At 70.3% G+C, this 56,695-nt stretch carries 54 protein-coding genes and 2 pseudogenes (1 of these 56 cut by a window edge); 30 read left to right on the top strand and 26 right to left on the bottom strand.

What is annotated here, in order from left to right; all coding sequences use genetic code 11:
- Both T398_RS18175 and T398_RS18170 read right to left on the bottom strand, forming a co-directional pair.
- A protein-coding gene (locus T398_RS18175; protein ID WP_496448499.1) for a lytic polysaccharide monooxygenase auxiliary activity family 9 protein crosses the window boundary here: on the bottom strand, positions 1-563 show its 5' portion. The gene continues 478 nt to the left of window position 1, outside the view; only the first 563 of its 1,041 coding nucleotides appear in the window; its start codon is at positions 561-563; its stop codon lies off the left edge, out of view.
- Between the two features lie 365 nt (positions 564-928).
- Positions 929-2,173: a multidrug effflux MFS transporter gene (locus T398_RS18170; RefSeq protein ID WP_496448459.1), complete on the bottom strand. Its 1,245-nt coding sequence runs from the start codon at positions 2,171-2,173 to the stop codon at positions 929-931.
- A 68-nt stretch (positions 2,174-2,241) separates the two neighbouring features.
- Here T398_RS18170 and T398_RS18165 point away from each other — a divergent pair, with 68 nt between their 5' ends.
- A complete protein-coding gene (locus T398_RS18165; protein WP_496448458.1) occupies positions 2,242-2,730 on the top strand; it encodes a MarR family winged helix-turn-helix transcriptional regulator in 489 nt (162 codons plus the stop codon).
- 95 nt (positions 2,731-2,825) lie between these two features.
- Here T398_RS18165 and T398_RS18160 read toward each other — a convergent pair whose 3' ends face one another.
- Together T398_RS18160 and T398_RS18155 are read right to left on the bottom strand one after the other, a co-directional pair.
- On the bottom strand, positions 2,826-3,653 hold the full coding sequence (locus T398_RS18160; protein ID WP_496448456.1) for an MBL fold metallo-hydrolase: 828 nt from the start codon (positions 3,651-3,653) through the stop codon (positions 2,826-2,828).
- A complete protein-coding gene (locus T398_RS18155; RefSeq protein WP_496448454.1) occupies positions 3,650-4,042 on the bottom strand; it encodes a thioesterase family protein in 393 nt (130 codons plus the stop codon). The genes T398_RS18160 and T398_RS18155 overlap by 4 nt, the downstream gene beginning before the upstream one ends.
- Before the next feature lie 117 nt (positions 4,043-4,159).
- Between T398_RS18155 and T398_RS18150 the strand changes: the two genes are divergently transcribed.
- Entirely contained in the window at positions 4,160-5,278 is a 1,119-nt protein-coding gene (locus tag T398_RS18150; RefSeq protein WP_496448452.1) for a phosphatase PAP2 family protein, read from the top strand.
- Between the two features lie 63 nt (positions 5,279-5,341).
- Here T398_RS18150 and T398_RS18145 read toward each other — a convergent pair whose 3' ends face one another.
- From T398_RS18145 to T398_RS18135, 3 genes are read right to left on the bottom strand one after another with little or no spacing between them, the layout of a single operon-like run.
- Positions 5,342-6,841 (bottom strand): PH domain-containing protein, encoded by a 1,500-nt coding sequence (locus T398_RS18145; RefSeq protein ID WP_496448450.1) that lies wholly within the window; start codon positions 6,839-6,841, stop codon positions 5,342-5,344.
- Positions 6,838-7,386: a PH domain-containing protein gene (locus T398_RS18140; protein ID WP_496448449.1), complete on the bottom strand. Its 549-nt coding sequence runs from the start codon at positions 7,384-7,386 to the stop codon at positions 6,838-6,840. The genes T398_RS18145 and T398_RS18140 overlap by 4 nt, the downstream gene beginning before the upstream one ends.
- A 22-nt stretch (positions 7,387-7,408) precedes the next feature.
- A complete protein-coding gene (locus tag T398_RS18135) occupies positions 7,409-7,633 on the bottom strand; it encodes a hypothetical protein (RefSeq protein ID WP_496448448.1) in 225 nt (74 codons plus the stop codon).
- A 266-nt stretch (positions 7,634-7,899) separates the two neighbouring features.
- On the opposite strand from T398_RS18135, the gene T398_RS18130 reads away from it, so the two are divergent.
- From T398_RS18130 to T398_RS18100, 7 genes are all read left to right on the top strand, one after another.
- Positions 7,900-8,997 (top strand): AAA family ATPase, encoded by a 1,098-nt coding sequence (locus tag T398_RS18130; RefSeq protein ID WP_496448446.1) that lies wholly within the window; start codon positions 7,900-7,902, stop codon positions 8,995-8,997.
- On the top strand, positions 8,976-9,995 hold the full coding sequence (locus T398_RS18125; protein ID WP_496448445.1) for a DUF58 domain-containing protein: 1,020 nt from the start codon (positions 8,976-8,978) through the stop codon (positions 9,993-9,995). The genes T398_RS18130 and T398_RS18125 overlap by 22 nt, the downstream gene beginning before the upstream one ends.
- Positions 9,992-10,942: a VWA domain-containing protein gene (locus tag T398_RS18120; RefSeq protein WP_496448443.1), complete on the top strand. Its 951-nt coding sequence runs from the start codon at positions 9,992-9,994 to the stop codon at positions 10,940-10,942. Before T398_RS18125 ends, T398_RS18120 begins: the two co-directional genes overlap by 4 nt.
- 609 nt (positions 10,943-11,551) lie before the next feature.
- Positions 11,552-12,289 (top strand): 3-oxoacyl-[acyl-carrier-protein] reductase, encoded by a 738-nt coding sequence (gene fabG / locus T398_RS18115; RefSeq protein ID WP_496448441.1) that lies wholly within the window; start codon positions 11,552-11,554, stop codon positions 12,287-12,289.
- A gap of 14 nt (positions 12,290-12,303) precedes the next feature.
- Positions 12,304-13,071: an enoyl-ACP reductase FabI gene (gene fabI / locus T398_RS18110; protein ID WP_496448439.1), complete on the top strand. Its 768-nt coding sequence runs from the start codon at positions 12,304-12,306 to the stop codon at positions 13,069-13,071.
- A gap of 76 nt (positions 13,072-13,147) precedes the next feature.
- Positions 13,148-14,179 carry a ferrochelatase gene (locus T398_RS18105; RefSeq protein WP_496448436.1) on the top strand — a complete coding sequence of 344 codons (1,032 nt, stop codon included), beginning with the start codon at positions 13,148-13,150 and terminating at the stop codon, positions 14,177-14,179.
- Between the two features lie 34 nt (positions 14,180-14,213).
- A complete protein-coding gene (locus T398_RS18100) occupies positions 14,214-14,993 on the top strand; it encodes an HAD-IIA family hydrolase (protein WP_033665548.1) in 780 nt (259 codons plus the stop codon).
- Positions 14,994-15,012: 19 nt separating this feature from the next.
- Here T398_RS18100 and T398_RS18095 read toward each other — a convergent pair whose 3' ends face one another.
- Complete coding sequence (locus T398_RS18095) at positions 15,013-15,807, bottom strand: Rv1486c family protein (protein WP_496448434.1); 795 nt, start codon at positions 15,805-15,807, stop codon at positions 15,013-15,015.
- A gap of 180 nt (positions 15,808-15,987) precedes the next feature.
- Between T398_RS18095 and T398_RS18090 the strand changes: the two genes are divergently transcribed.
- From T398_RS18090 to T398_RS18055, 8 genes are all read left to right on the top strand, one after another.
- The gene (locus tag T398_RS18090; protein ID WP_496448432.1) at positions 15,988-16,509 is read left to right on the top strand and encodes a SigE family RNA polymerase sigma factor; all 522 of its coding nucleotides are present in this window, start codon (positions 15,988-15,990) and stop codon (positions 16,507-16,509) included.
- A complete protein-coding gene (lepB, locus tag T398_RS18085) occupies positions 16,506-17,270 on the top strand; it encodes a signal peptidase I (protein ID WP_496448430.1) in 765 nt (254 codons plus the stop codon). Before T398_RS18090 ends, lepB begins: the two co-directional genes overlap by 4 nt.
- A 74-nt stretch (positions 17,271-17,344) precedes the next feature.
- On the top strand, positions 17,345-18,160 hold the full coding sequence (locus tag T398_RS18080; protein ID WP_496448429.1) for a DUF3097 domain-containing protein: 816 nt from the start codon (positions 17,345-17,347) through the stop codon (positions 18,158-18,160).
- A gap of 189 nt (positions 18,161-18,349) precedes the next feature.
- Entirely contained in the window at positions 18,350-18,820 is a 471-nt protein-coding gene (locus tag T398_RS18075) for an NfeD family protein (RefSeq protein ID WP_496448428.1), read from the top strand.
- Positions 18,821-18,822: 2 nt separating this feature from the next.
- The gene (locus T398_RS18070) at positions 18,823-19,932 is read left to right on the top strand and encodes an SPFH domain-containing protein (protein ID WP_496448427.1); all 1,110 of its coding nucleotides are present in this window, start codon (positions 18,823-18,825) and stop codon (positions 19,930-19,932) included.
- Between the two features lie 138 nt (positions 19,933-20,070).
- A complete protein-coding gene (locus T398_RS18065) occupies positions 20,071-20,901 on the top strand; it encodes a hypothetical protein (RefSeq protein ID WP_496448426.1) in 831 nt (276 codons plus the stop codon).
- Positions 20,902-21,116: 215 nt separating this feature from the next.
- The gene (locus tag T398_RS18060; RefSeq protein ID WP_496448424.1) at positions 21,117-21,554 is read left to right on the top strand and encodes a carboxymuconolactone decarboxylase family protein; all 438 of its coding nucleotides are present in this window, start codon (positions 21,117-21,119) and stop codon (positions 21,552-21,554) included.
- Positions 21,555-21,642: 88 nt separating this feature from the next.
- Positions 21,643-23,919 (top strand): transglycosylase domain-containing protein, encoded by a 2,277-nt coding sequence (locus T398_RS18055; RefSeq protein ID WP_496448422.1) that lies wholly within the window; start codon positions 21,643-21,645, stop codon positions 23,917-23,919.
- A gap of 166 nt (positions 23,920-24,085) precedes the next feature.
- On the opposite strand, the gene T398_RS18050 is transcribed toward T398_RS18055, so the two are convergent.
- Together T398_RS18050 and T398_RS18045 are read right to left on the bottom strand one after the other, a co-directional pair.
- Entirely contained in the window at positions 24,086-25,768 is a 1,683-nt protein-coding gene (locus tag T398_RS18050; RefSeq protein ID WP_496448421.1) for an RCC1 domain-containing protein, read from the bottom strand.
- A 405-nt stretch (positions 25,769-26,173) separates the two neighbouring features.
- Positions 26,174-27,571 (bottom strand): autotransporter outer membrane beta-barrel domain-containing protein, encoded by a 1,398-nt coding sequence (locus T398_RS18045; protein WP_496448419.1) that lies wholly within the window; start codon positions 27,569-27,571, stop codon positions 26,174-26,176.
- A gap of 686 nt (positions 27,572-28,257) precedes the next feature.
- Here T398_RS18045 and T398_RS18040 point away from each other — a divergent pair.
- Together T398_RS18040 and T398_RS18035 are read left to right on the top strand one after the other, a co-directional pair.
- Entirely contained in the window at positions 28,258-29,025 is a 768-nt protein-coding gene (locus T398_RS18040; protein ID WP_496448417.1) for a DUF5753 domain-containing protein, read from the top strand.
- A complete protein-coding gene (locus T398_RS18035; RefSeq protein ID WP_496448415.1) occupies positions 29,016-29,207 on the top strand; it encodes a DUF397 domain-containing protein in 192 nt (63 codons plus the stop codon). Before T398_RS18040 ends, T398_RS18035 begins: the two co-directional genes overlap by 10 nt.
- A gap of 76 nt (positions 29,208-29,283) precedes the next feature.
- Here the strand turns inward: T398_RS18035 and T398_RS18030 are convergent, their stop codons facing one another.
- Both T398_RS18030 and T398_RS18025 read right to left on the bottom strand, forming a co-directional pair.
- Positions 29,284-30,162, bottom strand: a complete 879-nt coding sequence (locus T398_RS18030; RefSeq protein WP_496448413.1) for a hypothetical protein — start codon at positions 30,160-30,162, stop codon at positions 29,284-29,286.
- A gap of 139 nt (positions 30,163-30,301) precedes the next feature.
- Positions 30,302-32,704 (bottom strand): helix-turn-helix domain-containing protein, encoded by a 2,403-nt coding sequence (locus T398_RS18025; protein WP_496448497.1) that lies wholly within the window; start codon positions 32,702-32,704, stop codon positions 30,302-30,304.
- Positions 32,705-32,815: 111 nt separating this feature from the next.
- On the opposite strand from T398_RS18025, the gene T398_RS18020 reads away from it, so the two are divergent.
- Positions 32,816-33,742 (top strand): TrmH family RNA methyltransferase, encoded by a 927-nt coding sequence (locus T398_RS18020; protein ID WP_496448496.1) that lies wholly within the window; start codon positions 32,816-32,818, stop codon positions 33,740-33,742.
- Between the two features lie 100 nt (positions 33,743-33,842).
- Complete coding sequence (locus T398_RS18015) at positions 33,843-35,633, top strand: PucR family transcriptional regulator (RefSeq protein WP_496448411.1); 1,791 nt, start codon at positions 33,843-33,845, stop codon at positions 35,631-35,633.
- On the opposite strand, the gene T398_RS18010 is transcribed toward T398_RS18015, so the two are convergent.
- Positions 35,602-36,975, bottom strand: a complete 1,374-nt coding sequence (locus T398_RS18010; RefSeq protein WP_496448409.1) for a MurL-like N-terminal domain-containing — start codon at positions 36,973-36,975, stop codon at positions 35,602-35,604. The two genes, T398_RS18015 and T398_RS18010, sit on opposite strands and share 32 nt — an antisense overlap.
- A gap of 86 nt (positions 36,976-37,061) precedes the next feature.
- Between T398_RS18010 and murD the strand changes: the two genes are divergently transcribed.
- Positions 37,062-38,408 (top strand): UDP-N-acetylmuramoyl-L-alanine--D-glutamate ligase, encoded by a 1,347-nt coding sequence (gene murD / locus T398_RS18005; protein WP_496448407.1) that lies wholly within the window; start codon positions 37,062-37,064, stop codon positions 38,406-38,408.
- Here the strand turns inward: murD and T398_RS18000 are convergent.
- The 9 genes from T398_RS18000 to T398_RS17960 all read right to left on the bottom strand — a co-directional run bounded on the left by T398_RS18000 (position 38,319) and on the right by T398_RS17960 (position 45,859).
- Positions 38,319-40,607, bottom strand: coding sequence for an MMPL family transporter (locus T398_RS18000; protein WP_496448405.1), 2,289 nt, complete (start codon positions 40,605-40,607; stop codon positions 38,319-38,321). The two genes, murD and T398_RS18000, sit on opposite strands and share 90 nt — an antisense overlap.
- Before the next feature lie 128 nt (positions 40,608-40,735).
- Entirely contained in the window at positions 40,736-41,380 is a 645-nt protein-coding gene (locus tag T398_RS17995; protein ID WP_496448403.1) for a response regulator transcription factor, read from the bottom strand.
- Positions 41,374-42,495 carry a sensor histidine kinase gene (locus T398_RS17990; protein ID WP_496448401.1) on the bottom strand — a complete coding sequence of 374 codons (1,122 nt, stop codon included), beginning with the start codon at positions 42,493-42,495 and terminating at the stop codon, positions 41,374-41,376. The genes T398_RS17995 and T398_RS17990 overlap by 7 nt, the downstream gene beginning before the upstream one ends.
- Positions 42,496-42,686: 191 nt before the next feature.
- Complete coding sequence (locus tag T398_RS17985) at positions 42,687-42,857, bottom strand: hypothetical protein (RefSeq protein WP_496448400.1); 171 nt, start codon at positions 42,855-42,857, stop codon at positions 42,687-42,689.
- Positions 42,854-43,036: a hypothetical protein gene (locus T398_RS17980; protein ID WP_496448398.1), complete on the bottom strand. Its 183-nt coding sequence runs from the start codon at positions 43,034-43,036 to the stop codon at positions 42,854-42,856. Before T398_RS17980 ends, T398_RS17985 begins: the two co-directional genes overlap by 4 nt.
- A gap of 67 nt (positions 43,037-43,103) precedes the next feature.
- Positions 43,104-43,505, bottom strand: coding sequence for a hypothetical protein (locus tag T398_RS17975; protein ID WP_496448396.1), 402 nt, complete (start codon positions 43,503-43,505; stop codon positions 43,104-43,106).
- Positions 43,506-43,673: 168 nt separating this feature from the next.
- A complete protein-coding gene (locus T398_RS17970; RefSeq protein ID WP_496448394.1) occupies positions 43,674-43,919 on the bottom strand; it encodes a hypothetical protein in 246 nt (81 codons plus the stop codon).
- Positions 43,920-44,097: 178 nt separating this feature from the next.
- Positions 44,098-44,811 carry a cyclase family protein gene (locus T398_RS17965; protein ID WP_496448393.1) on the bottom strand — a complete coding sequence of 238 codons (714 nt, stop codon included), beginning with the start codon at positions 44,809-44,811 and terminating at the stop codon, positions 44,098-44,100.
- A gap of 16 nt (positions 44,812-44,827) precedes the next feature.
- A complete protein-coding gene (locus T398_RS17960) occupies positions 44,828-45,859 on the bottom strand; it encodes an asparaginase (protein WP_496448391.1) in 1,032 nt (343 codons plus the stop codon).
- Between the two features lie 131 nt (positions 45,860-45,990).
- Between T398_RS17960 and T398_RS17955 the strand changes: the two genes are divergently transcribed.
- The 5 genes and pseudogenes from T398_RS17955 to T398_RS17935 all read left to right on the top strand — a co-directional run bounded on the left by T398_RS17955 (position 45,991) and on the right by T398_RS17935 (position 49,293).
- Entirely contained in the window at positions 45,991-46,665 is a 675-nt protein-coding gene (locus T398_RS17955) for a HEAT repeat domain-containing protein (protein WP_496448389.1), read from the top strand.
- Positions 46,659-47,723 carry a MerR family transcriptional regulator gene (locus tag T398_RS17950; RefSeq protein WP_496448387.1) on the top strand — a complete coding sequence of 355 codons (1,065 nt, stop codon included), beginning with the start codon at positions 46,659-46,661 and terminating at the stop codon, positions 47,721-47,723. The genes T398_RS17955 and T398_RS17950 overlap by 7 nt, the downstream gene beginning before the upstream one ends.
- A gap of 41 nt (positions 47,724-47,764) precedes the next feature.
- Positions 47,765-48,423, top strand: a pseudogene (locus T398_RS17945) (class I SAM-dependent DNA methyltransferase).
- Between the two features lie 238 nt (positions 48,424-48,661).
- Positions 48,662-48,886 carry a type II toxin-antitoxin system VapB family antitoxin gene (vapB, locus tag T398_RS17940; RefSeq protein ID WP_496448386.1) on the top strand — a complete coding sequence of 75 codons (225 nt, stop codon included), beginning with the start codon at positions 48,662-48,664 and terminating at the stop codon, positions 48,884-48,886.
- Positions 48,877-49,293, top strand: a complete 417-nt coding sequence (locus T398_RS17935; RefSeq protein WP_496448384.1) for a PIN domain nuclease — start codon at positions 48,877-48,879, stop codon at positions 49,291-49,293. Before vapB ends, T398_RS17935 begins: the two co-directional genes overlap by 10 nt.
- A 14-nt stretch (positions 49,294-49,307) precedes the next feature.
- Here T398_RS17935 and T398_RS17930 read toward each other — a convergent pair whose 3' ends face one another.
- Positions 49,308-50,147 (bottom strand): NAD(P)H-binding protein, encoded by an 840-nt coding sequence (locus T398_RS17930; RefSeq protein WP_496448383.1) that lies wholly within the window; start codon positions 50,145-50,147, stop codon positions 49,308-49,310.
- 71 nt (positions 50,148-50,218) lie between these two features.
- On the opposite strand from T398_RS17930, the gene T398_RS17925 reads away from it, so the two are divergent.
- Complete coding sequence (locus tag T398_RS17925; RefSeq protein ID WP_496448381.1) at positions 50,219-51,160, top strand: AraC family transcriptional regulator; 942 nt, start codon at positions 50,219-50,221, stop codon at positions 51,158-51,160.
- A gap of 304 nt (positions 51,161-51,464) precedes the next feature.
- Here T398_RS17925 and T398_RS17920 read toward each other — a convergent pair whose 3' ends face one another.
- The gene (locus T398_RS17920) at positions 51,465-52,010 is read right to left on the bottom strand and encodes a hypothetical protein (RefSeq protein WP_496448379.1); all 546 of its coding nucleotides are present in this window, start codon (positions 52,008-52,010) and stop codon (positions 51,465-51,467) included.
- Between the two features lie 152 nt (positions 52,011-52,162).
- On the opposite strand from T398_RS17920, the gene T398_RS17915 reads away from it, so the two are divergent.
- Together T398_RS17915 and T398_RS17910 are read left to right on the top strand one after the other, a co-directional pair.
- Complete coding sequence (locus tag T398_RS17915; RefSeq protein ID WP_496448378.1) at positions 52,163-53,473, top strand: aspartate aminotransferase family protein; 1,311 nt, start codon at positions 52,163-52,165, stop codon at positions 53,471-53,473.
- Positions 53,470-54,960 carry a CoA-acylating methylmalonate-semialdehyde dehydrogenase gene (locus T398_RS17910; RefSeq protein ID WP_496448376.1) on the top strand — a complete coding sequence of 497 codons (1,491 nt, stop codon included), beginning with the start codon at positions 53,470-53,472 and terminating at the stop codon, positions 54,958-54,960. The genes T398_RS17915 and T398_RS17910 overlap by 4 nt, the downstream gene beginning before the upstream one ends.
- Here T398_RS17910 and T398_RS17905 read toward each other — a convergent pair.
- Together T398_RS17905 and T398_RS17900 are read right to left on the bottom strand one after the other, a co-directional pair.
- Positions 54,932-56,344, bottom strand: a complete 1,413-nt coding sequence (locus tag T398_RS17905) for an acyltransferase family protein (RefSeq protein WP_496448374.1) — start codon at positions 56,342-56,344, stop codon at positions 54,932-54,934. The genes T398_RS17910 and T398_RS17905 overlap by 29 nt on opposite strands.
- Positions 56,345-56,497: 153 nt before the next feature.
- A pseudogene (locus T398_RS17900) lies at positions 56,498-56,695 on the bottom strand (hypothetical protein); the annotation flags it as partial.

Raw genomic sequence — 56,695 nt, 5'->3', positions numbered from 1 at the left:
TGTCGGCCGCTCTTGTCGGTCGGCAGCGTTCCGGTGAAGTAGTAGTGCCCGTCGTTGGTGCCCGGACCGCCACGTTGGGGTGGGTTGGTGACGGTCAGGAACGGTTGCTCCTGCAGGTCGTTCCAGGCCAGCGGGCGGGTTGGGCTCCAACTGTCCTTGGTGATGTAGAAGTAGAACGTCCCGGGGTGGTGTGCCCAGTTGCTGTAGCGGAACTCGATGCTCTGGCCAGCGGTCAGGTGCGTCAGTGGCCAGTCGGTGCGGGCCAGGTCGTAGCCGAGGAAGCCGGAGTTTCCTCCGCTGCACAGCTGGCCGTCGGGAATGAAGCCGACGGTACGGCCGGCGGCATCGGAACGCAGCACACTGAACCAGTTGTAGAGCGAGTTGGCCCCACTCTGGTCCACCGCCGCCGAGCAGGCGGGGTTGTACGGCTGGATTTCGCCGGTGGGGCTCAGCCCATCCCGCCAGCAGAGGAAGGTACGGCTGCCGGGGACCATGGCGGCGCCGTGCGCCGCCGCCGGCTCCGACCTGGTGATGAGCACCACGACGGCCGCGAGGAGCGTCATGGCCGCGGTGAGGAGCACGGCTGTTCGGGTTCGATAGGAGGACACGGGATCTCCTGACTCGCGGGGCGCCTACCACCCCGCGTGGGTGACGGGCGCGGGGCGGCACCCGGCCGGCCCGCGGCGACGAGCGGTCACGGTGGTAGGCGGCGTGCGCAGGAGTGGCGGGCACGCGAGCCGGCGGTCCGTCAGCGGACCGATGCCCTCGCGTGGATGCCCGAGCGGACGACGAGTGCCCTGCGTCGTCCGGTGCTGTTATCACAACATGGTGAAGTATTCGACCGCAATAGCCAGCAGTCAATGTACTTTTCAGTTGGCGCAGTTCACGGGATCGGTGGGCGCGAAACCACCCGGGTGCGCGTGGCCGATCAGGGGCGCTGAGGACGGGCCAGGGTGAGTGCGGCGGTGAGCGACAGTGCGGCGGAGACCGCGAGTACCGCCGCCATCGGTACGGCGCTGCCTTCCCCGCCCAGCCCGACCAGGGGCGCGGCGAGCGACCCGATCATCGACTGGAGGGCGCCCATCAGTGCTGCCGCGGTCCCGGCGTGGTGTGCGTGTCGGTCGAGGGCGAGGCTCGTGCCGTTCGGCATCACCATGCCCAGCGACGCGATGAAGGCCAGCAGCGTGGCCGTGAGGAGTAGTTGGCTGGCGGCGATCGCGCCGGCCAGCACACCCGAGGCCGCCACCGCGCTAATCCCGAGCGTGCTGACCAGCAGGGTGCGGGGCGGGAACCGGTCCAGCAGGCGGACGTTGGCCTGCCCGACCGCCACGAAGGCCAACGCGTTGAGGCCGAACAGCAGACCGAATGTGCTCGCCGAGAGGTGAAACACGTCCTGGAAGACGAACGACGAACCGGAGATGTACGCGAACAGCCCGGCGAAGGCGAGCCCCTGGGTCAGCGTGTACCCCAGGTAGACCCGGTCGGTGAGCAGCTCGCGAAGCGACCGGACGATGCCGCGGAGGCCGTCGCGGTTGCGCCGATGCGCGGGCAGGGTCTCCGGCAACCAGGCCGCCACCACGGCGGTGAGCAGTGCGCCGACGACCGCGAGGAGGACGAACAGGGTCCGCCACGACCCGAACCGCAACACCAGGCTGCCGACGGTCGGCGCGGCGATCGGGGCGAGACCGAAGACCAGGGTGAGCCGGGAGAAGTACTTCGCTGCCGCCCGACCTGAGTACAGGTCGCGAACGACGGCACGGGTCACCACGGCGGCCATCCCGCCGGCGAAGCCCTGGGCGAACCGCAGGGCGGTGAACATCGGTGCGCTGGGTGCCGCGGCGCAGGCCAGGGCGAGCACGGTGTACGCCACGAGGCCGATCAGCGCCGGCCGGCGCCGGCCCCAGCGGTCGCTGAGCGGGCCGGTGACGAACTGCCCGAGGGCGAGCCCCACCAGGCAGGTGGTGAGGGAGAGCTGAATCTGGGCCTGGCTCGCGGCCAGGTCCCGGGCCATGGCAGGGAGCGCCGGCAGGTACATGTCCAGGGAGAGCGGGCCGATCGCGGTGATCGCCCCGAGTAGGAGCAGCAGACCAAGTCCACCACCGACCCCTGCTGGCTGCGGCTGGCCGGCGGGAGTGGCTACGGCGGGTGCGGTCGGTGGTGCGGTCTGCGTCACTGAGTTCCTCCGGGGGTCGCCTACCAACCGGGTAAGCTTAGCTCTGTATCCAGAGTCTTTGAGGTGAGGTGGGCGACACCGTGGGGACCGATGACGTACCGGCGCGGCCGGCGCCGTGCCACGACCCCGCTTCGACGGCGGCGCTGGGCGCCGTCGTCGGCGAGCTGCACCGCCGGCTGCGGCGCGCGGCGGCCCGGCACGCCAACTGCCTCCCGTTGCCGGAGGCCCAGGTCGAGCTGCTCCTGCTGGTCCGGGCCCACCCGGATATCAGCGTGAAGGATGCCGCCTGCCGCCTGCATGCGGCACCCAACACGGTGAGCACCCTCGTCCGGGACCTGGTGGCCGCCGGACTGCTGCATCGCGAGTGCGCTCCGGCCGACCGCCGTACCGCCCGGCTGCGCCTCACCGACGCCGCCCACGCTCGGATCGCCGATCACGAGCAGCAGCGCGCCGCCCTGCTCAGCGCCGCGGTGTCCCGCCTGTCCCCCGAGGCCCGCGCCACGGTCATGGCGGCCACCCCGCACCTGGCCTGCCTGGCAGACCTGCTGAACCCCTGAGCCCGCGGGGGAGCTCACCGGCCCGGCGGACCTGGCGGTGCGTGGTCTTCCGGGTAGGCGGTGTGCTGGCCGGCAGCGCGGCCGGCCGGCGTGGGTCAGAGCTCGCCGTTGAGTTCGGCGTAGCCGCGGCGGGTGGCGATCAGCGCGGGGCGGGCACCGAAGGGTGCCTCGGCGGCCACCCGCTCCACTGGTGTCCGACCGGCATGGCCAGCCCGGATCTGCCAGGCCAGGTCGCTGAGCAGGCCGTGCTGGGCGTACACGAACTCGTGGTCAACCAGGTCGCCGTGCCCCGGTACCACCACCGTGGTCGGGGTCGTCATCCGCAGTAGCTCGGCCACCGCCTCCGGCCACCGCAACGGGTACGACTCCTCGAATGCCGGCGGGCCGCTCTGCTCCACGAGGTCGCCGACGACGAGCACCTCCGCATCGGGTACGTGCACCACCAGATCCGCCGCGGTGTGTGCCCGTCCCAGGTGCCGCAGGATGACCTGTCGGCCACCCACATCGAGCACCTCTCGCTCGCCCACCGGATGGGTTGGCGCCAGTACGGCGGTGCCGAGTAACTCCTCGGCGAGGCGGGGCCACTCGCCGTGCATCTCCTCGTACGCTGCCCGGCGTAGCCGGTCCGGGTCACGCTGGGCAGCGGCGGCCAGCTGGTGCGCGTACACCGGGCAGGGCGGATCGCCGGCCAGGGTGGCGTTGCCGAAACAGTGGTCGAAGTGGTGGTGGGTGTTCACCAGCACCCACGGGTGCGGGGTGACGGCCCGCGCCGCCCGCGCCAACTCCGCCGCCTGGCCGGCCGTGGAGAGGGTGTCCACCAGCAGGGCCGCACCATCGCCGACGAGCAGTGTCACGTTGACCTGTAGTAGCGGCTCGCGTAACACATACACCCGGTCGGCGACTTCGTTGAAGCGGAGGGTCATGACGACCGTCCGGCTCGCCCGATGAAGCGCTGCCGGTCAACCAGGAGCCGCTCCACCCGCCCCTCGGCGACGGTGGAGTCGCCCTCGGTGACGGAGATCGCAAAAGCCAGCCGCCGACCGTCGACCTTCGTCAGCCGGGCCCGCGCCACCACGGTCCGGCCGACCGGGGTGGCGGCGTGGTGGTCCAACTCGATCCGGACTCCCACGGTCGTGGTGCCGTCGGGCAGTTGGTGGGCGATCGCCGCGACCGTCGCCGCCTCGGCCAGGGCGAGAATTCGCGGCGTGCCCAGGACCGGCACGTCGCCGGAGCCAATGGCCTGGGCGGTGTCGACCTCGGTGACGATCAGCTCCACCGAGGCGGTTGCGCCCAGGGAGAAGGGTTCCTGCATGGCCACCAGCCTAGGCGTCGGATGGCGGGTCGGTCCCGCATGAGCCGAACCGCCCGGAAGCGTCCGAAGGACCTCCTGCGTCCGCTGCTGCGCCGACCGTCGTTAACCTGGACCGTGATGTCTGCTCCAATCGATTCCCAACAGCCTGTCCGAACTGATGCACCGGTGGTGGCCGACGGCGGGCGCCGACGCGTGATCATGATGTCGGTGTGGGCGGGCGCCTTCGTCCTCGGCTGGCTCGTCATCGGCCTGCCCACCGATCCGGCCTACGCCTTCGTCTGGATCTGGGGGGCGACCATCGCCTGGAACTCCACCCGGCCGTGGCGCAGCCACCTGCGCTTCGCCCGGGACTGGCTGCCGGTGGTGTTGCTGCTCGTGCTCTACAACCTCTCTCGTGGCTTCGCCGACAACGGGGCGACCCCGCACGCCTACGAGCTGATCGTCGCCGACCGGGTGATGTTCGGCTGGGCCACCGGCGGCCAGGTGCCCACGGTCTGGCTCCAGCAGCACCTCTACCAGCCGGAGGTGCGCTGGTGGGACGCGTTGGTGAGTTGGGTCTACTTCTCCCATTTCGTGGTGGCGCTGGCCGCCGCCGCGGTGCTCTGGATGCGGGACCGCCGGCGGTGGGCGGCGTTCATGCGTCGCTGGGGTTTCCTCTGCGCCAGCGGCCTGGTGACGTACTTCCTCTACCCGGCCGCGCCACCGTGGTGGGCGGCGCAGAACGGGTTGCTGGAGGAGGTGGCCCGGATCTCCACCCGGGGGTGGCAGGTCTTCGGGCTGCACGGCGCCGGGAACCTGCTCAACGCCGGTCAGCTCGCGTCGAACCCGGTTGCCGCGATGCCGTCGCTGCACACCGCGTTCGCCCTGTTCGTGGTGCTGTTCTTCCTGCGCGCGACGCGGAAGCGGTGGTGGCCGCTGCTGCTCGCGTACCCGCTGGCCATGACCTTCACCCTGGTCTACTCCGGGGAGCACTACGTGATCGACGTCCTGGTCGGTTGGGTGTACGTGGGGATGGCCTTCCTGGCGGTGGGGCTGGCCGAGCGATGGTGGGCGGCCCGACGTGCGCGGCGTGCCCCGGACCAACCGGTTGCGGCGGCGTCGGATCCCGCGGCGTCGGATCCCGCTGCGGCGGACCCTGCGGCGTCGGACCGGCGGACATCGGACTCTGCGGCATCGGCTACCGCGGCGTCGGCCGATTCGCCGCCGACGGATAAGGCGGTGGCCGCCGGCCGCTGATCGGCACCGAGCCTCGTCACCTGGACCGGCGGCTCGCTACTGCGGCCGGCCGGGTGGCGCGGCCTACTGCTGCCGGCTGGCGCGGCGGGCCTGGTGCGCGCGGGCCGTCAGCTCGGCGGCCAGGTCCCACGCCTCGGTGACCGCTCGGTCGCGGGCGGCTGCCCCGGCGCCGCCCGCGGTGTCCGCGTGCACCGTCGCCAGCCCCAACCGTCGCTGTACCGGCCCCTGCACCACCCGTACGCTCTGGATCCGCGCGTACGGCACGACCACGATGTGGCGGGTGAGCAGGCCGGAGCGAACCGCGAACACCCGCTCGTGCAGCCCGGCGCCGAGCACCGGCTGACCCAACGGGTTGAGCCAGCGAGCCCGGGTTGGGGGTGCGGTCAGCGGCAGGTCCTCGAGGCGTACCCCGGGCAACACCTCGGCGAGGATCGCCTCGGCGACCGGTTGCTGACCGACCGGGAGAAGCTGGTCCGATCGGTTACGCCCGTCGGCTTCCCCCGTCGAGTAGCCGGCCACCTCCAGCCGCAGCCGCAGCCAGCCCTTCGCCCGCCAGAGCAGCGGCCAGGTCGCACCAACCGTCTGTACCCGGTGTAGCGGCACGGTCTGCGCCCGGGTCTCCAACAGTCCGTTGCGGATCCGCAGAGTGTCGGCAGCGCGAGCCAGCTGGAAGTTCCAGTCGTCGAGCACCCGGCGGATGGGCTGGAGCAGCACCCCGGCCATCGCGGTCAACGTGCTCGCCACCGCGACGAACGACCAGGAGTCGCCGGAGAGGAACTGCGTCGCCACGAAGGCCACCCCGAACGGGATCATGAATGCCTGTGGGGTGAGTAGCTGGCTCAGCAGCAGGTCCGCGTTCCGGACGGTGTGCAGTGGTCGATCGGGCGGCGCCGCCTCCGGCCGGACCAGCGATGTGTCCGCTGTCGGGGCGGCCGCCTCCGGTTGCGGACCGGCCAGGGCAAGGAGCCGCTGTCGCAGGGCGGTGGCGTCCGCCACGCTCAGATAGGCCAGTGGCGCCTCGGTCTTGCCGCCCCCGACCACCTCGAGGCGCAGCTCCGCCAACCCGGTGAGCTGGGCGAGTAACGGTCGGACCACCTCCACGGCCTGGAGCCGCTCCAGCGGGATCGCCCGGGTGCGTCGCCAGAGCAGTCCCTCGTGCACCCGGAGCTCGCGGTCCACGACCTGATAGCCGGTGTTGTACCAGCTGACCACCGCGAGCACGGTGGCGCCGAGCGCCAGCACCACCGCCAGCACCACGAACCAGCCGACGCCGACCCGGGACAACGTGGACCAGGAGAGCCCAGCGATCACCACGACCAGCGACTTGGCGCCATGTAGTGCGGGGGAGAGCGGATGTAGCCGCTGCCGGCGTTCGGCGCCGTGCGGCGGCACCGGTGGGGTGGGCACGCCAGCCGGTGGGTACCAGCCGGGGTGCGGTGGTGCGGCGGGGGGATATCCGCCCGGGTGCGGCGGGGACACCCCGGCTGGTGGGTGCCAGCCGGGATGCGGCGCTGGGACGGGTGGCCGGGTCTCTTCTGGATCTCGTGCGGCCGGCTCGCTCACAGGCCCTCCGCCCGGTCGCGGCCGAGCGCGGTGAGGCGGTCGCGGAGGCGGGACGCCTCCGCCGGGCGTAGCCCCGGTACCCGGGCGTCGGTGGCCGCCGCCGCCGTGTGCAGTTGGACGGTAGCCAGGCTGAAGGCCCGCTCCAGCGGGCCGGCGCTGACATCAACGAACTGCATCCGCGAGTACGGAACGATGGAGAGCCGGCGCACCAGCAGACCATGTCGGACCAGAAGGTCATCCTCGCGTTCGGCGTACCCCCACGCGCGTACGGCCCGTACGACGGTGAACGTCCGTAGCGCGGTCAGGAGGAGCACCCCGGCGAGGGCCACCCCGAACGCTCCCTGGCCGGTGACTGTCCACCCCACCGCCAGCCCGGCCAGCAGGATGACGATCAGTACGGCCAGTCGCAGCAGCTCAACCCAGATCAGGTCGGTGGAGACAGCCTGCCAGCGGACGGTTTCCGGCCAGGGTTCCAGCGGACCGGGGGGTGGGCCGGTCGGGGCTGGGGCAGCGGGCGGGAGCCCGGCCGGGTCGTCGCCGGTCACCGTGCGGTTCCGTTGTACGTGCTCACGAGTCGAGAGTAGGCGATTCGGCCGCCGGAACAACCTCGCGGAGGAAGCCCCGGGCGTCGAGGAAGTCGCCGAGCGTCACCCGGTGTTCGGGGCAGGCGAGCCAGGTCTTCCGTCGCGCCGTGTCGTGTAGCCGGGGGTTGTTCCACCGCAGCGCCCACCGGGCGGGGGCTGCACAGCCACGAGCTGAGCAGACCAGGGCGGGGGTTGCGGGGTCATCCATTCCCGCCAGTCTAGGCGGGCTCGCGGAAGAGTCTGAGCGCCGGGCGGCGCGGAAGAGTCTGAGCGCCGGGCGGCCACGGGGGGAGCCGCCCGGCGACGGGATGAATCGTACACGTCCCGTGCTGATCGCTGTCCACCCCGCTGAGGCGAGTCCGGTGGATCGGACCGCGGGGCGGGAATCGGGGCTCGCGCTGCGGCGTACCACCACCGATCATGTCAGTCTTGTACCGCACCACGCCCGAGTAACGATCATGCTGTGGAGGACCGGTGGCCCAGCCGAGCACGCCCGATGTCAGGACCTCCGGCGGGTCGACCCCGCCGGCCGCGCAGAGCACTCCGGCCGCGGACGCCACCCTGCTGGAACAGGCGCTGTTCGAGGTCAAGCGGGTGATCGTCGGGCAGGACCGGATGGTGGAGCGGATGGTCGTCGCGCTGCTGGCGCGGGGGCACTGCCTGCTGGAGGGGGTGCCGGGGGTGGCGAAGACGCTCGCCGTGGACACTCTCGCCACGGTGGTCGGCGGGTCGTTCGGTCGGGTGCAGTTCACGCCGGACCTGGTGCCGGCGGACATCATGGGCACCCGGATCTACCGACAGTCGAGCGAGAAGTTCGATGTCGAACTGGGGCCGGTGTTCGTCAACTTCCTGCTCGCCGACGAGATCAACCGGGCGCCCGCGAAGGTGCAGTCGGCGCTCCTGGAAGTGATGAGTGAGCGGCAGGTCTCGATCGGTGGGGAGACGCACCGGGTGCCGGACCCGTTCCTCGTGATGGCCACCCAGAACCCGATCGAGCAGGAGGGTGTCTACCCGCTGCCGGAGGCACAGCGGGACCGGTTCCTCATGAAGATCGTCGTCGGCTACCCGACAGCCGCCGAGGAGCGGGAGATCGTGTACCGGATGGGCGTGGCGCCGCCGGAAGCCGCCCCGGTGTTCACCACCGCCGACCTGGTCGCGCTGCAACGTAAGGCGGACCAGGTCTTCGTGCACAATGCCCTGGTGGACTACGCGGTCCGGCTGGTGCTGGCCACCCGGACCCCCGCCGAGCACGGCATGCCCGACGTCGCCCAGCACATCCAGTACGGTGCGAGCCCACGAGCCTCGCTCGGCCTGGTCCGCGCGACCCGGGCCCTGGCGCTGCTGCGCGGCCGGGACTACGCACTACCCCAGGACGTGCAGGACATCGCGCCGGACATTCTGCGGCATCGGCTGGTGCTGAGCTACGACGCGCTGGCCGACGAGGTGCCAGCCGACCACGTCGTCGGCCGGGTGATGGCGACGATCCCGCTACCCACGGTGGCGCCGCGCCAGCAGGCCACCCCGGCCCCGGCCGTGCCACCCGGCGCCGGGTGGCCTGGGCAGCAGCCGTGACCCCACCCGCCGGTCGGCCAACTGACGCCACCGGCCGCGACTCCGCCGATGCCACCGCCGGTAGGCGCACCGAGGCCGCGCTGTCCCGGCTGCACCTGCTCGTCACCCGCAAGCTCGACGGGCTGCTCCAAGGTGACTACGTCGGCCTGCTACCCGGTCCGGGGAGCGAGGCGGGGGACTCGCGCGAATACCGCCCGGGCGACGACGTGCGGCGGATGGACTGGCCGGTCACGGCGCGTACCACGATGCCGCACGTGCGGCGCACGGTGGCGGACCGGGAACTGGAGACGTGGCTCGCGGTGGACCTCTCGGCCAGCCTCGACTTCGGCACCGGCCGCTGGCTCAAGCGGGACGTGGTGGTGGCCGCCGCCGCGGCGCTGGCACACCTGACCGGCCGGGGCGGCAACCGGATCGGCGCGGTGATCGGCACCGGGGGCGAGCCGGCGGCCGCCGGCCGGGGCGCGCCGACGGCTGGGCCCGGCCGGTTTGTCCGGCTGCCCGCGCGCTCCGGTCGCCGGGAGGTGCAGGCGCTGGTCCGGGCCGTCGCCGGCACCGAGATCCGGCCTGGCCGCGGCGACCTCGGTGCCCTGGTTGACCGGTTGAACCGGCCGCCGCGGCGGCGTGGGGTGGCGGTCATCATCTCCGACTTCCTGGCGCCACCGGCCCAGTGGGCCCGGCCGCTGCGCAAGTTGCGGGTACGCCACGACGTGCTGGCCATCGAGGTACTCGATCCGCGGGAGCTGGAACTGCCCGACGTGGGTGTCCTGCCGGTGGTGGACCCGGAGACCGGCGAACTGCACGAGGTACGGACGGGCGACCCGCGGCTGCGCCGCCGCTACGCCGAGGCCGCCGCCGCCCAGCGCGCGGAGATCGCCGCGACGCTCCGCGCCGGGGGCGCCACCCACCTGAGCTTGCGTACTGACCGAGACTGGCTGCTGGACATGGTGCGCTTCGTCGCCGCGCAGCGGCACACCCGCACCCGGGGGACGACACGATGATTCGTTTTCTACAACCGTGGTGGCTCCTGGCCGTACTGCCGGTGTTCGTCCTCGCCGGGCTGTACGTGTGGCGGCAGCTGCACCGTCGGGCGTACGCGCTGCGGTTCACGAATGTGGAGCTGCTGCGTACGATCGCGCCGAAGGGCCTCGGGTGGCGTCGGCACGTACCGGCGACCGCGTTCCTCCTCTGTCTGCTGGTGCTCGCCACGGCGCTGGCCCGGCCGTCGATCGACACCCGACAGCCCCTGGAACGGGCCACCATCATGCTCGCGGTCGACGTCTCCCTGTCCATGCAGGCCGACGATGTGGCCCCGAACCGGCTGGCGGCGGCCCAGGAGGCGGCCCAGCAGTTCATCGCCGAGCTGCCGGCCAGCTACAACCTCGGGCTGGTCTCGTTCGCGAAGGCGGCCAACCTGCTGGTGCCGCCGACGAAGGACCGGCAGGCCGTGGTCACCGCCATCAACGGCTTGGCGCTGGCCGAGTCGACGGCGACCGGGGAGGCGGTCTTCACCTGTCTGGAGGCGATCCGGTCGGTACCGGCCGACGGCGCGGCCGGGGTTCCGCCGGCCCGGATCGTGTTGCTCTCCGACGGCTATCGCACGTCGGGCCGGTCGGTGGAGGCGGCCGCCGCGGCGGCGCAGGCCGCCAACGTCGCCGTCTCCACGATCGCCTTCGGGACCGACGGCGGTCAGGTCGACATCGGTGGCCAACGCCAACGGGTGCCGGTGGACCGGCTCGCCCTGGCGGATCTGGCCGCGACGACCGACGGGTACTTCTACGAGGCGGCCTCGGTGCGCGAGCTGAAGCAGGTCTACCAGGACATGGGCTCGTCGATCGGGTTCCGGACCGAACCGCGCGAAGTCACCCAGTGGTATGCCGGGGTGGCGTTGCTGCTGGCGCTCTGCGCCGGGGCGACGAGTCTGTTGTGGTCGTCCCGGATCGTCTGACGCCGCTGCCGGCGGCGTCCGGAACGGACGGGGATGCGGTAGCGGTCAGTGACCGCTGCCGGCTAGGACGAAGAGGACGGCCACCCAGACCGCGGCCAGGGTAAAACCCAGGGGGGCGACGTAACGGCTCATGGGAGTTGGCTCCGGTGGCGACTGGGCGCGGGCGTCAGGGCCCGCGGGAGGGTGGTCAGAACGCACACACAAAGTCGTGGCCGGCAGCTCCGACCGTCCACCGGTGCCAGGTCCGGCGGTGGGCCGGCGCCCGGTGGCGCGAGGGAGCGGGTTTGTCAGCCGTGCTTTCGGGACTCAGCGGGGCTGACGGTCGGCCCGGCCACGACTCGGAGGATCGCTATCTCGCACAGCGATCACCTCCTGCGGTCGGCGGGGCCCAGGGCTGCGAGTCGTAAGGCGAGCTCGCAAAACGGCGCCATCGTACACCCTGGCCGGTGGGGCATCGAAGCGGGCCGGGGCGGGGGTGACGGTCGTCGGGTGGTTGCGGTGGGTTTTGCCCTGTCGGTGACGTTCGCCGTCGTGGCGCGTTAGCGCTTACCTGCCGGTAACCCCTAGGCTCCGACGCGACGTGGAGATCTTCTGAGCTGAGGGGGAATCGTGGCCCGTACCGTGCTGGTGACCGGGGGTAACCGCGGTATCGGTCTGGCGATCGCTTCGGCCTTCGTCAAGCAGGGTGACCGGGTGGCGGTGACCTACCGGAGTGGGGCGGCGCCCGGCGCCGACGCGGCCGACTCGGAGACCGGCGCCGGTCGCCTCTTCGGCGTCCGCTGCGACGTGACGGATTCGGATTCGGTGGACGCGGCGTTCACCGCCATCGAGGCGGAGCTCGGCCCGGTCGAGGTGCTGGTGGCCAACGCCGGCATCACCGATGACACGCTGCTGCTGCGGATGTCCGAAGACCAGTTCACCGGGGTGCTGGACACCAACCTGACCGGCGCGTTCCGCTGCGCCAAGCGCGCCTCGACCAAGATGCTTCGAGCCCGGTGGGGTCGGATGATCTTCATCTCGTCGGTGGTCGGGCTCTACGGCAGCCCGGGCCAGGTCAACTACGCCGCCAGTAAGGCCGGCCTGGTCGGCGTCGCCCGCTCCATCACGCGAGAGCTGGGGAGCCGCAACATCACCGCGAACGTGGTGGCACCCGGCTACGTCGAGACCGACATGACCGCAGCGCTACCCGAGGACCGCAAGACCGAATACCGCAAGGCCATCCCGGCGGGCCGCTTCGCCGCCCCCGACGAGGTGGCCAGCGCCGTCACCTGGCTGGCGGGGGACTCCGCCGGCTACATCAGCGGTGCGGTCATCCCGGTCGACGGTGGCCTGGGCATGGGGCACTGAGAGGAGACATCGACATGTCAGGACTGCTCGCCGGTAAACGGCTGCTGGTCACCGGCGTCATCACCGACGCCTCGATCGCCTTCTCGGTGGCGCGACTCGCGCAGGAGAACGGCGCCCAGGTGGTACTCACCGGCTACGGTCGGCTCTCCCTGGTCGAGCGGATCGCCAAGCGGCTACCCGAGCCGGCTCCGGTAATCGAACTGGACGTGACCAACCGCGAGCACCTCGCCGCGCTCGGCGACCGGGTCCGGGAGCACGTCGACGGCCTCGACGGGATCGTCCACTCCATCGGCTTCGCCCCGCAGAGCTGCCTCGGCGGCGGCTTCCTCGACGCGCCGTGGGAGGACGTCGCGACGGCCGTGCACGTCTCGACCTACTCGTACCAGGCCCTCGCCACCGCGGCGCTGCCGCTGATGGCACCGGGAAGCTCGGTGGTCGGGCTCACCTTCGACGCCACCAAGGCGTGGCCGGTCTACGACTGGATGGGCGTGGCCAAGGCCGGCCTGGAGTCCGCCAGCCGCTACCTGGCGCTGCACCTGGGCCCGAAGGGCATCCGCAGCAACCTGGTCGCGGCCGGGCCACTGCGTACCGTCGCCGCGAAGTCGATCCCCGGCTTCGAGCAGTTCGAGGACGCCTGGTCGGCGCGGGCGCCGCTGGGCTGGAACCTCACCGACTGTGAGCCGGCCGCCCGGGCCTGCCTGGCGCTGCTCTCCGACTGGTTCCCGGCGACCACCGGCGAGATCGTCCACGTCGACGGCGGCTACCACGCGATCGGCGCCTGACCGGACGACGGCCCCTGCCGTGCTACGCCGCAGGGGCCGTCGTCCGGTCACCGAGCCACCGGGGAAGAATGAGGCCATGGCGTACGACGCGGTGGTGCTGGTTTCTTTCGGCGGGCCCGAGCGGCCCGAGGACGTGATGCCGTTCCTGCAGAACGTGACCCGGGGCCGGGGTGTGCCGCCGGAGCGGCTGGCCGAGGTGGCCGAGCACTACCAGCACTTCGGTGGAGTGTCGCCGATCAACCAGCAGTGTCGGGAACTACTCGCCGCGGTGCGGGACGACTTCGCCGCCAACGGCGTTGACCTGCCGGTCTACTGGGGCAACCGGAACTGGGACCCGATGCTCGCCGACACCGTGGCGCAGATGCGCGACGACGGGGTCGAGCGGGCCCTGGCCTTCGTGACCAGCGCTCTCGGCGGCTACTCCTCCTGCCGGCAGTACCAGGAGGACATCGCCGCCGCCCGCGCGGCGGTCGGCGCGGACGCTCCGGTGATCGAGAAGCTCCGTCAGTTCTGGGACCACCCCGGGTTCGTCGAGCCGCACGTCGATGCGGTGCGCACGGCGTTGGCCCAGCTGGACCCGGCCCGGCGGGACAGCACCCGGATCGTCTTCACCGCCCACTCGGTCCCCACCGCCGCGGCGGCAGCGGCCGGCCCGCACGGTGGCCGGTACGAGGCGCAGTTGGCGGAGACCGCGCGGCTGGTGCAGGCCGCCGCTGCCCCTGACCTGGCCCATGACCTCGTCTGGCAGAGCCGTTCCGGGCCCCCACAGGTACCCTGGCTGGAGCCGGACGTCAACGACCACCTCGCCGAGCTGCCCGGGCAGGGCGTCACCGGGGTGGTGGTCAGCCCGGTCGGGTTCGTCTCCGACCACCTTGAGGTGGTGTGGGATCTGGACACCGAAGCCCGGGAGACCGCCAAGCAGCTCGGCCTGGACTTCGTCCGGGCCGGCACGCCGGGCACCGACTCCCGGTTCGTGGCGATGGTGCGCGAACTGGTCCGGGAGCGTACCGATCCGGCTGGCGCGACGTTGCGCCGGCGCCTCGGCGACCTGCCGATGTGGGACACCTGCCCGACAGCCTGCTGCGTTCCGGCCCGCCGCCCCTCCTGACCGCTTCGGCGGCCCGACACCAGGGATCCGAGAGATGAATGATCGTAAGCCTGTCCAGAGCTGGCTCACCGACATGGACGGGGTGCTGGTGCACGAGGGGCAGCCGGTGCCCGGCGCGCCGGAGTTCATCGCCCGACTGCGCTCCTCCGGCCGGCCGTTCCTGGTGTTGACCAACAACTCCATCTACACGCCGCGCGATCTGCAGGCCCGGTTGGTTCGGATGGGGCTGGACGTGCCGGAGTCCGCGATCTGGTCGTCCGCGTTGGCCACCGCGCAGTTCCTGGCCGACCAGCGGCCGGGCGGCACCGCGTACGTGATCGGGGAGGCCGGGCTAACCACGGCGCTGCACGCGGTCGGCTACGTGCTCAGCGACTTCGCGCCCGACTACGTGGTGCTGGGGGAGACCCGTACCTACAGCTTCGAGGCGATCACCAAGGCGATCCGGTTGATCAACGACGGGGCCCGCTTCATCTGCACGAACCCCGACGTGACCGGGCCGTCGATGGAGGGCGCGCTGCCCGCCGCCGGTTCGGTCGCCGCGATGGTATCGAAGGCGACGGGAGTGGAGCCGTACTTCGTCGGGAAGCCGAACCCGATGATGATGCGGTCGGCGTTGAACACCATCGACGCGCACTCCGAGTCAACGGCGATGATCGGCGACCGGATGGACACCGACATCCTCTGCGGGCTGGAGGCGGGTTTGGAGACAATCCTGGTCCTCACCGGCATCAGCAGCCGGACGGAGGCCGAGCGCTACCCGTACCGGCCGTCGCGGATCGTGAACTCGGTGGCCGACCTGATCGACGAGATCTAACGCCCGGCTGCCGGGGCCGCTACGGGCGTAGCGGGGCGTTGCAGGCGGCGGCCAGCGCCTGCCGGCAGGCGCTGGTCAACGGGCGCAGCGCCGCGTCGCGCTGTTGGGCCTCGTAGTTGTTGACTGCGCCCCCTGGGGCGGCCTGCCCCGCCAGGGCGAGCACCCGGTCCAGCACGGCGGCCCGGGCGAAGAGCCGGCGGGCGCGGGGGTCGAAGCCAGGTGGCAGGTCGGTGGTGCCGTCGGGGCGGCGCAGCGCCTCCAGTGCCCCGGCCAGCTCCGGCCGCCACTGGGCCACGTCGAGCCGGGTCAGGGTGGCAGTGGTTTCGGCGAGAGCGGCGGCCAGCTCCACCTCAGCCTCGGCCGCCCCGGGGAGGGCGGCCGACGCGGCCGCCGCGTCGGCCGGCAGCGGGTAGCTCCGCCACAGCACGGTCTCGAAGACGTCCCCGGAGCCGGAGGTGTGGGTGCGCAGCTGCGGGACCAGGCCAAGTGAACCGGCGACCACGCCCTCGCCGGCGATCAGGGCGGCACCGGCGAAGTCGCCCGGGCCGGGCAGCCCGCGCGGGTCACCGGGCGCGGGCAGCACCAAGCGGATCACGTCGGGCGAGAGCTTGGCGAGCGTGGGCAGGGCCGCGGGCAGGGGGACATCGGTCCAGGTCCCGGGCGCGTCGGCGACCAGATGCTCCTCGTCACCGGCGATGGCGTCGGCGACCTCGTCGAACGGCACCAGCCCGGCACGCCACGCGCGTACCCAGGCAACGAACCGGCTGGACCGGCGTGGCGCGAGGGTGGCTGCGCCAGCGGCGGGGGTGGACATGCCGAAAGGGTACGTCCTCCTGCCCGCCTCTGTCTCGGCTGCCGCACCAGCCGTCCCGCGCCCGATGGGGCAGGCCGGTACGGACCTTGGCGCCCTCCGTCGGTGCCACGTGGCGCGATTTCGCCGGGGCGGTGGCTGCCGACGTGCAACCGCACGGAGTCCGATCTCGTCCTGTTTACTGTGACCCCCTCAGAAGAACAGTCGTTCACCCAGTTCGTGCGGAACCACGCTGACGGGCTGCTCCGCCTCGCGCGGCTGTTGGTGCCGGATGCGGCTGAGGCCGAGGACCTGCTCCAGACGGCCTTACTCCGGCTGGCCAAGCACTGGTCCCGGCGGCTCGACTCACCCGAGGGGTACGCGCGAACCGTCCTGGTCAACCTGGTGCGGGACCGCGGTCGGCGTAGCCATCTGGTCCCCGTCCCGGTCGCCGTGCCGGCGGTGGCGGATTGGGCGGCCGCGGGAGCGGATCACGCCGAGGCGATCGCGGCCCGCGCACAGCTCGATCAGATCCTTGCGGTGCTGCCACCCCGGCAGCGGGTGACGGTGGTGTTGCGGGTCATCTACGACCTAAGTGAGAGCGAGACGGCGGCAATCATGCGGTGCTCGACCGGCACCGTCAAGAGCAACCTGGCGCGTGGATTGAAACGGGTCAGCGCCAGCCTGACGAGCACCCGTACTTCTGTGGAGGAGCCCGCGCGATGAACGACACCTCGAAGGTCTCCGGCGAGGCGGCCGAGCAGCTCCGTACGCTCGCCGCGGTGGCCGCGCCCAGCACGCAGTTTCGCCCTGACCTGGCTCGCGTGCTCCTGGGTCGGGTACGACGGCGGCAGCGGGTACGGCGCCTGAGTCGCGCCGCGATTGGCGTTGGCGCCGGGCTCGCGGTGGTGGGTACCGTCGCCGCGGCCACGCTGCTCGGTCGGGGCGACTACTTCACGGTGATCGAGCCCAGCCTCGCCATGGAGCCCACGATCATGGTGGGCGAACAGGTGGTTTTCAACAGAAAGCTCGAACCAGCGCGGGGTGATGTCGTGTACGTGCAGCTCAGCGACGTTGACCCGGGGGGCGACGTCACCGCCACCTTCCGGGTCGTCGCCCTGCCCGGCGACAGCATCGGCTGTCCGCCCGGCCCGGATGGCCGCTGCGAGGCTCTCGTACTCAACGGGGCGCCGGTGCCCGATCCGCACCTGGAGCCGGCGGCGGTTGCTCCCTTCCCCACGGAGACGGTGCCGGCGGAGACGGTGTTTCTGCTCGGCGACAATCGTGCCGCGGCGCGGGATTCGCGCTACCACGGCCCGGTCGAGATCGATGCGGTTGCTGGCGTGGCGGTGGAGATCAAGGACGCGAACGGGACGAGTCGGGCGGTGCCGGGGGCACCGTCCCACAACGGGCCGGGCGACCGCGACAACGTTGACCCGCCCGGCCCGATTCCACCGGCCGGGGTTTCCGTACCGGCCCCTCGCTGAACCCGGCGCGTTCCCTGCGGTGGACCGGCGTGCCGGGTCGGCGGTGGGGGCCCGCCGGGGCTAGCTTGATCGGCATGGCAGGGCGCTACGACCATGACGTGTTGGCGGGGGACTGGCGGCGGCGCCGGGTCACCCCGGAGGTGACCGCGGAGCTCGACCTGGTGGTCGAGGACGCCGACTCGGGGTTCTGCGGCGCGGTGGTCGGGTTTGAGGCCGGCGCGGTGCTGCTCGAGGACCGGCACCGACGGCGGCGTACCTTTCCGCTGTTACCGGCGGCGTTCCTGCTTGACGGTGAGCCGGTGACGCTGCGTCGCCCCTCCCGTCCAACGGTGCCGGCGGCTCGGCGGCGGACCGCCTCCGGCTCGATCGCCGTCGACAACGTCCGCGCCCAGGTGGCGAAGGCCAGTCGGATCTGGGTGGAGGGGGTGCACGACGCCGCGTTGGTGGAGCGGATCTGGGGCGACGACCTGCGCGTCGAGGGTGTGGTGGTGGAGCCGCTGGACGGGATCGACGATCTCGACGCCCGGGTACGCGATTTCGCCCCCGGTCCGGGCCGGCGGCTCGGCGTACTTGTTGATCATCTCGTCCCCGGTTCCAAGGAGAGCCGGGTGGTGGCCCGGGTGACCTCGCCGCATGTGCTGGTGACCGGGCATCCCTACGTGGACGTGTGGCAGGCGGTGCGGCCGGCCGTACTGAACATCTCGGCCTGGCCGGTGGTGCCGCCCGGGCAGCCCTGGAAGGAGGGGGTCTGTGCGGCGCTCGGTGTGGCCGAACCCGCCGAGCTGTGGCGGCGGATTCTGTCCCGGGTGAACTCCTTCGCCGATGTCGAGACGCCGTTGATTAACTCAATGGAGCGGTTGATCGATTTCGTCACCGAACCGGCGAGTTGAGCCAGGAATCGGGCGCCGCGTCTTTGTGGCGCTGAGCCCTGGCGCCGTTGGGTCGTCCGGGCATCGGGAGTCCGGCGGGGCGTCCCGGCTGACCCCGGTTCGGTACCGGACTCGACCGGGGGAGCGTGCGTGCCTATCGCACCAGATGTCGATTCGATGACACGTGCACCGGCATGTCACGATCGTGGGGTGGACGCGGTGCTGTGGATTGTGGTCGGGGCGGTGCTCGCCATCGCCGAGATTTTTACGACGACGCTGTTCCTAATTATGTTTTCGGTCGGGGCCTTCGCGGCGGCCGGCGCGGCGGCACTCGGGGCTCCCGTGGAGATCCAGGCGGTCGTCTTCGCCGTGGTCTCGGCGTTGACCGTGCTGGGTGCGCGGCCGATGTTGCGGCGACGGTTTAACCTGACCCCGAAAGATGGCTCATCGTTCGGGGTCGGAGCGATCGAAGGGAGCGCAGCTCTTGTGCTGGAGCGGGTTGACGCCGAGAACGGTCTGGTAAAGATCGACGGCGAGTTGTGGCAGGCCCGCTCCTATGATGCGACCCAGGTCTTCGCGCCGGGCGACCGGGTGCAGGTGATCCAGGTGCGCGGCGCCACGGTCCAGGTGTGGCGAGATGACGTTTCCCGGCCCGGTGAACTACCTGAAGTGAAAAGGTGAATATGGACACTATTGTGCCAATCCTCCTGATAGCCTTGGCGGTTATCGCCGTGGTGACCCTGTTCCAGGCGGTGCGGATCGTGCCGCAGCAGCGCGAGGACGTGGTGGAGCGGCTCGGTCGATACCGACGTACGCTGAAGCCGGGGCCCAATCTGCTGTTGCCTTTCATTGACTCGGTGCGCACCAAGGTCGACATGCGGGAACAGGTGGTTGTCTTCCCGCCACAGCCGGTTATCACCTCGGACAACCTGGTCGTTTCGATAGATACGGTGCTCTACTTCAAGGTGGTCGACTCGGTTCGGGCTACCTATGAGATTGAGGACTTCCTGCACGCCATTGAAGAGATCACCGTGACGACGGTGCGTAATGTTATCGGCTCCCTCGACCTGGAACGGGCCCTGACCAGCCGGGAGGAGGTCAACCGGCACCTCTCCGGCGTGCTGGATGAGACCACCGGTCGGTGGGGAATCAAGGTCACCCGGGTGGAGATCAAGGCGATCGAGCCGCCGCCGAGCATCCGGGACTCGATGGAGAAGCAGATGCGCGCCGAGCGGGACCGGCGGGCCGCGATCCTCAACGCCGAGGGGCACAAGGAGTCGCAGATTCTCACCGCCGAGGGTGAGAAGCAGGCGGCGGTGCTGCGCGCCGACGGTAACCGGCAGGCCCGTATCCTCGAGGCCGAGGGGCAGGCAAAAGCGGTTCGTACCGTCTTTGACGCCATCCACCAGGCGAATCCGAGCCAGAAGGTGCTCGCCTACCAGTACCTGCAGGCCCTACCGCAGATCGCCAACGGTTCCGCCAACAAGGTCTGGATCGTCCCGGCGGAGCTGACCAAGGCGCTTGAGGGCATGGGAGGCGCGCTGGGGGGCCTGAGCCAGATGGTCGGTGACTCGCCGTTGCCGGAGGCGTCCGACGGGGCCAGCCAGGTCGAGCGGGAGGCCGAGGAGGCCGCGCGGGCCGCCGCGGACACCGCGCGGCAGATCCACGACGAGGTTCGCGTCGCTGAGGCGCAGGCATCCGGAGGCGGAACTCCGGCGGAGTTGCCCGCACCCGAGCCAGTCCCGGCGGAGGGCTCACCCGACGACGCCACCGACCAGCGCCAGCAGGGCTGACCACCAGCGCCAGCGATAACACGAGAACACCTCATGAGGCGCTCCGGTGCCTGCCACCATCGGTCATAGGGCGGGTGGTGACCAGGTTTCGGGGCGCCTCGGCGCGTCCCGCACCGCTCGGGCGGAGCGAGGTGACAGATGAAGAAGGCGGACAGGCGACGCCGCTCCTCGGCATCGGAAGCCGGGACGCACGATCCGGTCGCGCCACTGGGTACCCGTCGTACCGGTGGCGGGTTCGCGGTGTTGCCGTTCATCGGGGAACCGCCACCGAGATTGCCAGCTACCGACGCGACCTGGGCGTGGTCGATCCGTCGGCTGGCCCGCGCGGCGGTGTGGCTGCTACCCGCGTACGCGATCCTCTACGGGATCGTCGCGATGGCAAGCGACCGGGGCATCGGCAACGCGCCGTACCCGACCGATGGCCGCCCGCTCTTCCTGGCCAGCTGGCTGCTGGCGACCTGGTTGGGGCTGCTCGCGGTACTCGCGCTGACTGGTCTGCTGGCGGCGACCCGGAGCCGCCGGGCCGCGGTGACCGGGCTCTTGTTCAGTATCGCGGGCCTGGTTTTGACGCTGCCGTTCGCCGGCTTGGCCGCGCAGACGCCGGTCTTCGGCACCACCGCCCGGGTCCTGGTTCTGGTCGGCTCCGCCTGCTACAGCTTGGGTTGGCTGGCCACCGGATGGGCGGTCGCCCGTTCCGGCATGTTCAGCATGGGCGACGGCGTGATGTTGATGATCGCGGCGCCGCTGCTCGGCCTGGCGGGTTCGCTGCTTGGTTCGTTGCAGCCCTTCGGCGCGATCTTCGCGCTGATCGCCGGCATCGGCATCGGCTACCGTTCCGGCCGCCTGCTGCCAAGGGACATCATTCGCGACGTCACCAATGCCAGCCTTCCGACGACGGCACCGACGGCACCGGCGACGCCGGCCGCCGGTGGCCCGGCCGGGACTGGTGGACCGTTGGCCGCGGGCTGACCTGGCCGTGCCGGGACCGATGGACCGTTCGCCCGTGGGCTTGCCTGTCTCGGCCCGGATCACCGCGGGGCTGGCAGGTCTATCGTCGGGCTAGTTTCAGACACGTCGGTACCCTCCCCGGTTCTGCTCCCGCATGGTTGGTGACAGTCCCCTGGGTCCGAAGGGACCCAGGTCACTGCTGACAGCGATGAGGGAGCACACCGATGGAAGCGCGCATGCCAAGTCTGACCGGTCCCGACGTGATGACAGCGGTGCAGCATCTCGGTAAGGCGATCCAGGCCGGGGGCGTCGCCCCGGGCCTGCTGTCCCTGATTCACCTGCGGGTCAGCCAAGTCAATAGTTGCAGCCCGTGTGTCTTCGGCGCGGTTCGGTCGGCGCAGGAGGCGGGGGAGCCAGCGGAGCGGCTGCACAACGTGACCGCCTGGCGGGACACGCCCTTCTTCACCGAGGCGGAGCGGGCGGCCTTCGCCCTGGCGGAGGCCGCCACCCGAATCCAGGACGGGGCACCGGGCGTGACCGACCAGATTTGGGACGACGCCGCCGAACACTTCACCGAGGAGCAACTGGGTGCGATAACCCTCCAGATCGCACTGGCCAACTTCTTTAATCGTATTAACCACACTATTCGGGAGCAAGCCGGTAAAACGTGGTGAGTGGCGGTGGGGTGCCGCTACTTGCCCGGTTTGTCCGCCTGAACGGCCGCACGGGTGGTTAAAGCGGGGAAATAGCTGGCCGTAGCCGGTGAATTGGCTGACAGTCGTCGTTCAGGCTGGCCGGTCTGCACATTTCCTGGCAATCCTGGACGCCATGGCCCTGCCCCGTACGCCGCTGTCTCGGCTGTTCACCGTGCTGCTCGCCGGCCTGCTCGCTGGTCTTGTCCTGGCGGTCACCGTGCTGCCGGGCAACCTGCTGCTCGGGTTCGCGGCCCGGTCGGCGCTCGGGAGCTACTCGTCGCTGCCGGACGTGCTGCGGACCCCGGCCACCCCACAGCGCTCCTACCTCTATGCCAACGACGGCACGACGCCGATCGCGAGCTTCTACGACGTCAACCGCACCGACGTGGGGTTGGCCGAGATCGCGCCGTCGCTGCAGGCGGCGATCGTGGCGGCCGAGGACCGCCGCTTCTACGACCACGGCGGCGTGGACCTGCGGGGGATGGCCCGCGCCTTGGTCGCCAACGTGACCGGCGGCGGGACCGCGCAGGGCGGCTCGACCCTGACCATGCAGTACGTCCGCAACGTACTCAAGACCGACCCCGGGCTGACGGCCGAGGAGCGCGCCGCGGCCACCGAGCAGACCGTCGAACGCAAGCTGCAGGAGATCCGGTACGCCAACGCGCTCGAGCAGCAGCTCAGCAAGGACGAGATCCTCAACCGCTACCTGAACATCGCCTACTTCGGCTCCGGCGCGTACGGCGTTTCGGCGGCCAGCCAGCGGTACTTCGCCAAGACTCCGGCGGAGCTGACCCTCAGCGAGTCGGCGCTGCTTGCCGGCTTGGTGCAGTCACCCGAGGCGTACAACCCGATCGACGGCGACCAGGAGGCGGCGCTGGACCGGCGGGGGTACGTGCTCGACGCGATGGTCGCCACCGGCGAGATCACCGCTGCCGAGGCCGCCACCGCGAAGGTGGAGCCGCTGACGTTGCGTCCCACCGCCCAGCCGAACGGCTGCACCGCCGCGGCCGGTGGCGAGGACGACTGGGGCTTCTTCTGCGACTACCTACGCCAGTGGTGGCTGACCCAGCCCGCCTTCGGGGAGACCGTCGAGGAGCGGGAGCAGGCGCTGCGCCGGGGCGGCTACACGGTGGTCACCTCGCTGGACCCGGAGCTGCAGGCGACGGCGCAGCAGCAGGTCACCAGCGTCTACGGGTACGACAGCGAGCGCGCGCTGCCGCTCGCGGCGGTGGAGCCCGGCACCGGCCGGGTGCTCGCGATGGCGGTGAACCGGCACTACAGCCTGGCGGCGAACCCGGCCGGGCAGCCGAACTACCCGAACACGGTGAACCCGCTGATCTCCGGCGGCGGCAGCATCGCCGGCTACCAGGCCGGTTCAACCTTCAAGCTTTTCACCATGCTCGCCGCCCTGGAAGCGGGGATGCCCCTCGCCACCGGCTTCGACGCGCCCAGCCAGCTGCCGACCCGGTACGCGGCCGAGGGCGACGGCAGCTGCGACGGACGCTGGTGCCCGGCCAACTCCAACCCGGAGTGGATGGACGGCTACCGGATGATGTGGGACGGCTTCGGCCGTTCGGTGAACACGTACTTCGTCTGGCTCTCCGAACAGGTCGGTCCGGAGCAGGTGGTGGAGATGGCGCAGCGCCTCGGCATCACCTTCCGGTCCGAGGCGGACGCGGCGTTCGCCGAGAACAACGCCGAGAACTGGGGTTCGTTCACCCTCGGTGTGGCCGCCGCCACCCCGCTGGACCTGGCCAACGCGTACGCCACCGTCGCGGCGGAGGGAACATACTGCGCGCCACTGCCGGTGGTTTCGGTGACCGCGCCGGACGGTTCCGCGGTGCCGGTCGGGCCCTCCTGCGAGCAGGTGCTCGATCCGGAGGTGGCGCGGGCCGCCACCGATGCCGCCCGCTGCCCGGTCGGCCAGCAGTCCTCGACTGGTCAGTGCAACGGCGGCACCGCCACCTCGGTGAACCAGATCCTGGGCGGCCGGCCGGTCGCCGGCAAGACCGGTAGCTCCGAGGGGAACGCCACGGAGACCTTCGTCGGCTTCACCCCGCAGGTGGCGGTCGCCGGCATCGCCGCGAACCCCGACGACACCACCGACGCGGTCGGCCAGGCGGTGCAGGCGCAGGTGATCGACGCGGTCGCCGAGGTGATCTCCACCGCCGTGCAGGGGGAGCCGGAGCAGGGGTTTGTCGCGCCCAGCCCGGAGTCGGTCGGTGATCCGCGTACCCCGGCCGAGGGGCCCGAGCCGGACCGTGGCCCGCAGCGGGAGCCCCGCGACGACGGTGGCCCGGTCGGCGAGTTGCGCCGCTGGCTCGACCGGCTGAACCGTGGCTGATCATCAACGTGTGTTGATCGTGAGCTGTACCGCCGACGACTTCTGAGTTGTCACCTGTAACGACGCCCCGCCTGGCCGTGCGGCCAACGGCGGGGCGTCGTCATTCGGATCGGTTCCGGCCGTTCGGGCGGGAGGGTGGTGTTGTGGGCTGGTGGCACCCTTGCTGCTAATTGGGGCGTGTTGGTCGGCGTCGGCGCGTGGCGTAGATCAGGATGACACCGGCCAGGATGGACAGGGCGCCAGCGCCGGTGGTGGTGGTCAGGTTGGAGCCGGTGATGGGTAGGTCGGGCTCGTCGGGTGGTGGGGCGACGGTGACGGTGATGGTGGTGGGTGGGGATTGGCTGTTGGGGCAGGTGTTGGTGCTGGTGTAGTGGGCGGTGAGGGTGTGGGTGCCGGTGGGGAGTGCGGCGGTGGCGGTGGCGGTGGCGTTGGTCAGGGGGGTGGTGGTGAGGGGGGTGGTGTTGGTGCGGAAGGTGATGGTTCCGGTGGGGGTGTCGACGTTGCAGGTGACGGTGGCGGTGAGGGTGATGTTCTGATCCGCTGTCGGGTTTGGTGGTGTGACCTGCAGGGCGGTGGTGGATGCTGGCGGTGGTGCGGTCAGGGCCAAGCTGTGGTTGTCGCCGGCGGCGATGGCGGTGATGGTGACGCCGGTGGGCAGGCTGACGTTGACGGGTGTGCTTCTTTCGGTGTTGGTTCCGTCGCCCAACTGGCCGAAATTGTTGTCGCCCCAGGCCAGGGTGGTACCGGTGGAGGTGACCGCCAGGCTGTACAGGTTGCCGCCGGTGATGGCGGTGATGGTGACGCCGGCGGGCAGGTTGACGTTGACGGGTGTGCTTCTTTCGGTGTTGGTTCCGTCGCCCAACTGGCCGAAGCTGTTGTTGCCCCAGGCGAGCATGGCGCCGGTGGGAGTCAACGCCAGACTGTGTTCGTCGCCGGCGGCGATGGCCGTGATGGTGACGCCGGCGGGCAGGCTGACGTTGACGGGTGTGCTGCGGTTGGTGGTGGTTCCGTCGCCCAACTGGCCGTCGAGATTGTCGCCCCAGGCGAGGACGCTGTCGGCGGACGTCAATGCCAGACTGTGGTCGCCGTGGGCGGCGATGGCCGTGATGGTGACGCCGGCGGGCAGGTCGACGTTGACGGGTGTGCTGCGGTTGGTGGTGGTTCCGTCGCCCAACTCGCCGTCGTTGTTTTCGCCCCAGGCGAGGACGGTGCCGGCGGACGTCAACGCCAGACTGTGGTCGTCGCCGGCGGCGATGGCGGTGACCGTGACGCCGGTGGGCAGGCTGACGTTGACGGGTGTGTTCTTGCTGGTGGTGGTTCCGTCGCCCAACTGGCCCTCGGAGCTATCTCCCCAGGCGAGGACGGCGCCGGCGGACGTCAACGCCAGACTGTGGTCGTCGCCGGCGGCGATGGCCGTGATGGTGACGCCGGCGGGCAGGCTGACGTTGACGGGTGTGCTGCGGGTGGTGGTGGTTCCGTCGCCCAACTGACCGTCGAAGTTGTCTCCCCAGGCGAGGACGGCGCCGGCGGACGTCAACGCCAGACTGTGGTCGCCGGTGGCGGCGATGGCAGTGACCTCGGTGCCCGGGGGCAGGCTGACGTCGACGGGTGTGCTCCGGTTGGTGGTGGTTCCGTCGCCCAACTCGCCGTCATCGTTTTCGCCCCAGGCCAGGAGGGTGTCCGACGCGGCACCGGACGGTGCTGACGTGTTCCGTGCGGCCGCAGGCCACACGCCGGCGACTGCCTGCGTGGCTGTCACCGCCAACACCAGAAGGAACCCGCCGACGATGGCCCGCCCGGCCCGGCCCGCGCCGGCGCTTCGGCTTGGCCGCTGGCAAAACCTTCGCATCACTCCTACCTCCACACCGGCATGCATCGCCAACAGGACAGAAGCTAGTTTCAACCACCCATCCCGCATGGATGCGGAGAAACGCCCTGAAGAGGACATCCAGTGATGCCGCCTTCAGTCGTCGCACCTGCGACGGCGGTGGCCTTGTCGATCGCCTCATCGCTGGGCCTGGCAGCTGACGACGCGATCGTCCTTCAAGCCTCGAACAGGCTCACGCTGCGCCTGCTGCCCGGTGACGTCCTGACCCGCGTGGTCGCTCCCGCCCTGGAGTACGCCGATCAGGCGCATCTCACCCGAGAGCTGAGGCGGTTGACGAGGCGCCGTCCCACGACAACCAGACGGGGTTCCGCTCCGCGACCGTACGGGCACGGGGCGGAACCCCTGGTGTTGCCGGCACGATGGGCCTCAGCCCGGGCAGCCGGCAACGTTGACGCAGTTGTTGGGCCGGTTCTTGATGACGGTCGTGCCAGTAGCCGTGTTCAGCTCGACCGTTCCACCTACCTCGTTGAAGATTCCACCACCGTCGGTGACGGCGATATTCTTCTTGATCGTGCTGTCGTACAGGGCGAGCGCGCCGAGTGCGTCATTATAGATGCCCGCACCACGAGCGGCACGATTGCCGCGGACCTGGGTGTCGAACAGTGACAACTCGCCAGCGTTGAAGACTCCTCCGCCGTCGGTATTGGCGGTGTTGCCCTCAATGACACCCTGCCGGACGACGGCTGAGGAGGCACCGACAATCAACCCACCGCCGCCACCGCGGGCGGCGTTGTCGGCGATGACGACACCGTGCAGGGCGATCTGCGAGGTAATGGCCACGACGCCGCCGCCCTCGACGTTGGCGGAGTTACGGACTACCCGCGAGTCGGTGATCGATGCGGTTCCTCCGGTGACGAGCAGTCCACCGCCGACCACAGATGTTGCCCGATTCCCGATGATTTCACTGCGGGCGGCAGTAACGGTGCCGGTGCTGGAGATGCCACCACCGTTGGTGGCGACGTTGCCATCTACAGCGGAGGAGTGAATCCTGAGCACGCCCGTGTTGAGGATTCCACCCCCGTTCTCACCGGCGATGTTCCGTTCGATGCGGGAGTGCTTGATAGTGGTGGTTCCCAGGTTCCGGATGCCACCGCCCCCCTGTGCGCTGATGTTGCGCACGACCATGGTGTGATCCAGGGTGAGAGCACCGCCGGTGTTGACGAAGATCGCCCCGCCGTTTTCGATGGTCTGCGCGCCGGTGATGGTCAGGTGGTTGAGGGTGAGATCACCGCCGGTGTCGACGGTGAGGATCCGGAACTGGTCAACCGCGGCTGCCCGCTTGATTGTCGTGTGCTTTCCACCATTGAGCGTGATCGGGGCGGTAATCACGGGCAGACCAACACCCCCGAGATCAGCGGTGAGCAGGTAGGTGCAGCCCTTGGCCAGGTCGAGCACGGCACCACCACGCGCATTGCCCGCACTGATCGCGGCAATCAACGTGTCCGCATCGCACGCGACCGGCACACCCTGCCCCTTACCCCCCTTCCTCCCCTTGGCCTCACCCAATCCCTCGACAGCACCCTGGCCGTCGTCGCGGTACCCGCCTCCGGGCCGATCCCCAGCGGACGCCCCCGGCTGCTCCTCGGCGCTGGTGAGGACACGTCCGCCCGCACCGACGGCCGGCGTCGCCACCCCACCAACGACAGCCAGCGCCAAGCCGGTCGTACCTACCAAGCCGACGACCCATCGCCGCCATCGTGGCCGCGAAAGGCCACCACCAAAACGATCTAACTTGTGCCTGCCGTTGTGGTCCTGATATCTCATCCGGTGTCAACGCCTCCTTCCCAGTGAACGGCGAGGAGCCCTGCCAGCCGCGAGGGCGGGACGGTGCTCCTCGGCTACCGGACAGGCGGTAGCAACCAACCCCGGACGCTAAACCGGCACCAGTCCCAGCCGAACGCGAAACCGAAAAAGACGCCGAAACGGGGCAGCGCTATGTCGCGATGAACATCATCATCATCATCATCACCACCACCACCATTGTATGATCGCCGATCTTGCATGCATGATCTCAACGGCATCGATCGCTCCGGTCGCCACCGAAGGTGAGGCGGCGTCACAATCGACACACCTCGCACCCCAGGAAACGTGCTGGCGGCAGAGCGCGGGTGCGGTCTATTGGCCTTGAATGTGTTGCCGTGGAGCTTTCGAATCCGCGCGGAGTGGCGCAGTCGGCTCCGCGCCGGTGCTCGGCAGCGACGGTCGGCGACCATGGTTGGTGCAGGTGCCGCCCAGTGGTTTTGATGTTATCGGTCATCCTCGCTTTCGCGGTTGATGGACTGCCCTGAACTCATTCCGGGTACGGGCGCTTTCTCAGCTCCTCCGCCGAAATTTGGGTCTTCCCCCGACGTGTGTCCATGCCGCACACTCTGTCAACACGCCATGGGATGAGTACACAGCATTTGTGCACGTTGTTGGGACGTCCGAGAACATCCTTGAATGGAGGCAGGATGAACTATGCATTGCAGCGGGCCATGGTCGAGGCGGGGGAGACCGCGGAGAGCCTGGCTGCGCAGACCGGTGTTGACCCGAAAACTGCGGCGCGTTGGATTACGCCGGGACGTGTTCCGCGGCCCCGTCGCCGCCTGCAGGTGGCCACCATCCTCGGCCGGGAGGTCGAGGAGCTTTGGCCGGATGTCGTCAAACGTCGCGAGCCGGAGTGGTTGCGGGAGTGGGTTGACTGGGAGCGCGAAGCGGTCGCGGTGCGCTGGTTCGAGCACACCTGGATTCCCGGCCTGCTCCAGACCGAGGACTACGCCCGCGCGACCCTCGCCGGCGAGGCGCTGACCCCGGGCGAGGTCGACGAGCTCGTCGCCTCCCGGATCAGTCGACAGGCCATCCTCCGCACCGACCGCCCTCCGCTGCTGACCGCCGTCATCTTCGAGGGGGTGCTCTACCAGTCGGCCTACGGCGACCACCGGCTGATGCGCGAACAGCTCGAGTTTCTCGCCGAGCGCGCCACCGACGACACGGTGCAGGTCCACCTGGTGCCCAAGGACATCGGGATGTATCCGGGGCTCGGCGGCGGCTTCATCCTCGCCGAACTGCCCGAGGTCGAGCACGTCGCACACGTCGACAGTCAGGCGCCCGCGCAGATCCTCCGACAGGCCGCCGACGTTGCTACCCTGAGCCGAAGGTGGGAGCGCATCAGGGGCGAAGCCCTCCCCCGAGCTTCCTCCTTGGAGCTGATCAGAGAAGCGGCGGGATCATGGACTTGACCGGTGCGCGATGGCGCAAAAGCAGCAAGAGCGGCAACAACGGTGGCTCGTGCGTTGAGGTCGCCGACAATCTCCCCGGCGTCGTCGGCGTCCGGGACTCCAAGGACCCGACCGGGCCGGCGCTGGTCTTCGGCCCGGCGGCGTGGCGGGCCTTTGTCACCCGACTCCCCGACGGCAGCTGACCGACCCGACACCGACGTGCCCGCCCCCTCGGGGCGGGCACGTCGTTTCTGGAACCGGTGTCACCGGTCAACGGGGTCACGGGTTGTGGGTCACCTCGAAGCCCGCACCGTAGATGTCAGCGGGGTCGGCGGCGTCTCGCGCGCGAAGGTCGGCGAGGATGTTGGCGGAGCTGGTGTATTGGTACGGGGGAGTTTCCAGACTTATCCCCTTGGTAATGCCAGCCCACGGTCCTTCGGCCTGGAATCCGTTCTCCTCGGACGGGTAGGCGCTCCCCGGCACGTGCCAGATCGTGGGACCCCCCGAGTCGCCTACCTTGTGTGGGGCGAAGGACCGGTAGACGCCGTCCCAATTAAGTGCTATGTGGGCATACCAGACGCCGAGCTGACCCGAGACGACGATTTCATTGTTGTGGAACCACGACGTGGGACGGAGTAGCCGTTCGTTATCCAGGGCGGGATTCAATGCGTTCGGGCTGGCCGTGCCGCCCGGGGCCTCCACTTCACCGGTCTGTTTCAGGTACGGCCCCTGTGCGGAGGGTGTCACCTCCGGTACCAGTTCGATGATCATGTAGTCCTTGGTTGGGTGGCCCGTCATTGACCAACCCGGGTCTTTGAAGTAGCGAACGTACCCGATCGGTCCAAACGCTATGTCCTGTCGATGGTAGACGGGAATGACGTTTTCGGGGATCTCGCGATCGGAGTAGTTCGGATCGATGATGCAGCGACCGGCCGAGATCGCTATTTCTCGACCGTAGTCGTCGGAACCTACCGCGCCGATCGTGCAAAATTTGTCGGGCGCTGATTGGCTGAAGACAATCTGCATGGAATTGTGGACGCGCTTTTCTGGCTCCGCGTTCGCGGTGCCAACGCCGAGGGTGCTACCGAGCATCAGCCCGACGGAAATCGCCCCCAGCCATCGGATTTGCATTCGCCTTTTGGGCGGCAGGGCTCGCATGTGGACCTCCTTTGTAATTGCGTGTCGCCCCACCGTACGACACATGCGGTTAGTGGAAATTAATTGTTAGATTACTGACGATTGGCTAGCCATTTATGCCCACGCGGTGTAGGGCGCGGGTGAATGTGGATGGTAGCGCCTACCGCTTGCGGTAGGAGTGGTTGAGGTGCTCCTGAAGCCGGAAGTGGCGGAACTGGTAAACCGCACCACTCTGCCGGAGTGCGCCTTGATGGTAGGCGTGTTCCAGAAAGGCAATCGTGTTCCACGGCAGCCGGCCAGTCAGCGGTAGCCACACCCGGCACAGGATCACCCACTGCCCCCAGGCGGTGAAGCAGAACGCGTACGACAGGGCACTGCCCAGGCCACCGGCAGCACCGATGAGCAACGCGTCGGGCAACTCCCAGCTCAGTGGCCCGAGAGGGCCCTGGAGCAGGTTGACGACCAGCCGTCCACCGAAGGCGATGGTCAGGGTGAGCGCGGGGGCGAGGATGAGGACCTGTTGGCCCACGGTCGTCCGGTTCGCGGACAGGAGGTGGACCGGAGTGGCGGCGAAGGAGACGTCCACCGGCACCTCCAGCGCGGCCAGGAGCCCGAACACCAGCCCGACCGCCAAGCCAAAGATCAGCCCGAAGACCAGCATGTTGATGAGGGTGGCCCGGATCGCTTCGGGAGTCGTGAGCGGGGCGTCCCAGTACCGCGCGCGTACGACGGCGACGGCGACGGCGCAGCCGACGCCCATCACGAATCCGCCCAGCAGGACAACCGCGAACCGGAGCGTGAACGCCCGGGCCGGCGGGCGGGCGCTGCCGCTCCGGCCGCGACGCAGCCGGAGCCGCACGTGGGCCGGTTGGAAGGTGCCGCCGAAAGCGATAATCGCCGCGTAGACAGCCCCGAACGCGAGGCCGGCCGACAGGCCCATCATGGCCCCTTCCACCAGGATCTGCCCGCGGCTGACCTGGGCCGCGACCAGTCCGACAGTCCAGGTTGACCCGGCGATACACAGCGCGGAAACCACGGTCGCGGCGGCGATCCGCGTCGAACGACGAAGGGAGTCACCGAGCTGCCACCACGCGAGGTCTCGCCGAGGCTGGTGGGGCCGCACCAGCTGGTGGGCGAGGTAGCCGAGCCAGTGCGCCGCGCGCTGCGGGTCCCAGCTCTGTCGCCAGCGGCCACCGGCGTTGCGCCCAGGCAACGACGGTCGGTGCACCGTCGAGACGAAGCCGGCCAGCAGGTGTTTCTCGACGGACTCCGCGCTGGGGAAGCGGACGCTGTCCAGAAGCTCGGCCGGATCCCGGCCCGGTGCCTCGCTGTACAGCGTCCGTGCCAGGGCGACCATCAGGGGAGTGGTCAGTACCTTCGTGAGGACCCCGGCCGCCGCGGACTGCCGGGTCTGCAGCTGTTCCAGTACGGGATCCCACCCCGCCCCGGTCTCGTCGCGGCCGGCCGGGCGGGCGGTTCGGGGTAGGTAGGCCGTGAGATCGTCGAGGGTGAGGTCAACGAGTTCGATGCCCGCTGCCCAGTTCAGCGGCGCCCCGGCTCTTCGCACCGCGTCGGCGTACTCGTCCCGGCGGCTCGTCAGCACCAGCGGCAGTGAGGTCGCGTTGAGGGCTTCGAGCGCGTCCCGCCGTAGGCCTTCGGCGATCTCGTCAAACCCGTCCAGTACGGGCAGGATGAGATCTGCGTCGACCAGTGCGGCGGCCAGCGTCGGCCCACCGGGAGTCCGGCGGGCCAAGTGTGGATGGTCCCGCAGCAGCTGACCGACCAGCCAGTCCCGCAAGGTGGTGGCCGTCGCGTCCCAGGTGCCGATGTTGAAGATCAGCGGCACCCGATCGGGAAGGGAAAGCGTCGCCAGGAAGTCCAGGACAAACCTGATCAACAGGATCGACTTTCCCGAACCCGTCCGGCCCAGGATCACCAACCGGCCGGACCGGATCCTCCCGTAGACCTCGGCGATACGGTGCAGCTCACCACCCAGGTCCAGCTCACCACCAAGGTCCAGCTGTGCCGTAGCTCCCGGTGGCAGGCGCTGGATGTTTGCCGCGTAGTCCATCAGCGATTCGGGGGCCGACCGCCAGCGCAACGGCAACGGAAACGGGTCGTGGACCTGGCGCTGCTCCTCCTCACGTTGCCACCGCCGCCGGGATTCCCTCGCCAACGCGCCCGCAGCCGCCAGCACGGCGGCCGGCGGTGCCGACACGGGAGCCCGATCCGACGGTGACCGGGGTGGCTCGCCCGCCGACCCGCTTGGGCCAGGACCCGCGGGTACGGCCTGAGCCATGGCCGCGGCCGGGATGCCGGCTCTCGCCAGCATCGTCGCCAGGTGCTCGCGGTCCGCGGACCCGAGCTCAAGGGCGTCAGCCAACAGGTTCAGCGTTCCCAAGCGGTGATCAAGATTTGTCGCCGACTCCAGGCGGCGAATCGTGCGGACACTCACGCCGGACCGTTCCGCCACCGCCTCCTGCGTCAACCCCGCTTGATTCCGTAGTTGGCGCAAGAGCGGTCCGAGTTGATCCGTCACCTCGCAGCTCCTCCCCAGGCGCAGCTATCGATCAGCGTAACGGTAAGCTCCGGTCATCGATGGCCGGTGCGATGTCCTGTCGCGGCAACCCGGGCGGATGTCATCATCCGCGCCGCCCGATCCGCGCGCCGCCGGGTGGGCCCGACCCGCGGCACTTACGCCGCCCCGGTTGCGCCACCAACTGCGGTGCTCCTCGGGCGGGACGGGGCGGGTGGACGGGGCGCCGGCCGCGGCGTCCGGCAGAATCGTCCGGTGCCCGTCCACCAGATCACCGACCCCGACGACGACCGGATCGCCGACTACCGCGCCCTCACCGACGTGGAGCTGCGGACCCGCTGGGAACCACCGCACGGCCTCTTCATCGCCGAGGGCGAGCTGGTGCTGCGGCGCGCGCTGCGCGCCGGCTACCCGGCGCGGTCCTACCTGGTGGACGCCAAGCGGGTGGAGCAGATCGCCGACCTGGACAACGGGGGCGCCCCGGTCTACGCCGCCACTCCCGACGTGCTGCGCCAGGTGACCGGCTTCCACGTACACCGGGGGGTGCTGGCGTCGTTCCGTCGCCGGCCGCAGCCGACGGCGGCCGACGTGCTCGCCACCGCCCGCCGGGTGGTGATCCTGGAAGATGTGAACAATCACACCAACCTCGGGTCGATCTTTCGGGCCGTCGCCGGGCTCGGCGTGGACGCGGTGCTGCTCTCCCCGACCTGCGCCGACCCCCTCTACCGCCGCAGTGTCCGGGTCAGCATGGGGGAGGTGTTCGCCGTGCCCTACGCGACGCTCGGCCCCTGGCCCGACGCGCTCGCCGAGGTCCGCGCCGCCGGCTTCTCCGTGCTGGCCCTGACCCCCGCCCCCGACGCGGTGCCGATCCAGCGCCTCGAACCGGCCCAGCGGGCCCGGGCGGCGCTACTGCTCGGCGCGGAGGGCGCCGGCCTGACCCGGGAGGCGATGGACGGCAGCGACGTCCGAGTGGTGATCCCGATGCGCCGCGGTGTCGACTCGCTCAACGTCGCCGCCGCCACCGCCGTCGCCTGCTGGGAACTCGGCCGGGACGACCCGCTCTGACCACCGGTAACGGTCACCCCGCAGCGCGCTGCTCAACCCCAGCCCCGCCGCTGGGTACGGGAGCTTAGTGACCAACGTCATACGAGGTAGCGTGTCGCCCGTGTTCCCCACCATTCGGGAAGTGCTCGCGCTGGAGCCGGTGCGCTCCGGCGCGCCCCGCCTCGTCGCCGGTGAAGCCGCGTTGGACCGACGGGTTCGTTGGGTGCACGTGGCCGAGGTGCCCGACATCGCCTCCCTGCTCGGCGGCTCGGAACTGGTCCTCACCACCGGGATCGGGCTGCCCGCCGACAACGCCGGGCTGCGGGCGTTCATCGCGGACCTGGCGGCCGTTGGCGTCGCCGGCCTCGTCGTCGAGCTGGGCCGCCGCTACTTCGGCGGGGTGCCCCGGGCGATGGTCGCCGCCGCCGCCCGGCACGGGCTGCCCCTGGTCGAGCTGCGCCGGGCCACCCCGTTCGTGCGGGTCACCGAGGCGGTGCACGCGCTGATCGTGGACGCCCAGCTGACCGAGCTACGCGCCACCGAGGAGATCCATCAGCGCTTCACCGAGCTCTCGATGGAGGGCGCGGGACCGGGGGAGGTGGTCCAGCAGGCGGCCGAACTCTCCGGCTGCGCGGTGGTGCTGGAGAACCTGTCCCGGCAGGTGCTCGCGTACGACCCGGCGGGGGGCAGCGCCGCCCTGCTGCTCGACGGCTGGGAACAGCTCTCCCGGCGGATAGCACCAGCGGGCCGGACCGCGTACGACGGGGACAACGGCTGGCTGGTGACGATGGTCGGCGCCCGGGGGCAGGACTGGGGGCGGCTGCTGGTGCGGTGGCTCGGTGCCGGCGCGGCGACCCCCGGGGACCGGCCGGACACCCCGCCCACCCGACTGACGATCCTGGTGGAACGGGCGGCGTCCAGCCTCGCCCTGGGCCGGCTGATCCGGCGCGACGCCGAGGGCCTGGAACGGCAGTTGCACCGCACCCTGCTCGCGGCCCTGCTCGACCACTCCCGGCCGGTGGACGAGGTGGCGCTGCGGGCCCGCGCCCTCGGCGTGCCGTTGGCGGGGCGGCACCTGGTGGGCGTGGTGGTCCGGTATCGGGCCGACGATCCGGCGCCGGCCCGGTCCGACGAGGGTGGTCACCTCACCGGGGGAGGCCAGCGGGCGGGCTCGGCCCGGCTGCGGGAGCTCGCCGAGGCGGTCGGCCACGCCGTACACGAGGCGCAGCTGACCGCGTTGACCAGCGCGCTCGATGACCAGACGGTCGGCGTGCTGCTCGCGTTGCCGGACCGCTCCGGCGAGGAACGGGCGCTCACGGCCTTCGTCACGGCCCTGGCCCGGGCCCGCCCGGACGTGTTCCCCACCGACGTCAACGGGCGACGGGGCAGCGGGCGGAGCCTGGGTCGCCCCGACCCGGCCGGCACCGCCGTGATCGGCGCCGGCTCGGGCGTGGGCAGTCTGCGGGAGGCGCGCCGCTCCCTGGTCGAGGCGCGGCAGGTGGCCGAGGCGGCCCGCCGGGACCGGCGGGACCTGCCGATCTACCGGCTGCCGCACGTCGGGCTCGCCGGCCTGCTGCACCTGCTGCGCGACGAGCCGTCCCTACAGACCTTCGTCGAGCGGGAGCTGGGCGCCCTGCTCTCCTATGACGCGCAGCACCCCCGGGAGCAGCTACTCGGCACCCTGCGCGCGTACCTGGAACAGGGCCGGAACAAGTCGGCCGGCGCCGTCGCCGCGCACCTGTCCCGCCCGGCGTTCTACGAACGCCTGGCCCGGATCGGTCGAATCCTCGACGTGGACCTCGACTCGGTTGACGCCTGCCTCGGTCTGCACGTGGCCCTGCTGGCGCTGGACGCGATCCGCCGGCCGGTGGCGGCCAACGTCACCCGGGCAGGTGCCGAACCCGTTCGGTAAGGGAGTCGAGGGCGTCGGCGTACCGGGTGGGGATGAAGCTGGGTCCCCCCGGTGTGAAGACGGCCGAGCTGGCCGCCGTCTTCCAGGCCGACTCCGGGACCGCGTCGACCAGCGCGCGCACCACCGGCGCCGCGCGCCACTGCGACTGCTCCGCGAGCAGGCTGAGCGCCACCACCGACTCCTCGACCTCGCCGACACACTCGAACGGCTTGTGCCCGTCCACGCCCAGCAGCTCCCGGTAGCCGGGTAGCTGCGCCGGGTCGGCCAGCAGGTCGCCACCGAAAACCCCGGTGATCCGCTCACGGGACATGAACGGCGCCAGGGCGAGGAAGACGAACCGGCACTTGGGGCAGTCCCGGCACCAGCGATCACTAGCGCCGCGCAGCTTGAACGCGGCGTTGCAGCTGGTCACCACGGCGTCGTACCCGCCGATCTGGGCGAAGAGCCGGGCGATGTGCAGCTCCGAGAGCTGGCGCAGCAGGGAGAAGTACGGGTCGGTGAGACCGGCGTGCTCCGCCAGCGCCCCGCGCAGCAGCCCCTCCGCCTCGACGCCCTTGGACCACTGGTGATTGATCTGGTGGCCGTCCCAGACCAGGTTCGGGTCCGACGCCGAGCGCTCGTTGGACATCACCACCGGGCCCAGCCCGTTCAGCACCGAGGTGGCCACCGCGATCAGCGAGTTGATCGCGGTCACCGGAATGTGGCCGTTCAACGCACCGGCGGCGTTCAGGTCGAACAACACCGGGTCGATGCGCCGCCGTGCCGCCAGCGCCGGCAACCCGGAGGCGACGTTAACCGCCTCGATCACCCGGTTGGGGTTGACCGAGAACGGCAACGGGTCCAGTCCGTCCCGGCGCAGCGCCTCCAGGCTGACGATCGAGTCCTTGCCGCCCCCGACCGCCGACAGTGGTCGCCGGTCGTCGGTGTCGTACCCGACCGCCGGGGCGACCTCGCCGGCGGGCACCTCGGGACGCAGCCGCAGCACGTGCGGCAGCGCGTTGCGGTACGCGTACTCGCCGAGGCCCTTGGTGTAGACGGCGGTGACCAGCGCGACGGCGGCCGGCCCCAGCGGAGCCGGCAGCACCAGCCGGTGCGGGGCGGCGGTCTTGTAGTAGCTGACCCCGGCGATCACGTGCAGCAGCTCCAGGACCCGCCCCAGGGTGGCTACCCGCGCATCCGAGGGAGGTGACGCGGGCAGCGGGAGGGTGATCACCTCCGTGAAACGTTGCTCGCCGTCCGGCCCGGTGAGGGCGTAGTCGAACAACGCCTCCCCGGTGGACAGGTCGAAGGAGTAGGACGGGAAGGTGAAGGCGTCCATCCGCCGCAGCTGCTCGTTGGGCACACGCCATACTAGGCCCTGGTTCGTCCGCCGTGCCCGAGTGCGCCCGGACCGCCCACCGACGTCGTCGATATTCCGAGGGAGAGCCCGTGCGCCTGTCTGACCTGCGCGGACGCAAAGTCGCGGTCTGGGGGACCGGCCGGGAGGGACGAGCGGCGGTGACCGCGATCGCCGCGCACGGCCCGGCGGACCTGGTCGCCGTGGACGACGGCGGCTCGACGGTCAGCCCGCCCTGGGACGGTTTCCTGGCGACGGCGGCACCGCTGGTCACCGGCGACGCGGGGGCGCAACGGCTGGCCGCCGCCGACGTGGTGGTCCGCTCGCCGGGCGTGCCGAACACCCACCCGTGGCTGGCCGAGCTGTGGCGGCGTCAGGTGCCGGTCACCCAGGGCACCGCGCTCTGGATGGCCGACCACGCCACCCGTACCGTCGGGGTCACCGGCAGCAAGGGCAAGAGCACCACCTCCAGCCTGATCAGCCACCTGCTCGCCGCGGTGGACCAGCCCAACGTCTTCGGCGGCAACATCGGGGTGCCGACGTTGGACCTGCCCGCGGCCGACCTCTACGTGCTGGAGCTCTCCAGCTACCAGTGCAGCGACCTGACCGACTCACCCCGGGTCGCCGTGGTGACCGCGCTCTTCCCCGAGCACCTGGACGCCCACGGCGGCGAACGGGAGTACTACCGCGACAAGCTCAACCTGCTGGCCCACGGCCCGGAGACCGTCGTGGTCAACGGCGCCGACCCCCGGCTCGCCGCCGAACTCGGTGACCGGCCCGTCGTGCGAGCCGGGACCCCCGACACCACCCATGTGGCGGGCGGCCCGGACGGCGCGCCCTGGTTCCACCTCGGCGACCAGCCGCTCTTCCCCCGGGCGGTGCTGCCGCTGGTCGGACGGCACAACGAGGGCAATCTCTGCGTGGCGCTGGCCGTGCTCGACGTGCTCGGCGTTGACGTGCTCGCCCGCCGGGACACCCTGGCGGTGGCCGTCGCCGGGTTCCAGGGGCTGGCCCACCGGCTCACCGAGATCGTTGACCCGTCCGGTTTGACCTTCGTCGACGACACCCTCGCCACCAGCCCGTACGCGGCCATGCACGCCATCGACGCGTACGACGGGCGGGCGCTCACCGTGATCGTCGGCGGTGCCGACCGGGGCCTGGACTACACGCCGCTGCGCGATCACCTCGCCGAGCGGGAGATCACCGTGGTCGGCGTACCGGACAGCGGGGCGCGGATCGTCGCCGCGCTGGCCGGGTTGCCGAAGGTCCGGTGTGAGGTCACCGGCGATCTGGTCGAGGCGGTTCGGCTGGCCCGGCGGGTCACACCGGCCGGCGGGGTGGTGCTGCTGTCACCGGCGGCGCCGAGCTACGGGCGGTTCCGGAACTTCGAGCACCGCTCCGAGGTCTTCGCCCAGGCGGTCCGCGACACCGCCGGCTGAGGGGCGAATCGGGTCGGGCCGGCTCGGCACCGGCAGCTCACCGGCGGTCGGCACCTGGCCGGGGTGCCTGCGCACGACCAGCTGGCCCGGCCACCAGTTGCCGTTGCCGATGACGGCCATCAAGGCCGGCAGGACGAAGGTGCGGATCACCAGTGCGTCCAGGAAGATCGCGGTGGCCAGACCGACACCGAGCTGCTTGAACTCGACCAGGCTCAGCGTCCCGAAGATCGAGAACACCGCCACCATGACGATCGCCGCGCTGGTGACCACCCCAGCCGAGCGGGTGATTCCCTCCTCGATCGCGTTGTGGATGGACATGCCTTGCTGCGCGGCCTCGCGGATCCGGCTGACCACGAAGACGTGGTAGTCCATGGAGAGGCCGAACAGGACCACGAATAGGAACAGCGGCATCCAGTTGATCAGGGTGCCGGAGGAGCTGAAGTCCAGGATGCCCTCGGCCCAGGTGTGCTGGAAGACGGCCACCAGCACGCCGAACGCTGCCGCCGCCGAGAGCAGGTTGAGGAACACCGCGGACAGGGCGATCGCCAGGGAGCGGAACATCACCGCCATCATCAACATGGTCAGTAGCAGGACGAAACCCACCACCCAGGGGAGCCGCTCCTGCAGGTGGTTGGTGAAGTCCTCGCTCCGGGCGACCTTTCCGCCCACCGCGTACTCGACGCCGTCGATGGCACCGATCGCATCGGGTAGCCAGGCCCGCAGCGTCACGAGCGACTCGTGTGCGCCGGCGGCCTTCGGCGCGTACGGAGTGCCGACGGTGACGGTGTGCACGCGCTGGTCGGGAGACTCGCGGATCCGCGGCTGCTGGTCCCTGGCGAACAGCGGATTCGCCTCGGCCCTGGTGGCAAGTCCCTGCAGCGCGGTGGTGACCTCCTCGGCCCTGTCGGCCGGTGCCCGTACAACGACCTGGTGGGTGGTGCCCTCGCTGGGGAAGTGCGTGGTCAACCGGTCCATCGCCCGCACCACCGCGATGTCCCGGGACAGGTCTTCGATGCTGGACTGCTTGAGCTTCATGTCGAGGGCGGGCAGCGCGAGCGCCAGCAGGGCACCGATCGATAGGGCCAGGGTGAGCACGGGGTGTCGCAGCGAGGGCCGCAGCAGCGCCGGCCAGACTCGCGAGCGGCCCGTGCGCATGGTCAAGCGCCACAGGATCGGCACGCGCGGCCGGTCGACCCACCTGCCGAGCTTGGCCAGCAGCGCGGGCAGCACGGTCAGCGAGGCGAGCACCGCGACGGCGACGACCATGATGGAGCCCGTCGCCAGCGAGGTGAAGGTGGCCTCCCGGGCCAGGTAGAGCCCGGCCAACGCGACGATGACGGTGAGGCCGGACATCACCACGGTGTGCCCGGAGGTGAGGGCCGCGATCTCGATGGCGTCGAGGCGGTTCCGCCCCTTGGCCCGCTCTTCCCGTTCCCGCTTGATGTAGAAGAGCGAGTAGTCGACGCCGACCGCCATCCCCATCAGCAGGATCACGTTGGTGACCGTGCTCGTGGCCGGAATGAGATGCGAGACGAGGGCGGACAGGCCGATCGCGGCCGCCACCGAGGAGAGGGCCAGCACCACCGGTATGCCGGCGGCGATCAGCGCGCCGAAGACCACGAGCAGGATCAGCAGGGTAATGGGCAGACTGAGGTACTCCGCGCGTTTGAAGTCCTCGCCGAGCGTCTCGGTGAGGCCCTTGGCGGTGGAGCCGGTGCCTACCTGCTCTACCCGGAAGCCGGGGTGCGCCTGCTCGACGGCGGCGCTCTGGTCGAGCAACGGCTGTACCCGGGCGTCGGCGGTCTCGGGGTCACCGGTCATCGTGACCGGGATCAGGACCGCCTCGCCGTCCGGCGCGGGGATGGCGTCGCCGACCTCGGCGACCTCGGGCAGCGTCTTCATGCGGGCGATGAGGTCCGTCGTGACCGCCTCGGTGGCGGCGGTGTCGAGCTTCCCACCGGCTGCGGCGGTGATCAGGACGCTTTCCTCGGGGGTCTCTGGGAAGTTGCCCGAAGCCTCCAGCCGCGTCGCCCTGCCGGACTCGCGGAGGCCGGAGTCGGCATCACTGATCTTGTTGGTACCGAGGGCGCTGCCGGCCAGGAAGCACACGATGACGAAGGCTGTCCAGAGGGCGATCGCGGACCACGGATGCGTAGCACTCCAACGCGCGATCCGCACCGTTGTCGGGTTTTTCCTCACGCCGTTCCTCCAGAGCCAGACGTTTCGGTCCCGGTTGACGCTAGTGATCGACGGTGCCGACGCCGACCCGATAGACCGTAAAGAAAGAGGAGGTGAAGCACAGCGGAGGACTGCGGTAAACCTTATTGTCACGAGCCCAGATATTGGAGAACGGCCAGGACCCGCCGGCTGTACCCGCTCGTGCGGGTCAGGTCGAGCTTCTCGAAGATGGTGTTGACGTACTTCTCGACCGCGCTCTGCGAGACGTGCAACCTCGCCGCGATGGCGGCGTTGGTGAGCCCCTGCGCCATCTGGCCGAGCACTTCGCGCTCCCGGTTGGTGAGCCTGTTCAGCGGGTCCATGTGGGTGGTGCGGGCGAGTAACTGCCGTACCACCTCGGGGTCGATGGCGGCACCGCCGCGGTGCACCCGTTCCAGCGAGTCGAGGAATTCCTCCACGCGGGAGACCCGGTCCTTGAGGAGGTATCCCACTCCCGTCGAGTCTGCGGCGAGCAGCTTTGTGGCGTAGTGCTTCTCCACGTGCTGCGAGAGCACCAGCACGCCGAGCCCGGGCCAGCGGCGCCGGATCTCGATAGCGGCCCGCAGACCCTCGTCGGTGTGCGTGGGAGGCATCCGGATGTCGACGACGACGACGTCCGGCAGGTGCGCCTCGACCGCGCGCAGCAGGGCGTCCCCGTCGCCGACAGCGGCTAGGACCTCGTGCCCCTCCTCGGTGAGTAACCGGCTCAGGCCCTCCCGGAGCAGGATCGAGTCCTCGGCAAGAATTATTAGCATGGGATCTCCACAATGATCTCGGTAGGTCCGCCGATCGGGCTGGTCACCGTCATCTGGCCGTCGAGTGCGGCGACCCGTAATTGCAGCCCGAAGAGGCCGCTGCCCGCTGCGTCGGCACCGCCGACGCCGTCGTCGGCTACCCGGACCTGGAGATTGTCGGCCGTACGCCCTACCCGGACAGTGACGGTCGAGGCACCAGAGTGTTTGGCCGCGTTGGTCACTGTCTCCGACACCACGAAATAGGCGGCCGTCCGCACCGGACGGGACAGGCTGATCCCCGGCTCCACGCTGACCTGCACGGGGATGACGGAGCGCTCGGCGACGCCGGCCAGCGCGGCCGATAGCCCCAGGCTGTCCAGCGCTGACGGGAACGCCCGCCAGGCCACCTCGCGTAGCTCGACCAGCACCTCCTCGACCTCGCGGTGCGACTGCTCCAGCAGCTGAGCAGCCTGCTCCGGACCGCGCCGTCGGGCGCGGCCCAGCAGCATCGCCAGCGCGACGAGCCGCTGCTGCAGGCCGTCGTGCAGGTCGCGCTCGATCCGCCGGCGCTCGTGGTCCACGGCCTGCACGACGCCTGCGCGGCTCACGGACAGCTCGGTGATTCGACGCTGGAGCAGTTCCCGCTCGGAGGGACCGAAGTGGCGCCGGACCAGCCGACCGTCCAGCGCGGCCAACGCCAGGATCCCCTGTAGATTCAGAAAGAGCAGAATCCCACCGAGGAACACCTGGGTGACCAGTTCCACCACGCCGATCGAGCCGCGGACCAGGCCCCAGATGATCAGGGCGGCCAGAATCAGGCCGACGCCGAGCAACGTGAGCACGACGTCGGCCAGGAGACCCGCCGCGGCACGCGCGGCGAGGTACGTCAGCGCCCCCTCCTGGTTGCGCAGGGTGGGGAAGGCGTCCCCGAAAAAGTAGGCCCGGCGGTGCAGTTCCAGGTTTACGAGCCGGTTTGCGCCGGCCCGGTAGCGGCGCCGCGCCCCGGCTTGAGTCCGGGACCACAACATCGCCGGACCGAGGATCACGCCGCCAACAAGGAGGTAGGCCGTCGCGACGAGGGCGGTGACGGTCCCGAGGAGGAATCCCGCCGCGCGCAGTAGCGGTGGCTTTCTCACCGTGGCTGTCGCGTCGATTCCTAGGTCGGAGGCTCCGGGCGGAGAGCTGCCGGAGTTATTCAGGGCGCCGGGCACGGGTAGCCACGTTACCGGTCATGATCGGGAGCGGAGACATCCGAATTGACGGTCGCCCCCGGCTGGACTGCTGTGCAGCAGGTTTGCGTGGCGAATTCGAGCTGAGTGCTGGTTGGTCAGACGGTGGGCCGGTCTGGTCGGGGTGTCCAGGTGACGCGGTCGGTCCACGCGCTGGCCCCGACCTCGGTGGCCGGAAATGGCGTCGCGTCATGGCTGCGGGTGCCGAGGTCCGGGCGTTCCTTGCGTTCCTGCTCCTCAACCCGGAGGCACGGGCGTTTCAAGATCATGCTGTGATTCCGAGGGGTGGTGCGATGCGGAGTTGCCGGTACTGCCGTCGATGGTCGGCGACCGCAGCTATCAGCGCGGTGCGGACCTCAGCGGCAACCTCCTCTTCGGTGCAGCGGCGCAGCAGGCCGGGGCGGATGCGCACATCAAGCTCCCCGTCGTGGTGGCGGACAACTTCCACCCATTGATTGGTGAGAGACCGACGGCCCGGATGCGGGAGAAATCGGCGAAGTATCGGGTCAGACTGTTCACCGGGTGCCTTCGTCCGTAGTCGTCAGGGTCATCGTGAAGCTGGCGATCCGTTGCACGGTGTCGTTGGTGTAGGAGAAGGTCTGCTCTTCCGGCCGGTCGGGACCGGTCAGCGAAACAAGGACGTGGGTAAAACGCCGCTCCGAGGCCGCGTAGATGCTGGCGAGGACCTTGTCGTAAATTCGATCCGAGCAGGACCTCGTCGCCCGGTATCGCTCGGCATCCCGAACAGTGACCTCTCCGCCGTAGCAGGGGCTTTCCGTTACCAATTTCTGTAGCATCGCCGCGTCGTCGCTATCAATGATGACTATCCGAACTTCGCCCGCGTGCGCTTGGTCGGCGGAGGTCAAGTCGAATTCGCAACTCAGGAAATGGTTTCGGTCCGGCTGGGTGTGAGTCACCGTCCACGACCCCCGGGCACCGTGTCCGGCAGCATCGAGGCCACTTCGTCACAGGACGGCAACGCGGCTCGCTCGCTCCAGGGTGCCCACTGCCACAGTCCGAGGATTCCCAGACCCAGAGCAGCGACCGTGATAACGGCTATCAGCCGCTTCTTTCCCACCGGCTACTCACCTCCAGCCAGGGCGACGCCGGTCCTGACCAGACTGGTCATCCTGGGTCGGCTGTTGCAGGTGGGCCAAGGCCAACCGGGCTGCTGCCCGTACCTGCCGGGCCAGCGATTCCTCGGTGTGGCGGTGCAGACTCCGTACCCGTACGTCTACCTCCCCGTCCGGGGAGGCAATGATCCGGATCGTGTGGTCTGGTGAGTGCACGTCCGCACCGGCCTCGACTTGCCCTCGGGGTTCGGCTGTCATCGGACCCGCCCTTTTCCTGTGTTGCCTGCTGCCTGGGTTCCGGATCGGAGCCTGGGGCCTCGAGTCGTGCGGGGCTCATTCAGCTGATCATAGCAACGTTGATCAGTATCGGTTCGCTCCAAAGAGGAGGTTGCGGCAAGCGTCGCCTGTCCCTGAACGCCGAGTCGACCGGCGCGGGTCAGGCCGGGTCGATCAGCGCGTACGCCCGGACCGGGAAGGTTCCCATGCCCGCCACGGCGACCGGAGCGGCGGAGAAGCGGAAGCCTCCTGCTGGCAGCCCTTCCAGCCCGCGCAGGTGCTCGACGATCGGAATGTCGGCGGCCAGCAGCTCGGTGTGCGCCGGACGGCGCAGGTCGGCCGTGTCGTCGATGTTGACCGAATCGATTCCGACCACCGCGGGATTCTGCGACGCCAGCCAGGCGGCTGCCTCGGCGGTGAGGAACGGATGACCGCCGGCGCCGTAGGTCGGAGTGCCCCAGTGCCGGTCCCAGCCGGTGCGCACCAGCACCGCTCGTCCGGTCACCACGCAGCCGGCGAACGCGTCCGCGCCGATGGCCGGCGTCGGGGCGGCGCGGACGTCAATGAGTACACCCGGCACGTCCACCAGGCGTGACAGCGGCACCTCAGCGAGGTCGGCGCCGTCGGCGTAGCGGTGGAAGGGGGCGTCCAGATAGGTTCCGGTGTTGGCCACCAGGGTCATCCTGCCGATCTGGAACTCGGTGTCCGGCGCGTAGTGGGTCCGGGACTCCTCGCGTGACAGGTGGTCCTCGATGTGCGGTCCGGGCAGACCCGGGTAGGTCGTCATGCCGTGCCGCACCACGTGCGACAGGTCGACGAGCCGGGTGGTGGACCCGGATCCGGTGGGGGCGGGCGGTGCTGTCGGCCTACTCATCGATCTCCGTCCGATGTCAGGGGGTGCTGGCCCAGGGCCAGTGGGCGGGCTCTCCGGTGCCGCCGGCGGCGGCGAACCCGGCGGCGATGGCGTCGCGGTCGGCGCTGACGGCGAGCAGGGTGTGCAGCAGGATACGGGCTTTGTAGCTGTCGAGGAAGCCCGCGCCGATCAGTCCTCGTTGCCGCAGGTCGCTCTCCGAGCCGGGGAAGGCGTAGGTGGCTTCCAGGACCGGCCCGGCGCCGATGCGGGAGGTGAGCACGACCGGGATCCTCGCCGTGAGAGCGGTGAGTTGGTTGATCAAGAGTTGGGGTACGTGGCCGACACCGAAGCCGGCCACGACCAGACCGTCCAGGTGTTCGGCGCCGGCGAGTAGGGCGCCGTCGTCGCCGACGGTGACGGTGTGCAGCCCGACCCGGGGCGTCCGGGTGATCGCCGCCAGCGGCACGGTCAGCCGGTGGGGCGGGTAGGCGAGCAGCCGAGCCACGCCCTCGACGACGTGGCCGAGCGGGCCGGTGTTCGGCGAGCGGAAGGTGCCGCCACTGGTGGAGTGCGTCTTGCGGACGTACCGCGCGGCGTGGATCTCGTCGGCGAAGACCACCAGCGCGCCGAGTCCGCGGGCGGTGGGGCTGGCGGCGGTGTGGATCGCGGCGAGGACGTTCGCCGGTCCGTCGGCACCGGCCTGGGTCGGGTTGCGCATCGCCCCGGTCACCACGATGGGCGCGTCGCCGCCGTGCAGCAGGTCGAGCAGGTAGGCGGTTTCCTCGATGGTGTCGGTGCCCTGGGTGACCACGACGCCCTCCACGTCGCCGGTGGTGGTGCGTTCGGCGATCAGGGCGGCGAGCCCGGTGAGGTCGTCGAGGCGCAGGGAGGCGCTCGGCAGTTGGCAGAAGGTCTGGACCTGTACGTCGATGCCGGTGTCGGCGGCACCGGGGACGGCGGCGATGAGGTCTTCGGCGGTGAGGGTCGGCACGACGCCGCCAGCGCCGCCGGTCATGGCGATCGTGCCGCCGAGGGAGAGCATCAGCACCGATGTCGGTTGCTCCGTCACCGCACCTCCTCGTCCGGGTGTGCCGGCGGCAGCCTGTCACAGTTTCCAGGTGAAGCCGAGGCGGCTCGACCGATCCACTTGACCTTGACACCGTGACAGGGTCTTGACTGTGCCGGGAGGTGGTACTACCCATGAACCCGGTCCAGAACACCCACCGTGCGGTGGCGGCCCTGGGCGCCGAGGCGTCGTCAACCCGGCTGCGGGCCATGCTGCTCGGCAGGCACCCCGACCCGAGTGTTGTCACCGCGCTGGTGCAGCGGTGCGCGGTCGAGCCGGACTTCTTCGTGCGGGACATGCTCACCTGGGCACTCACCCGCCTGCCGGAGGCGGTCACGCTGCCCAAACTCCGCGCCGAGCTCACCTCTGAGCAGGCCCAGGCCCGTAGTCAGGCCCTGCACTCGCTTTCCAAGATCAATAACCGGAGCGTGTACCCCTCGATCGTCGGAACTCTGCTGCGCGACCCCGACGACGAGGTCGCGCGGGCCGCCTGGCGGGCCGCGGTCGCTCTCGCCCCCGAGGGAGAGCAGAGGGCGCTGGCCGCGGAGTTGGTCACCCAGCTCGGTCGCGGGGACCGGGACGTGCGGCTGAGCCTCAGTCGGGCACTGGTCGGCCTCGGTGCGGCGGCCCGGCCGGCCCTTGCCGCCGGCGTCAATAGCCCGGACCCGAGGACGCGGGAACACGCCCACGCCACGTTGCTACTTCTGCGCGACCCGGAGGCCGACTACGCCGAGCTTGTCGAGGAGGCGCGCCGGCTCGTCGCCGGCAGGCTGGACCCGATGGGGAGGGAGAAGGAACCGCCATGCTGATCGGCGACGTGGCACGCCGCTCGGGAGTGAGCACCCGCATGCTTCGGCACTACGACTCGCTGGGGCTGGTACAACCGACCGGTCGCACTGCGGGCGGCTACCGGGAATACTCGGACGAGGACGTACGGCGACTGTTCCACGTGGAGAGCCTGCGGTCGCTGGGACTGTCGCTGCGCCAGATCACCCGGGCACTCCAGGACCCCACCTTTACGCCGGCCGGTCTGGTCGGTGACCTCATCACCTGGGCTGAAGAGCGGCTGGACCGGGACCGGGAGCTGCTCGACCGGCTGCGTACGGTCGCCGCCTCGGCGCCCACCGGATGGCCGGACGTCCTGCGCATCACCGAACTCATAACCGGGCTCAACTCACCCAGCGCCACCCTGCGTCAGCGAAGCGCCCTGGCCCCCGCCGAGGAGGTACGGGTGCCCGCTGAGCTGCTGGCCGGCGCGGTCCTCGCCGAGGCCGACCCGAATGTGGCCGGCGCGTTGCGGTGGGCGCTCGGGCGGGCGGACGGGGACGCCCTGGCAACCCTGGCGTCCGGTGCCCACTCCGGGAACGTGGACATCCGCCGCCGCGCGACCCAGGCGGTTGCCGAGTTGACCGGTGACGAGGCGACCGCAGTGCTCGTGGACGCCCTCGACGACCCGGACCCGACGGTCCGCCGACACGCGACCCTGGCGCTGGGTACGTACGGCGAGGTGGCGGCCGTACCCGCCCTCGTTGCCCTGGTGGTCGAGGGCGGCCATGACGTCGAGGCGGCCGAGCACCTGGGCGCCCTGGCAACGGACTCAGCCTGCGCTGAACAGATCGTCAACGCGCTCTCTGACGAACTCGCCGCCCCCACCGCGGACTCCGCCGCCCGCAGCCGCCTCACCCAGGCCATCCTGGAGCTGCCGCCCACCGTCGCGCAGCCGGTGCTGCGACGGTTGTCCCACGACGACGACCCGGTGGTGGCCCGGACCGCCGCGGCCTATCTGGAAGAGGAGGGCTCCACGTCTGCGGGACGCGGCACGCCAACCGCTTTCGAGGAGTGGCTTGAGGGCGAGTGGCCGGGGTAGATTCGCCGCCGCAACGGTCTCGACGGGAAGGTCACGGGGGCGTGGACGCCAGGACCGATGAACTGCGGGACGCGCACGACGTGCTCTCGGAGTGGTACGCCGAGAACCTCGTCGGAGTGCTCGACAGCATGCCGGTCGAGCGGGCGATGCTGGACCTGTTCGCCGAGGTGACCCTGGCCGTGGGCGCGGAGATCGCGGATGTCGGCTGCGGCACCGGACGGCTTCTTCCCTATCTTGCGAGCCGAGGCCTGTCGCCTCGCGGCGTGGATCTGTCGCCCAAATGATCGAGGTGGCACGACGGGAGAACCCCGGCTTCACGTACGAGGTTGCCGACCTGCGTGACCTGCCGTTCGAGGACGCCTCGCTGGCCGGGGTGGTCTGCTGGTTCTCGCTGATCTACCTGGCGCCAGCAGCCAGGGTTCCGGCCTTCGCCGAACTCGCCCGGGTGCTGAAGCCCGGCGGATACCTGGTCACCACCTTCAAACACGGTGATGGCACCGCGCACCGTAACCCTCCCGGCAGCCGGGTCGAGAGCTTCGGCATCGACTTCGACCGGTACTGGCTCTCCGCCCGAGAGATGGAGGAACGCTTCGCCGCGGCCGGATTCGGCATGATCTTCCAGGGCAGCACGCCACCCGAGGAACCGGAGCCCGCATACGGGTACATGCTGGTCCGCAAGACCGACCGCGGACGTGTATAGCTGTCGCCCGCTGCGGTTCGATCGCCGTTTCGGATCTGGATGATCCCGGGTTGATAGGCCGGTCGCCGGTGCCCAGCGGGATCAGGAAACCCTCGAGTTGCCGCATCAGGTGGACGTCCAACCGGGTGGGACCTACCTGTCGATGGTGGTCAGGAACCTCTTGAACTCGATCGCGCGGAGGCGTGCCGCGCCTACACCTCCCTGGGTGATATCGTGATATCACCCAGGGAGGTGTGGCATGCCCAATATCCTCGTCCGCGATCTCAGTCAAGAAGCGGTCGACCACATCGACGCGGCAGCCGCGAGCCTCGGGCTGTCTCGTAACGAGTACCTACGCCGCAAATTTGAGGAGAACATCAGACCCGCCGGTGAGCGGAAGGTCACCGCCGAAGACTGGCAACGGTCCGCAGAGGCATTCGCTGATCTAGCCGACCCCACGGTAGTGGAGGCTGCGTGGCGGTGACGAGCTGGCTGATCGACAAGTCCGCGTACGTGCGGCTCCACCTCGGCCAAACGGCGAACCGCGACGAGTGGAGCGCACGCATCAGCCGCGGGCTCGTCCGGCTCTCCACCATCACCCGCCTGGAACTCGGCTACTCGGCACGCTCCGGAGAAGTGGGGCGCCGGCAGTTCGCCACCCCACCGTTGTCCCTGATGCCAGTCGAACACCTCACACCCGCCATCGAAGACCGGGCCTTGGAGGTGCAGATGCTGCTCGCCGACCACGGCCAGCACCGCGCCCCGTCAATCCCCGACCTGCTGATCGCGGCGACCGCTGAAAAGACCGACCTGACCGTTCTGGCCGTCGACAAGGATTTCGACCTCATCGCAGCGGTCACCGGTCAGCCGATCGAAACCCTACCCGGCTGAGCCTGGACCGGAGGTCACGCCCGGACCCAGATGCCGGTGGCCGCGGTGCTCGTGGCGTAGTCGGTGAAGTCGCGGGGCGGCCGGCCGAGGGCTCGCGCGACCCCGTCAGCGACCCGGGCGTTGCGCCCGTCCAGCAGGGTCGTGAAGAGGTACGTCAACAACTCGATCGTGCCGGCCGGGACGCGGGCGGCGGCGAGGCTGTCCGCGTACTCCTCGGGGGAGACCCGCACGAGGTTGATGGTCCGACCGGTACGGGTGGCGATGTCGGCGACCGCCTCGGCGAAGGTGAGCAGCCGGGGCCCGGTCAACTCGTAGAGCTGCCCGGCGTGCCCGCTGCCGGTGAGTGCCGCCACGGCCACCTCGGCGATGTCGTCGGCGTCCACGAACGGCTCGGGTACGGCCCCGACCGGGAGAACGACCTCGCCGCCGCGGACCGGCTCCAGGAGGTAGTCCTCGCTGAAGTTCTGGTTGAACCAGCTCGACCGCAGGACCGTCCACTCCACCCCGGCGGCCTGGACGTGCTCCTCGGCGGACCGGGCAATCTCCTCCCCGCGCCCGGAGAGCAGCACCAGCCGGGAGACCCCGGCCGCCACCGCGAGATCGGTGAACGCGGCGACCGTCTTCAGCGCGCCCGGCTCGGCGAGGTCCGGGTGGTAGGAGAGGTAGACGGCGTTCACGTCCCGCAGGGTCGGTGCCCAGGTCGCCGGGTCGGTCCAGTCGAAGGGCGGTCGGGCGGTGCGGGAGCCAACCCGCACCGGTACGCCCTGACCCCGTAGCCGGGCCACGATGCGTCGGCCGGTCTTGCCGGTGCCGCCGAGGACCAGGGTGCGCTGCTGCTTCCGTTGGTCTGTCATACACCCAGTGAAGTGCGCCAGCCCGAGACGGGACATAGCTAATCCGCGCGAGCTTGTGTTCAATCGTCTACATGGACGCAGTCGTAGGTCTCCTGGATGGACCCCGAGCCCAGGGTGCGTTCCTGCTGCGCTCGGTCCTGACCCCGCCGTGGTCCCTGGCGATCCGGGACGAGGCGCCCCTCACCCTGGTCGCCCTGGTCCGAGGTGACGCTTGGGTCGCGCCGGAGGAGGGTACGGCGGTCCGGCTGACCCCGGGGGACACCGCGATCGTCCGCGGCCCCGCCCCGTACCGGGTCGCCGACGACCTCTCCACGGCACCGCAGGCCGTCATCCATCCTGGCCAACGCTGCACCGGCCCGGATGGCGGGGAACTCTGCGGAATGAGCGAGTGGGGGGTGCGGACCTGGGGCAACGGCGCGGACGGCCCGACGATGCTGCTGACCGGTGCGTACGCGATGCGGGGTGCGGTCAGCCAACGGCTGCTGACCGCACTGCCGCCGGTGCTCGTCGTGCCCGGCGACTCCTGGGATTCCCCGTTGATTCCACTGCTGGCCGACGAGATCGTCAAGGACGACCCCGGTCAGGAGGCGGTCCTCGACCGGCTGCTTGACCTGCTGCTCATCGCGGTGCTGCGGGAATGGTTCGCCCGTCCCGGTGCCGAGGCCCCCGGCTGGTACCAGGCGCATAGCGACCCTGTCGTCGGCCCCGCCCTGCGCATGCTGCACCACGAACCGGCCCGGCCGTGGACCGTGGCGTCCCTGGCCGCCGAAACCGGAGTCTCCCGGGCGGCGCTGGCCCGGCGGTTCACCGCGTTGGTTGGTGAACCGCCCATGTCCTATCTGACCGGCTGGCGGTTGAGCCTCGCCGCCGACCTGCTCCGGGAGCCGAACGCCACCGTCGGCACGGTCGCCCGCCAGGTGGGCTACGGCAGTTCCTTCGCGCTGAGTACCGCCTTCAAGCGCCGCCGTGGCGTGAGCCCTCGTGCACACCGCTCGGCATTGCCCCGGGTCTAAACTCCGCATACTTCTATTGAGGGTGGTAGTCCGCACCACCGAAGAGGAGCGTGAGATGGGACGACTGAACCACGTTGCCAGGATCCTCGCATTGGCCGGGGGCACCTTCGGGACCGTCTATATGGTTTTAAATGGAGGTAGGATAACCTGGCTTTTCGTTGCTTCGGGTGGAGTAGTCGTAATCGGTGGCGTTCTCATGATTGTCGATGGAGAACCGAAAAGGCGGCGGGAGTGATAGGAACCTGAGCAGCCCGGCGTATACCTCCGCCCAGGGTCAGGACACCGCCACGGGGTGCCGCGGCGGTCAGGAACTCTTGGGGAGTTCCGCGGGCCACCGCTGGCGGTCGACGTTGGTCTCCCACTCGGCCACCGGGCCCGACCCCCCAGCACTCGCCGCGGCCCGGTCGACGACCGGGACGTCCGCCCCGCCCACCAGCTGATGCGTTCCGCGTCCCTGTTCCGTCTTCGCGGCCAGCACGTAGGTCGTGCCGGGCCGCAGCAGGGGCTCGCCGTCGACCCGCCAGGTGTCCTTGCCGAGGGTTCCACCCAGCTGGACCACCCGCAGCGTCTTGACTGGCTCGCCCTTGAGGGTCTGGTCCACGGTGACGTCGAAGACGGTGTAGGGCGTGCCGTCGCGTTCCTGCACCTCGGCGATACGGTCCACCGTCGCGACGACGACGTAGTCGGCGAACCCCGCCACCTTCGTCCCATCCTTCACGTCGAACGCGTAGGACGAGTGCACCGAATGTGTCTCACCGGCGCGCAGCGAGTCGTAGGCCAACCACCCGCCAGCGGCCGCCGCAACGGCGGCGGCACCTGCGACCAGCGGTCGAACAAGGCGGCGGTTCATGCTCAGGACCCCCCATGCCGTACGAATTCTCGTACACCCGCATTGACGTGGTGTCAGGTGGACGGTGCGGTGACGCTACACGGTGCCAGTTGTTCGCGGTGCGCGGTGGTGAGAGCGTGCCGTCATCACCCGCTACGTTGAGAGGTGTCGCTATGACCACCGACGATCTGCTGGCCCGGCACCGGGCGGTGCTCCCGTCCTGGATGCCGCTCTACTACGACGAACCACTCGAACTCGTCGCTGGCCAGGGGCGCCGGGTCACCGATGCGCAGGGCCGCACCTACCTGGACTTCTTCGGCGGCGTGCTGACCAACAGCATCGGCTACGACATTCCGGAGATCCGCGAGGCGGTGGAGCGCCAGTTGCGTACCGGGATCGTGCACACCTCGACGCTCTACCTGATTCGACAGCAGGTGGAGTTGGCCGAGAAGGTGGCCCGGCTGTCCGGCATCCCGGACGCGCGGGTCTTCTTCACCAACTCCGGCACCGAGGCCAACGAGGCCGCGTTGCTGATGGCCACCAACTACCGGCGTTCGCAGCAGATCCTCGCCGTGCGCAACAGCTATCACGGCCGGTCGTACGCGACGATCGGGGTCACCGGCAACCGGGGCTGGTCGGCGAGCCCGCTGAACCCGCTGCAGGTGGCCTGGCTGCACTCGGGGGAGCGGCTGCGGGGCCTACTCGCCCGGCTGCCCGAGGCGGATCGGATCGACGCGGCGGTGGAGGATCTGCGGGAGGTGCTGGCCACCCAGACCTCGGGTGATGTCGCCTGCCTGATCGCGGAGCCGATTCAGGGCGTCGGCGGATTCGTGCACGGCCCGGACGGGCTGCTCGCCGGCTGGCGCAAGGTGCTCGACGAGCATGGCATCCTGCTCATCTCAGACGAGGTGCAGACCGGCTGGGGGCGTACCGGCACGCACTTCTGGGGCTACCAGGCCCACGGGGTGACCCCAGACATGATCACTTTCGCCAAGGGGGTAGGCAACGGCTTCGCGCTCGCCGGTGTGGTCGGGCGGGCCGAGGTGGTCGAGTCGGTGCCGGCGATCAGCTTCTCCACCTATGGCGGCAACCCGATCTCCACCGCCGCCGGCAACGCCGTGCTCGACTACGTGCTCGACAACGATCTGCAAGCCAACGCGGACCGGGTGGGCAGGATCCTCAACGAGGGGCTGCGTGCCGCGGTCGGCGGGCTGCCCGGGGTCGCCGAGGTGCGCGGCAAGGGGCTGATGCTCGGTGTCGAGTTCGTCCACCCGGGCACCGCTGACCCGGATCCCGGGCGAGCCGCTCGGGTGTTCGAGGCGTGCCGGGCCGGTGGCCTGCTCGTGGGCAAGGGCGGCCTGTACGGGAACGTGGTGCGGATGGGCCCGCCGTTGACCCTGACCGAACAGGAGGCCCGGGAGGGCCTGGCAATTCTGGTGGACGCGATCCGGTCCGGCGGGACCGCGGCGGAGGTGGCGGCGTGAGTCTCATCGGGCACTTCGTGGACGGCAAGTTGCTCTCCGGCACCGCGGTGCGCCGCGGCGACGTCTTCGACCCGGCCACCGGCGCGCGTACCGCGGAGGTCGAGCTGGCCTCCGCCGCGGAGGTGGCGGCAGCGGTCGAGGCCGCCGACCGGGCCGCGCGGAGTTGGCGAGACGCCTCCCTGTCGCGGCGCGCGGCGGTGCTCTTCGCCTTCCGGGAGTTGGTCCATGCCCGGCGCGACCGGCTCGCCGAGGTGATTACCGCGGAGCATGGCAAGGTGCTCGCCGACGCCGCCGGCGAGGTGCAGCGCGGGCTGGAGGTGATCGAGTACGCCTGCGGCATCCCCGCGGCGATGCGCGGCGGGTTCAGCGAGAACGTCTCGACCGAGGTGGACTCCTACAACCTTCGCCAGCCCCTCGGGGTGGTGGCGGTGATCAGCCCGTTCAACTTCCCGGTGATGGTGCCGCTCTGGTTCGTGCCGGTCGCGGTGGCGACCGGCAACGCGGTCGTGCTCAAGCCCAGCGAGAAGGATCCGAGCGCGGCGCTGCTGCTGGCGGAGTGGTTCGCTGAGGCGGGCCTGCCGCCCGGGGTGCTCAACGTGGTCAACGGGGACAAGGAGGCCGTGGACGCCCTGCTGGATCATCCCGCGGTGCGGGCGGTGTCGTTCGTCGGCTCCACGCCGGTCGCCCGGCACGTGCACCAGCGGGCGTCGCTGGCGGGCAAGCGGGTGCAGGCCCTCGGCGGGGCGAAGAACCACATGGTGGTGCTCCCCGACGCGGATCTGGACCTGGCCGCCGACGCCGCCGTCAACGCGGGGTTCGGGTCGGCGGGGGAGCGCTGTATGGCGATCTCGGCGCTGGTCGCGGTGGAGCCGGTCGCCGACGCGTTGGTCGAGAAGATCGCCGAGCGGGTGGCGGGGCTGCGTACCGGTGACGGCCGGCGCGGCTGCGACATGGGCCCGCTGGTCACCGCCGCACACGCCGAGCGGGTGCGTTCGTACGTCGAGGCGGGCGTGGCGGCGGGCGCGGTGCCGGTGGTGGACGGGCGGGACGTGCGCCCGGACGGGGACCCGAACGGCTACTGGTTGGGGCCGACCCTGTTCGACCGGGTCACACCCGAGATGTCGGTCTACACCGACGAGATCTTCGGGCCGGTGCTGTCGGTGCTCCGGGTCGGGTCGTACGAGGAGGCCGTCCACCTGGTCAACACCAACCCGTACGGCAACGGGACGGCCATCTTCACCAACGATGGGGGTGCCGCCCGGCGCTACCAGCACGAGGTGGAGGTGGGCATGGTCGGGATCAACGTACCGATCCCGGTGCCGATGGCGTACTACTCCTTCGGCGGCTGGAAGGCGTCGCTCTTCGGCGACCTGCACGCGCACGGGGAGGACGGGGTGCGCTTCTTCACCCGGGGCAAGGTGGTCACCAGTCGTTGGCTGGACCCCCGACACGGTGGGGTCAACCTGGGGTTCCCCACCCAGACCTGAGTAGCCGCAGGGCGCCCGCCCCGGCCAGGTACGCCACCAGCGCCGGGACGGGCAGCCCGAGCAGCAGCGGGGCGTCCCGTGGGGCGGTCGCGTTGATGACGAGCGCGGCGACGACGGCGACGAAGGCGGTGACGGCGAGCACGCCGCGGCCGGTGAGCCGCCAGTGATCCGCCCGGTTGTCCGATGGCGGGGCGGGCCCTCGGGCGGCCGGGGGGCGGCCGGTGCGTGCCTCGATCGGACCGAAGACGGCGACCAGCGCGGCCAGGAACACACAGATGATCAGCACCCAGGGGATCCGCCAGGCCAGCCAAGCGGTCGTGCCGGCAGCCGGCGTCGGTAGCAATCCCACCGCGTCCAGGGCGCCGATCGCCAGGATCGCCGCGCTCAGGTGCCACAGGAAGACCGTCAGTACGACGCTGTTCACCGCGATCACCGCCATCCAGGGGCGGTCGCGGCGCAGCCAGCGCTGCGCCGGCCCGCGCAGCAGCAGGAGGAGCCCGAGCTGCGCGGTGCTCACCGCCAGCAGCGCGAGGCTGGGCGGGGCGGCGTTGTTCAGCCGCTCACCCGGAATGTTGATCATGCTGACCGGGTACGGGCCGGGGCCGGTCAGCAGTACCGCCACCGTCAGCCCGCCGAGCAGCGCCGTCCACCCGGCCCGCCGGGACAGCGGTAGCCGTCGGGTCCGGAGCCCAGCCCAGCGGCCGCGCGGTGCCGTTGCGTCAGCGTCTTTCTTGTCCGCGTCGTACCAGGCGAAGCCGAGCTGGTGAATGGCCAGCCAACCGAAGAGGTAGTTCGGCAGGGCGGCGTCGTGCAGGCCGAGTTCGCGCGTCAGGTCGCCCGCCGTGACCAGGATGGCCAGCGTCACCGGTACGCGCAGCCCGTACCGCCGGTGCAGCGCGTACATCACCGGGGTCAGTGGCACCACGAGGAGGTACGCGGCGAGGAACCACAGCGGGATGGTGGCGAAGTAGACCACGGTCCGGACCAACGACGGGTCGGCGCCGGCGAGCCGGGCGGCGAAGCCAGCGGCGGCGAGGACGAGCACCAGCACACTGGTGGGCCGGAGCAGCCGGGCACTGCGGCCGAGCAGCCAGCCGGTGGCGTCCCCGCCGCGACGGCGCTGCGAGGCCAGGGACGCGGCGTTGGCGTACCCGCCGACCAGGAAGAAGATCGGCATGACCTGGACCGCCCAGGTCAGTGGGTAGGCCCAGGGCAGGTCGGGCAGCGCGGAGCGGGCGGTGGGTTGCCCGGAGGCGTCGTGCCCGATGTCCACGACGCTCCAGTGACCGAGAACGACCATGACGATGGCGAGGGCCCGGAGCAGGTCGAGGTAGCGGTTCCGGCTCGCCGGTGTCGCCTCGGCGAGTCGGCGCAGGCGGCCCATGAGCGCAAGCGTAGGGGACGGTGCTGCTCACCGTCGGTGTTCGCCCAGACGTGGCTGTTGGCCGGCACCCGGTTCGGGTGCCGGCCAACAGTTTCTTTCCCCCTGGTGTGGGTTAGGTCTGTGGGTGGGGGTTTGTTTGTGGGTGTCGGTGGGTCAGCTGGTCCAGTGCTCGGCCACCAGGTCGGCGGCCTGGGTTTCCCACTGGGCGTAGTGGAACGGGTACGCCGACACCTGCACCTTCTGCGCGGCCTCGGTCAACGGCAGGTCCTGCCAGCCCTTGACCTGCTTCAAACCGTCCAGGAAGGCGGTGGTGGAGTAGGCGGGGTCGGTGATCTGCTCCACCGTGCCCCA

This window comes from Salinispora goodfellowii (assembly GCF_059570675.1).
This window is presented reverse-complemented; position numbering and strand designations above follow the sequence as displayed.

What these genes read in the sequence shown, in the direction of transcription:
- T398_RS17965 (WP_496448393.1), bottom strand. Translation starts at nt 44,811, where the DNA reads ATGAGTAGGCCGACAGCACCGCCCGCCCCCACCGGATCCGGGTCCACC.
- T398_RS18080 (WP_496448429.1), top strand. Translation starts at nt 17,345, where the DNA reads ATGGCAGGGCGCTACGACCATGACGTGTTGGCGGGGGACTGGCGGCGG.
- T398_RS18100 (WP_033665548.1), top strand. Translation starts at nt 14,214, where the DNA reads ATGAATGATCGTAAGCCTGTCCAGAGCTGGCTCACCGACATGGACGGG.
- T398_RS18135 (WP_496448448.1), bottom strand. Translation starts at nt 7,633, where the DNA reads ATGGATGACCCCGCAACCCCCGCCCTGGTCTGCTCAGCTCGTGGCTGT.
- vapB (WP_496448386.1), top strand. Translation starts at nt 48,662, where the DNA reads ATGCCCAATATCCTCGTCCGCGATCTCAGTCAAGAAGCGGTCGACCAC.
- T398_RS18045 (WP_496448419.1), bottom strand. Translation starts at nt 27,571, where the DNA reads ATGAGATATCAGGACCACAACGGCAGGCACAAGTTAGATCGTTTTGGT.
- T398_RS18150 (WP_496448452.1), top strand. Translation starts at nt 4,160, where the DNA reads ATGTCTGCTCCAATCGATTCCCAACAGCCTGTCCGAACTGATGCACCG.
- T398_RS18095 (WP_496448434.1), bottom strand. Translation starts at nt 15,807, where the DNA reads ATGTCCACCCCCGCCGCTGGCGCAGCCACCCTCGCGCCACGCCGGTCC.
- T398_RS18070 (WP_496448427.1), top strand. Translation starts at nt 18,823, where the DNA reads ATGGACACTATTGTGCCAATCCTCCTGATAGCCTTGGCGGTTATCGCC.
- T398_RS18050 (WP_496448421.1), bottom strand. Translation starts at nt 25,768, where the DNA reads ATGCGAAGGTTTTGCCAGCGGCCAAGCCGAAGCGCCGGCGCGGGCCGG.
- T398_RS17905 (WP_496448374.1), bottom strand. Translation starts at nt 56,344, where the DNA reads ATGGGCCGCCTGCGCCGACTCGCCGAGGCGACACCGGCGAGCCGGAAC.
- T398_RS18065 (WP_496448426.1), top strand. Translation starts at nt 20,071, where the DNA reads ATGAAGAAGGCGGACAGGCGACGCCGCTCCTCGGCATCGGAAGCCGGG.
- T398_RS18060 (WP_496448424.1), top strand. Translation starts at nt 21,117, where the DNA reads ATGCCAAGTCTGACCGGTCCCGACGTGATGACAGCGGTGCAGCATCTC.
- T398_RS17915 (WP_496448378.1), top strand. Translation starts at nt 52,163, where the DNA reads ATGACCACCGACGATCTGCTGGCCCGGCACCGGGCGGTGCTCCCGTCC.
- T398_RS17970 (WP_496448394.1), bottom strand. Translation starts at nt 43,919, where the DNA reads ATGACAGCCGAACCCCGAGGGCAAGTCGAGGCCGGTGCGGACGTGCAC.
- T398_RS17985 (WP_496448400.1), bottom strand. Translation starts at nt 42,857, where the DNA reads ATGATCTTGAAACGCCCGTGCCTCCGGGTTGAGGAGCAGGAACGCAAG.
- lepB (WP_496448430.1), top strand. Translation starts at nt 16,506, where the DNA reads ATGAACGACACCTCGAAGGTCTCCGGCGAGGCGGCCGAGCAGCTCCGT.
- fabI (WP_496448439.1), top strand. Translation starts at nt 12,304, where the DNA reads ATGTCAGGACTGCTCGCCGGTAAACGGCTGCTGGTCACCGGCGTCATC.
- T398_RS18105 (WP_496448436.1), top strand. Translation starts at nt 13,148, where the DNA reads ATGGCGTACGACGCGGTGGTGCTGGTTTCTTTCGGCGGGCCCGAGCGG.
- T398_RS18035 (WP_496448415.1), top strand. Translation starts at nt 29,016, where the DNA reads ATGGACTTGACCGGTGCGCGATGGCGCAAAAGCAGCAAGAGCGGCAAC.
- T398_RS17930 (WP_496448383.1), bottom strand. Translation starts at nt 50,147, where the DNA reads ATGACAGACCAACGGAAGCAGCAGCGCACCCTGGTCCTCGGCGGCACC.
- T398_RS18160 (WP_496448456.1), bottom strand. Translation starts at nt 3,653, where the DNA reads ATGACCCTCCGCTTCAACGAAGTCGCCGACCGGGTGTATGTGTTACGC.
- T398_RS18155 (WP_496448454.1), bottom strand. Translation starts at nt 4,042, where the DNA reads ATGCAGGAACCCTTCTCCCTGGGCGCAACCGCCTCGGTGGAGCTGATC.
- T398_RS17950 (WP_496448387.1), top strand. Translation starts at nt 46,659, where the DNA reads ATGCTGATCGGCGACGTGGCACGCCGCTCGGGAGTGAGCACCCGCATG.
- T398_RS17955 (WP_496448389.1), top strand. Translation starts at nt 45,991, where the DNA reads ATGAACCCGGTCCAGAACACCCACCGTGCGGTGGCGGCCCTGGGCGCC.
- T398_RS18120 (WP_496448443.1), top strand. Translation starts at nt 9,992, where the DNA reads ATGATTCGTTTTCTACAACCGTGGTGGCTCCTGGCCGTACTGCCGGTG.
- T398_RS18040 (WP_496448417.1), top strand. Translation starts at nt 28,258, where the DNA reads ATGAACTATGCATTGCAGCGGGCCATGGTCGAGGCGGGGGAGACCGCG.
- T398_RS17920 (WP_496448379.1), bottom strand. Translation starts at nt 52,010, where the DNA reads ATGAACCGCCGCCTTGTTCGACCGCTGGTCGCAGGTGCCGCCGCCGTT.
- T398_RS18030 (WP_496448413.1), bottom strand. Translation starts at nt 30,162, where the DNA reads ATGCGAGCCCTGCCGCCCAAAAGGCGAATGCAAATCCGATGGCTGGGG.
- T398_RS17995 (WP_496448403.1), bottom strand. Translation starts at nt 41,380, where the DNA reads ATGCTAATAATTCTTGCCGAGGACTCGATCCTGCTCCGGGAGGGCCTG.
- T398_RS17925 (WP_496448381.1), top strand. Translation starts at nt 50,219, where the DNA reads ATGGACGCAGTCGTAGGTCTCCTGGATGGACCCCGAGCCCAGGGTGCG.